Source organism: Actinocorallia lasiicapitis (assembly GCF_054778695.1).
In genome coordinates, this window is sequence record NZ_BAAGZI010000012.1 from 1 (window position 1) to 41,148 (window position 41,148).

The following is a 41,148-nucleotide window of genomic DNA, read 5'->3' on the forward strand; positions in this document are numbered from 1 at the left end:
GCACCGCGGCCGGGTCGGCGGCGATGCCGAGGCGGCGGCGCAGCCAGCCGGCGACCGTGTCGCGGAGCGCGGGCGTGCCGTAGGTCTGGGGGTAGCCGTGGGCGTCGGAGGCGTCGGCTAGGGCGTCGCGGACGAACTGCGGGGTCGGGTCGACGGGGGTGCCGACCGACAGGTCCACCAGACCGCCCGGATATGCGATCGCCTGGGCTTTGAACGGTTCCAGGCGGTCCCACGGGAAGTCGGGCAGCTGCATGATCGTCCTCCTGACACGGCAAAAGGCCCCCCGTCCCGTGCGGGCGGAGGGCCTTGCCTACGTTACTACTCGCCCTGGGGCGGGAGCGCTGCCACGATCGGGTGGTCGCGCTCGATCTTGCCGACCTTGGAGGCGCCGCCCGGCGAACCGAGCTCCTCGAAGAAGTCGACGTTGACCTTGTAGAAGTCCTTCCACTGGTCAGGAAGGTCATCTTCGTAGTAGATCGCCTCTACCGGGCAGACCGGCTCGCACGCACCGCAGTCGACACACTCGTCCGGGTGGATGTAGAGCTGGCGCTGTCCCTCGTAGATGCAGTCGACAGGGCACTCTTCGATGCAGGCCTTGTCGAGAACGTCCACGCAAGGCTGCGCGATGACGTAGGTCACGCCGTACTCCTCTCAGAACTTCCCGGCCATGCCGTCAGCCACGGCTCACCGTAAGCATGTGGCCAATAGTATTGCGGGAGCAGGGTAGTCATTTCGACGTGGGGGTGCCCGTTGTCATCCCGTTTCGCCGCACAGCTTGTCGTAACGGTCACACCTTCCGATGTCGGCGAGCGTGTCTCGCTGCGCCGGGCGCTACCGTCCGGGGAGTTCTCCGACGTGGTCGGCGTGCTGGAGTCCTGGTCGGAGGGGGTGCTGACGGTCCGCCGCCGCACCGGCGAGATCGCCCGAGTCCCCGAGGGGATCGTCGTGGCGGGGAAGGTCGTGCCGCCGGCGCCGCCGCGCAGAGCGGCTAACCGATCCGTTTGACGTAGTCGCGGGCGAGCGCGTCGGTCCAGGCCGTCACCTCGGCGGCGGACTTGTCGGACGTCACCGTGATCACGAACACGAACCGGCCTTTCCGGACGGCCAGGCGCTGCCGGTAGCGGCCGTCCTCGGTGGTCTCGCGCCGGTGGGCCTCGTCGCCGATTCCGGACGCCTCGACCGGCGGGGCCGCGCCGCCGCCCTTCTGCTCGCGGTCGCTCCGGAAGGCCGCGGCGGCCTCCTTGGCGGAGCCCGAGCGCGTCGCCTCGATCCCGGTGGAGCCGTCGTCGTCGTTCATCAGCAGGCAGTGGGTGCTGTCGGCGCTCGCCATGATCTGGTCTTCGCGTTCGACGACCTCGCCGATCAGCGGGGCGGCCCGCTCGTCGGTGAGGATCTGGCAGCCGGGCGGGACCACGCTCGACCGCCACGGCCTGGTCGTGAGGTACGCGACGGCCGCGACGGCGAGCAGCAACGAGGCCACGATCATGAACTTCTTCACGATCGAGTATTTAGTCAGTTCTCGCGGTGTTTGGGGAAGTCCGGGACGGGCGGCAGATCCTTCGCCACCGACATCGGGAACACCGCGGGCCGCTTCTCCAGGAACGAGGTGACGCCCTCGGCGGCGTCGGGGGCGGCGCCGAGCGCGGTCATCAGCCGGGAGTCGGCCGCATGGGCCTGCCAGGGGGTTTCCGCGGAAAGGCCCGCGTACATCAGCCGGCGGATCGCGGCGACGGCCACGCCCGAGGTGTTGTCGGCGACCTCGCGGGCGAGCGCGTAGGCCGTCGGCAGCAGTTCCTCGGGCTCGACGACCCGCGAGACGAGCCGTCCGGAAAGGGCCTCGGCGGCGGGGAACACCCGGCCGGTCATCGCCCACTCCATGGCCTGGGAGATCCCGACGACCCGCGGCAGATACCAGGACGAAGCGGCCTCGGTGACGATGCCGCGGCGCGCGAACACGAACCCGAACTTGGCGTTGGACGAGGCGATCCGGACGTCCATCGGCAGGGTCATCGTGACGCCGATGCCGACGGCCGCGCCGTTGATCGCGCCGATGACGGGCTTGAGGCAGCGACCGATCCGCAGGACGACGGTGCCGCCGCCGTCGCGCGGGCCGCCGTCCTCAAGGAGGTCCTCGCCGAACATGTCGTCGCTGGCCGCGGAGTTGAAGGTGTCGCCGCCGCCCTGCAGGTCGGCGCCCGCGCAGAAGGCGCGTCCCGCGCCGGTGACCACGACGACGCGGACGGCGTCGTCGGCGTCGACCCGGTCGAAGGCGTCGATCGTCTCGGCGCGCATGATGGTCGTGTAGGCGTTCATGCGGTCGGGCCGGTTGAGGGTGATCGTGGCGATCCCGTCCTCGACCTTGTACTCGATCTGCTGGTAGTCCATCGGAGCCTCCGGCGCTGAAGTGGTCGAGCGCCATTCTAGAAGGGCCTTCTAGGAATCGCGGGAGCGGGCGGGTCACGAACGCCCCTGAAGTCGCCATTCGTCGGATATCTTCAGCTCATGAACTGGGCCGTCGCCACCTACGACTCCGCCTTCGGGTACGTGTCGGCGCACGGCGCCCCCCTGATCGACCTGCTCGACCCTCAGCCAGGCGAGAAGATCATCGACCTGGGGTGCGGCGCGGGCATGTTGACCGCCGAACTGTCGGCGCGCGGTGCCGATCCGCTCGGCCTGGACGGCAATCCGCATCTGATCGCGCAGGCCGGACGCCAGTTCCCCGAACTCTCCTTCGCCGTCGGCGACCCGCACGACTTCACCGTCGCCGACTCCTACGACGCGGTGATCTCCTCCTCAGCGCTGCACTGGATGGCCCGCGACCCCGACGCGGTGCTGCACCGGGTGCACGCCGCGCTGAGGCCGGGCGGCCGGTTCGTCGCCGAGATGGGCGGCGCGGGCAACTGCGCCGAACTGATCGCCGCGATGCAGACGGCGTGGCGCGACTACGACCTGCGCGAACCCGAACTGCCCTGGTACTTCCCGACCCCGGCCGACTACGCGTCACGGCTGGAGGAGGCGGGGTTCACGGTGCGGCTGCTGGAGTTCTTCGACCGTCCGACCCGGATGACGGACGCGCCCGACGGGGCCGCCGACTGGGTTCGGCTCTTCGCGGCGGAGGCCCTGGCCGAGGTGCCGTCGGAGCTGATCGAACCGGTGCTGGCGCGCGTCAACGTGCTGGCGGCGCCGGCGCTGCGCCGCGAATCCGGCTGGGTCGCCGACTACGTGCGCCTCCGGTTCGCGGCCGTCCGCCGGGCCAACTCCAAGCCCGTCCCGGACCTCCCCCTGCTCGGCGCCCTCTGAAACCGTCTCCATGACGATCTGTGGCTGGCCACCCCGGCCACCACAAGCCCCCAACAGCGGCGCCGCCCCCAACCTCTCTGTGACGAGCTGTGGCCAGCCACCCCGGCCGCCACAAGCCACCAACAGCGGCGCCGCCCCCAACCTCCCGATGCGCCCCTGACGGTCGATTGCGGCCCAACCGCGATGCGCCGCTCAGACGGTCCCGAGCAGCCGCACCAGATCCAGCCCCAACACCAGATCCAGATGGACGGCCGTCTCGAACTTCGCCCCCGGTTCCAGCTCGGATCCGGCCAGCGCGTCGAGCACGTCCAGCCCCGCCGCGATATCGAGGTCCTCCCCCACAGCCTCCAGGAACGCCTCGGCCGTCGGCTTGTCGATCGCCCGTGACGGATGAGTCCCCCACCGGGCCACCTCCGCCCGCCAGACCTCGATCCGAGCCGCGCAAGCACTGACCGTTTCCGGCCCGATGACCGCTTCCTCCCGGTAGTGCACGGTCAGCAGCGCCAACCGGAGCGTGAGCGGATCATCCGGTTCTGTGACGGGTGGGGCCCAGGAGGCCACAGTGACGTCCGCGCCGGACGTGACGTTTCCCACACTGAGCGCCCCCGTCAGCGGTTCTCCCGCGTACAGCGGCGGGATGTTCCAGGGCCCGTGATCAGCGTCGTGAGCTGCTGTGGTGAGGCTCTGCCTGTGCAGTCGGGAGGCCAGCCTGCGCAACACGTCGGCGATCAGGCAGACGCGCAGGTCATCCGGCTCGCGGACATAGAGTTTGAGTGGCCCGGGCCGGACTCCGACGACCTGTCCGGTCCGGGTCTCATAGAGGCGCAGCATGTCCTCACCCTAGGCGCGCGCCCGTGGACGCGCGCCTCCCCGGCCGGGTTGATGTGACGCTCGCCACCCCTGCCGTGTGTTCGGCCCGCTGTCAGTACCCGTTGGTAGCCTGCCGCTCTGATGATGAAGCTTCCGATCACCGAGGCGAGCCAGCCGGATCTGTGGGCCCTGGTCCAGGACACGGCGGCCCGGCTCGGGGTGCCCGCGCCCGGCGAGATCGAGCTGTCGCCGGTGCCGGACGTCGCGGCGGCGCCCGGGCGGCTGCTGCTCGGCCTGCCTTATGTGCTGGATCTTCCGGCGGACGAGCTGGCGGCCGTCATCGCGCATGAGCTGGTGCATCTGCACGCGACGGTCCCGGCGCAGGGGTCGGGGGCGGCGGACGCGCTGATCGCGCAGGTGGTGTCGCCGGAGTCGGTGGCGGCGGCGCTCGTCCACGGCTCCTACCTTTCGTTGACTTTCGAGCGGTTCGTCCTGCAGTACGTGGGGCCGCTGGCGGCCGCCGGCTGGTATCCGGTCGATCTCTGGGACGCCTGGCGCTGGACCCTCCGCCAGGACCGCGACCGCTTCCATCTCCCCGAGCTCGCCGGCCGGGTGACGGCCCTGCTGGGCTCCCCTGATCTGCCGCCGCCCGCTCCGGGCGTCCGGCCGGTGCCGTTGCGGCCGCTCGGCATGGAGGCCGAGGCTGCTTTCGCGAAGCTGCTGGCGGAACGCCTGGTGGCGCCGCGCGTCGCGGACGGCCATCTCATCCCCTTCGCACCCTCCCCCGCCCCCTCGGGCGGCGACACCCTGCGCGCGATCACCTTCGACACCGCCGACCAGGCCATCTGGGACGCCGCGACGGCCGCCTGCGCACAGCGAATCCGTGAGGCCGTGGCCGAAATGTTCGGCCATCCGGTCATCTTGGCCGCCCATGTCCTGGATCTGGTCCAGCAGGGCCGCGCCACCGAGATCCTGCGCCGCTGCAACGCGGGCTCCCCCGATCTGTTCCCCGCCGCCCGCGTTCTCGGCCCGCTTCTGGCCGACGCGCTGCACCGCCGCGGCTACCGCCCCGAAACGCTGCTCCAGCAGCACCTTCTCACCGGGCCGGCCTTCGACCGGCTCGACCTGACGGCGCTGACCGCGCCCGTCGAACAGGGCCGTCCCCCGTCCGCCCTGGTCCTCGACCTCCTCACCGGAAACTGACTCTCCGTTATCCAAACGTCGCTCACCGGCGTGCGAGGGATCTTCCCCGCTGCTTAGGCTGCGGCTCATGCGTTCCCTCCCCCTCGCCTTGGTCGCGCTGCTGACCTGCGCCTGCGCCCCCAGCTCAGGCGTTTCCGGTGATTTCCACCCCAGCGGCACCACTTCCCCCGAACCGTCCGCCCGCAGAGCCGCCGTCGCCGACGGTGACCAGCGGCCCGCCGTGCTGACCGCCTACCGGGGCTTCTTCCGCGCTTTCGAACAGGCCCTCGCCACCAACGACGCCAGCGCCCTGCCCGCTTTCGCGAGCCCCGCCATCCACCGCCGCATCACCGCCGAGGCCCGGGAGCAGGCCAAGGCGAAGCTCGTGAAACGTCAGCACAACGCGCTCAATCCGCGCGTCGCCTGGCTGCGCGGCCCCGAAGCCGAGGTGATCGACTGCGTGGTCACCTCAGGGCTCACCAGTTTCGACGCCAGAACCGGCCGCCGCCTGCGCCCGGGAGTGCCCGAGAAGGGAGTCCTGCGGGCACGCCTGACCCGCGACTCCTCCCCTGCCTGGAAAGTCGTCAAGCTGACCCGGGCCAAGACCTCATGCTGACCTCCCTCCTGATGATCACGCTTCCGGCGACCGCGACCGCTACCGCGACCGCGCCCGCGACCGTCCCGGCAGGGCCTGAGTGCGGGGCGGTCAGCCTGCAGTGCGTGCTGACGGCCGGTGGAACAAAGCAAGGCGGAACGAAGAAGGGCCTCCACGGACGTCCGAGGCCGGAGCCCGCGGAGATCGAACTGATCGACTGCCCCGACGGCGCCCAGGTCTGTGTGACGACCTTGATCCCCGTCCCGAAGGTCGCGACCAGGGATGTGGTGGAGATGGCGGTGGCCCGCCTGGCCTTCCCCTTTCCTCGTCCGAGGGTAGCTCCGGCGCCGGTCACCTGGGTGAACCTGTCCACCGCCCTGTGGATAACCCCGGACGGCTGGCGGACGCTGCGGGCGTCGGCGAGCGCCGGGGGCCAGCGGGTGACGATGCGCGGCTCACCCGAACGGATCGTCTGGACTCTGCCCGACGGCGAGGAGGTCTGCACGACCCCCGGAACGGCGAAAGGCCCCTGTTTCCATAGTTTTGTCAGGTCGTCGCGCGGGCCGGTGCCGGTCGTCGCGACCGTCGAATACGTCCTGGACTGGACGTGCGAGGGCCGATGCGACCAGCGTGGCGGCCGCATCGGCCCGCTCCAGGCCCCCGGCCGGACCTCCGTCGAGGTCCGCGAGATCCAGACGTCCGCGAACTGAGCACGCGCGGCGCTCAGACGAGGGCGTAGTCGGCGGCGTCCTCCTTCTTCAGGGCCTTCCGGCGCAGGGTGATCAGCCCGAGCGGCACCGCGACGGCCAGGACGATCGCCGCGATCACCATCGTGAACTGGTAGGCGTCGAGGAAGGCGGCCGGGGTCGGCTCGTCCTGCCGCGAGGAGAGGATCGCGCCGAGCACCGTGATGCCGAGCAGGCCGAACACCTCGCGGGACACGTTCAGCATCCCGCTGGCGACACCTTCCTGACCGGCCGGCGTCGAGCCGATGATCACATCGGTGAGCGGGATCAGCATTCCGGCACCGAGCCCGTAGACCAGGAACCAAGGCAGCAGGTCGAGGTAGCCGGCGTCGCCGCCGAGCGCGGAGATCCCGAGCACGGACGCCGCCATCAGCCCCATCCCGACCGCGGTGAGCGGGCCGGCGCCGAACCGTCGCGCCAGCTTGTCGGAGACCCCGGCCGTCACCGCCATGACCAGCGCGAGCGGCACGAACGCGGCGCCCGCCCTGGTGGGGCTGAAACCGAGGATGTTCTGCAGGTAGAGCGCGAGGAAGAAGTAGATCCCGAAGATCCCGAATGCCCAGAGCCCGGTGATCGTCAGCCCGCCGGTGAACATGGCCCGGCGGAACAGCCCGAGGTCGACCATCGGGTCGGCGGAGCGCAGTTCGATGATCACGAAGGCGGCGGCCGCGACGGCGGAGAGCGCGAACGAGCCGAGGATCAGCGTGGACGTCCAGCCGTGGCCGTCGCCCTCGATGAGCGCGTAGGTGAGGGCGAACAGCGCGACCGACGAGGCGAGCAGCCCCGGCACGTCGACGCTGCGGCGTGATCCGCCTCCGGCGGGCAGGTGGCGGAGCGCGAGCCCGAACGTCAGGGCGCCGAACGGGACGTTGACCAGGAAGATCCAGCCCCAGTCGGCGTGCTGGCTGAGCACGCCGCCGACGAGCGGGCCGAGCGCCAGGGCGAGCGCGCTGGTGGCGCCCCAGATCCCGATGGCCTTGGCGCGTTCTGCGGGCTCGGTGAAGAGCGCGGCGATCGCGGCCAGCGCGGCCGGTGACAGCAGCGCCGCCCCGACGCCCTGCAGCGCCCGCGCCCCGATCAGCATCTCCTGGCTGCCGGCCAGCCCGGCCAGCGCGGACGCCGCCGTGAAGACCACGAGCCCGGTCAGGAACGCGTTCCGGACGCCGAAGACGTCGGCGAGCCGTCCACCGGCCAGCAGCAGCCCGGCGAAGACCAGGATGTAGGAGCTCACGATCCATTCCAGACCGGAGATCGTGAGGTCGAGGTCGCGCTGGATCGACGGCAGCGCGACGTTGACGACGTTGTTGTCGAGATAAGTCATGAACGTTCCGAGGGCTACGGCCCCCAAGGCGATCCAGCGGTTCACCCGGCAGTCCTCTCCTGACCGATGGCTGTACGACGTACTTGTACCCTGTACTTGTACGCCGTACATGTACGTCGTACATCAGAACTTGTACGTCGTATAGTTGTCAAGTGGCACTCACCAAGGAAGCGGTCGTCGACACAGCGCTCAGCCTCGGCGACACCGAAGGGCTGGGCGCGGTCACGATCCGGCGGCTGGCGCAGGAGCTGGGCGTCACGCCCATGGCCCTGTACTGGCATTTCAAGAACAAGGACCAGCTCTTCATCGCGATGATCGACGAGCTGATGGCCGGGGCGTGCGTCGACAAGGCGACCGAGCCTTGGCAGGCCGGGATCCAGCAGCAGGTCGACGCGTTGACGCGCAGTATGCGCGCCCATCCGTACATGCACGAGCTGCTGCACGTCGGCAACAAGATCGATTCACGGAACTTCGCGCACGCGACCGAGTCGGCGCTGGCCTTCCTGACGCGCGCCGGTTTCCCGCTCACCCGCGCCTACCAGGTGGCGTCCTACCTGCTCCAGGGCATCTGCGCGCTGGTGGAGAACCAGCCGTCCCTGCCCGCGTGGCACGACGGCGGCCTCGACGAGTGGAGCCGCCAGCTCAGGCGCAGCGTCAACCTGTATCCGCGGGACGAGTGCCCGCTGCTGGTGGCGTTCTCCGAGTCGATCGACGAAGGGGTCGATCTGGAGGAGTATTTCCGGTTCGGGGTCGAGACCCTGCTGGTCGGCGTCGAGGCGATGGCGGCCAAAGAGTAAGGCGGCCCGCGGGCCGGTGGGCCCGCGAACCGCCTCGGTGGCTCGTGCCTTAGGAAGCGGCCTTCGCCCGCCGGGCGCCGCCACGGCTCCGCAGGGACACACCGTGGTCCACGAGCAGGCGGTGGACGGCCCCGTAGGAACGGCCGGTCTCCGCCGCCAGCTGCCGGATGCTCTGGCCCGCCGCGTACTTGGCGGCCAGATCCTTGGCGAGCTGGTCTCGGCGGTCACCCGTCAATCGCTCACCTTTTTTCACGGCTTCGGACATGACGCCTCCATCCATGGTGGTTCGCTCCTCTAGATCACAGTAACTCCGGATGATCGTGGTTGCTACGGTCGGGGGGAGAGTTCCGTCACCGAAGGCAGTCGGACCATCCAGATTTGTAGGTATTTTGAAGATCGCAATTGCCCCGGAAACTGCCCTCGCCGGAGTCGGCAGGGACACCGATGTGCAGCCGAAGACCCTGCAGGAAAAGGTGGCCAAGACCATCGTCGCGGCGGGTGCGACGGTCGTGCCGCCCGGCGAGGCGGAGGCCCTGGTCTGGCTGCTTCCCGGCGGTCCGGAACCGCTGCTCGAACTCCTAGAGCAAAATCCCGGTATCCAATGGATTCAGCTTCCTTGGGCCGGTGTGGAGCACTTCGCCCCGGCGTTCGCACTGCCCCGCGTCTTCACCTGCGCGAAGGGCGCGTTCGCGCCGCAGGTCAGCGAGCACGCGCTGCTGCTGATCCTGGCCTGCCTGCGCGACGTCGTCCGCAAGGCCCGCACCCCGCACTGGCTGTCGATCGACCCGCGTTCCCTGCACGGCCGCACCGTGACGATCCTGGGCGGCGGCGGAATCGCAACGGAACTGGTCGAACTGCTCGCGCCGTTCCACTGCGAGATCAACATCGTCCGGCGTTCCACGACGCCGATCCCGGGCACCCGTCTGGTCGCCGATCTGCATGACGTCCTGCCCGCGACGGACGTCCTGGTCGCGGCCCTGGCCCTCACTCCGGAGACCCGCCACGTCATCGGCGCCCCCGAACTGGCCCTGCTCCCGCCGCACGCGATCGTCGTGAACGTCGCCCGCGGCCCCCACATCGACACCGACGCCCTCCTGGCGGCCCTGACCTCGGGTTCGATCGCCGCCGCCGGCCTGGACGTCACCGACCCCGAACCGCTCCCCGCCGACCACCCCCTCTGGACCTGCGACACCGCCCTCATCACCTCCCACAACGCCGACTCCTCCACCTACGTGGCCGACATGCTCTGCGCCCGCCTCTCCCGCAACATCGCCGCCTTCATGGCCGGTACTCCCCTGGAAGGGCGAATCGACTCCATCAGGGGCTACTAGCCAGTTTCACCAGGCAAAAGTGACATTACGGATAGTGACCGTGCGGGCGAGTCGGCGTCAGTAGATTTCCCCCATGCCGGACGCTCCCCACGAATCTCTCCACCATCCGTTCCGCGAAGACCCGACCCTCGCCACCAGGGCTCTCCTGGAGGTCTGCGGGGTCGATCTGCGGATCGAGAAGGTCACCGAGCTCAACGTCGACATGACCGAGCTCAGCCCGCTGGAACGCCGCATCGACACGGTCCTCAAGCTCGAGCCCGCGGACCGTCCGCCGTTCGTCATGGGCGTCGAATCCCAGACCAGGCCGGACGAGCGGAAGCGCGAAAGCTGGCCGCAGCACATCACCCATCTCCGGGCGAAGTACCGCACGGAGGTCGGCCTCCTGGTCATCACCCAGCACAGGGCGACCGCTGTGTGGGCCCGTGCCGTCATCACCAGCGGCATCCCCGGCCTGCCCCCGAACCTGATCTTCAAGCCCACCGTCATGGGCCCCGACAACGTCAAAATGATCACCGATCCGGCTCAGGCCCGCCTCCACCCCGCCTACACGGCCCTCACGACCTACATTCACGCGTTTTCCCCAGGCATCGACGAAGCCCTCCGCGTCCTCATGGACTCCCTGGGTACCATCGACACAGAGACCGCCATCACCATCGCCGAGTACACCGAGGCCGGCCTGCAGAAGGCCCCGGCCCTGTCCCTCTGGAAGGCCCTCTTGAGCACCAGCACACACCCCTTCAAGTCCTCCCTCCGCCTCGAAGCCGAAGCCGCAGGTGAGGCGAAGGCTCTCCTGATCGTCCTCAAGGGCCGGAAGATCTGCGTCACCGACGAGATCCGCGACCGCATCCTCGCTTGCACCGACTCCGCCGTCCTCGAGACCTGGCTGGAGCGGGCGGGACACGTGACCAAGATCGAGCAGCTCTTCGCCTGACGACCGCCCGTTGATCGCGTCGAGCCGCGGCAAGTGGACCGTTTGAGCTGACTCAAACCGTCAACACGCCGCAGCTCGACGCGATCATGAGCGGCCGGGCTTCGCCTCGCAGGTCTCGCGACGAGGCTGGACTTCAGGCCTGCCGGGTCGAGGCTGCCGCGCAAACCCCTGCCCTATCCCCGAAAGGCATTTGTGAGCACCGACGCTCAGCCCTTCAAGTCCTCCTTCCGCCTGGAAGCCGAAGCGCGAGGTGAGGCGCGAGGTTGGGCGAAGTCCGTCCTCATCGTGCTCAACAGCCGGAAGGTCAGCGTCCCTGAGGAGATTCGCCAACGCATCCTCGACTGCACGGATGTGGCGCTTCTCCAGACCTGGCTGGACCGGGCAATCCACGCGACCAGGATCGAGCAGGTCATCGACTGACGACCCTTTGATCGTGTCGAGCTGCGGCAAGTGGACCGTTTGAGGGGGCTCAAACCGTCGACACGCCGCAGCTCGAGGCGATCTTGAGGGCGGGCTGCCGGGTTGGGTGGGGAGGTCGGCATCGTCCCGGGTGGGGGTGGGGGTGGGGTGGGGTTAGAAGTCGGGTTCGGGGGTGGTGGGGAAGCGGGCTTGGGTGCGGGCTCGGTCTTGGGCGCGGGTGAGGTGGCCGGGGTCGCGGGAGTCGGTGCGGTCGCCGGTCCTGGGGTGGTCGGGGAGGGGTTCGCGGGGGACGTTGCGGTAGTTCTGGGTGGGGAGGGGGGTGACGTCCGCGGCGTCGACCCAGGCTCGGGAGCCGCGCCAGCCGCCGTCTCGCGCCACCTCGACCCAGAACAGGAGCGCCCACCAGGAGGAGTCGGGGCGGCGTCCCCAGGCCAGGAGGTAGGCCGTTCCCCGTAGCGGCCGGTAGAGGACTACGGGTGGGACGACCACGACAGCACCTGTTCGAACATATGTCCGATTTAATCGTAGATTCTGGTGCATCGCCAAACAGGGGCCGGGCGGGGCGGGGTGGTGCGCCCCGGCCGGGGCTACTGGTCGGCTTGGGCTTTGAGGTGCGCGTTGATGCGCAGGGCCTCGGCGAGCTGGTCTTCCAGGATGATGATCCGGCAGGCCGCGTCCAGGGCGGTGCCGCCGTCGACGAGTTCGCGGGCGCGTTGCGCCAGGCGGAGCTGGTAGCGGGAGAAGCGGCGGTGGCCGCCCTCGGACCGCAGTGGTTCGATCAGTTTGGCGGTGCCCAGGGCCCGCAGGAACGCGGGGGTGACGCCGAGGATTTCGGCGGCCCGGCCCATGCTGTAGGCGGGGTAGTCCTCGTCGTCTATCCGGTCCAGGACCGGATCTGCTCCGGTGCCGGCCTTGTTGCTGGGTGCTGGGGACGTAGGGGTCATGGAACCTTCCGGGAACGCGCCGAAGGGCCCCGGCGCCTGTGCGCCGGGGCCCGAACCTGATTGAGCTTCAACACCATCTGCCGACCGTGAGGCCGGCCTGTCGTTTTCCGCGTAGGGGCGCAGGAGCGCCGGTGCGCGGGGATCGCGTGTGCTTGACCGAAGACCACCAACCTTCCGTGGAGCCGCGGTACCCGGCCGACCGAACGTGCGCCGGCCAGGCGATCCTGATGATGCGAACACTCCTTTCCACTGCCGATCAACCTTCGTGCATTTGCTGAACCGTGTTGCTGCGGCGGGTCGTTGCCCGGAACCCCTTGCACTGCGTCGGCCCCGGCACATCCGTCCTGCTCGCCCGCCGACTGCTCCCGAGCCCCTTGCACTGCCTTGGCTCGTTCACATCCGGCTCCTGTACTGCTGTGGATCTTTACTGCTGACCTGTCTCGAGCGCGCGCCCGACGTACTGAGCCTCCTGCGGCTCTGGCCCGCCGGGCCTTCGCCCGTCTTGCGATCCATCACATCCGGGGCAGTTCGTCCTCTCCCCCGTCTCGTGGACTCGTTCTCTTCGATGACAGGAACACTACCCACACGGATCGCGAATGTCTACATCGATGGGTACAGATTTTCTGGTTTCGCCGGGAGCGTATCTTCCGGCGAGGACGGCTCCGCCTCCGTTATGCGGGCGCGCGAAATCCCTCGCCGACACCGGAGGGCATGAAGACGTCCGGTCAAGACGAGGGCGATCAAACAGAGGCCACCCGAGCGCCTGAGGAGGATCACTCGGCTGGGCAGGGGACGCCGATCGTCGCCCTGCCGCTGACGGGCTTGGCGACGGTACGTCCGGTCAGGCAGCCGCGACGGCCTCGGGGACGGTTTCGTGGAGGCTGAGCGACTGGTCGAGCCGCGTGGTGCGCAGCACCCGGGCGATGCGCGGGTTGGCGGCGGCGAGCGCGAACGAGCCTTCGTGGTTGCGGAGCCGCTGCCAGATGCCGACGAGCACCGCCAGCCCGGTGCTGTCGAGGAACGAGATGGCGGCCAGGTCGACGACGAGTTTCCGCATCCCGTCGTCGAGCAGGTTCAGCAGGAATTCGCGGAGGAGGGGCGCGGTGAAGACGTCCACTTCACCGGCCGGGCTCACCACGATGACGCCGTTCTCCTCCCGTGATTCGAGCCGCAACCGCTGCTCCGCCTGCACCATGGCCACCTCCGCGAAGTTCCTTGTCGATTCCGGTCCCTATCCCCATCTCACGGGTTTCATGCGCCGCGCGACGCCCGAAACCCGTTACGCACGGTACGGGGGCGGCCCGGGCGGCGGGTCGGCGTGCGGTGGGAGACCGCTCGGCGGGACGTCCTGCGGTTCCCCGAACCGGGGCACACCGGCCTCACCGAACCGGGGCGAAGCCCCGAAAGCGGGCGGCGCTCCGAACGGTGGCGGCGCCGCTGGTGATTTTCCGCGCCACCGGCTGGGCGACAGGCTGGCCGCGAGGAGCGCCACTCCTCCGATGAGCGGTAGCTGGGTGGAGAACACCCAGATCGTCCGGCGTTCGAAGTCTTTGGGCAGGAGGTCGGAGACGGCGGTGAACACGCCGCCCGCGTCGAGGCTCCACCAGAGCCCGGCTCCGGCGAACACCACGCCCACGATCAGTGACGCGAGGGGTGAGACCCGCGCGTTGACGACCAGTCCGAGCAGCAGCCCCGCCCCGATGACGGCGAGCAATGCCAGCCAGAAGGTGCCGGTGTGGTCTCCCCCGCCGAATCCGTAGGAGATCTCCTGCTGGATCCGCTCGCCGCCCCAGCCGGCCGCGAGAACGATCGTGGGCAGGCTCACCAAGCCGAGCCCGATCCCCAAAACATGCCTGATCCCGTTTTCCACGACATCCTCCGTTCCGTGCCTTGGAGTCTCCCGCGCCCCACCCCGTTCCCCCTGACCGGATCCGGACATCACGAAATTGTCGGTGCGCTCCCCTAGGGTCGGCTCATGAGAGCCGCCGGAACGTTCACCGTCGCTTCGTTCGTCCCCACCGAGGTGGTGCCGGTCCCCGCCGTCCCCACGGCCTTGCCGGTGGGGGTCTCCACGATGGAGAAGGTGTACGAGGGTGAGGTCGACGGCCGTTCGGCGACTCTGTTCACCGCCGCGTTCGACCACGCTTCCGGCCGCGGCACCTATGTGGCCATGGAGTCGTTCGAAGGTTCGCTCCGCGGCCGGCGGGGCGCTTTCAACTTCGTGCACTCGGCGACGACCTCGGGCAGCGACCGCACCGCGGAGTTCTTCACGATCGTCCCCGCGAGCGGCACCGGCGAGCTCACTGGAATCACGGGCACCGGCGGAATGGCCGTAGACCCTGACGGCACCCACCGCATCTGGTTCGACTACACCGTCGCCTGACGGCCGTTCATTCGCGCGTTTCCTGCACCGCGTCCATGAGCCCGCAGATCCGTCGGGCCCGCTCAGCCCGTTCCTCCTGCTGTTCGGCGGTCTCCCCCAGCAGGTAGCGGCTCCGCTCCGTCGGCACGACGTCGAGCAGCTCCACCAGCGCGTGCGCCAGAAACGACACTTTGCGCCGGTCCGTCCACCCCGCCGCGTCACTCACTCGACGCCCGATACCCGCACTCATGCGGGACGACCTCGATCTTCACTTCGAGCAGCGCCTGCGCCTCCAACGCCACTTCCAGTTCCTCGGGCGTATCCGCGATGACGGTCATCACCAGCCCGTGAAACACCTCATGCCAGTCCAGCCCGATCCTGTCCATCCGCGTAGCCACATACGCGACTTTCTCCCACTTCGTCTCCCGAACATTCCACCCAGGCAGTGCGCTCATGTCCGACATCGTAGCTCGGGAGACCTAGGGAGACCTAGGAATACCCTGAATATCTTGCGTATCCGCAGGTCACCTACGGTAGATCTATGGAGATCCACATCGACCCTGACGGCCTGGAGGCTCCCTACCTCCAGCTCGCCAGGATCTTGCGCGACAAGATCGCGAACGGTGAGATCCCTCTGGGCAAGCGCATCCCGTCGCTTCCCGAGCTGGAACAAGCAACTGGCCTCGCCCGCAACACCGTCTACCGTGCGGTGTCCGTACTCCGCGAGGAAGGCCTCATCAAGGCGGCCCCCGGCAGGGGCTCGTTCGTGGTCAAGCTCCCGGGCAACCCCACCGGCTGACGAGCCGACCACCGCACACACAGCCAACCGCGACCCAGCTCGCCGACGCGAGCCCGCTCGCCTGCGCCGACGCCGAACGCTCCGCCTGGCGCGCGACGCATAGATCGTCAAACTCTCCGACGTGACGACCCGCATCCGAGCCACCACGCTTCCCAACCAATCCGCAGGCGCGTGACGTCCGAGGCTTCCGTTTCCCAATCTGGAACCGGACGAATACCACAAAACGTCAGCAAAGCTCAGCGAACGTCGCGATAACGGTTCTGACGTGAACCTTTTGCTCCAAGTTGCGGCTGAGTAGTCTCGCTCTGCGCACACTCCCGGCAGCCCGGATCGAGCCGACCATGACCCAGGCGAGCACCACCGCACTAGCCCTCTGCTCCCTGCTGCTCATCACGCTCTCCGCATCGGCCTGCACCTCCGAACCCACCAGCTCCGGCACCTTCCATCCGGCCGGCGAAGCGACGCCCCTCACCGCCACCGGAACGCCGGGAGCGACCGGACCCGCCGCAGGAAGCACTCCAACACTTCCGCCCGCAGAGATCGACGCGATCGCGCTCCGCCGCTACCGGGACTTCCAGGCCGCCTACCAGCAGGCCTATGCGACCGGGGATGCCTCGGTTCTCAGCGGCGTCGTTATGGATCCACTCCTAGGAATCATCACGAAGGACGTCGAAACAGAGACGTCTAAGGGTGTGCTCTGGAGATTCAATAACATCCTAAACCCCAAGGTAGGCAGCAAGTCGAAGGATGGGACAGCGGTCCTCATCGTTGACTGCCTAGCCACGCTCCAGGCCACCAAGGTGATGGTCGAAACCGGAAAAGTCGTTCAGGCCAAACGACTTGGCGCCCACCTCTATCAAGCCCGGCTTCTCTGGGATGGCACGACCTGGACAACGGCGGAAGCAAGAAAGGGAAAGCCATGCTGACCTCATCCAGAACTTTCCTATCTCTCGCCGTCCTCACATTGCCAACAGCATTTCTCTCGCCCGCCTCACCCGCTTCAGCAGCGCCATGCGAAATTGTAAATGGCGAACTCGTCTGCTCAAAAGATGGAGAGAAGCCCGGCGACAACAACAACGGCAATGGCGGAAACGGCGGCAACAATGATCCCGCCCCCAAGAATCCAGGCGGTGGCTTCAATGACGACGATCCGGATAATGCACCACAAAACAACGCGCCCGTAGACTATGACGCCATAAAGGCGATCAAATTTCCGATACCAGAGGTCATGACCGCGCCAGCGGACAAGGCGTTCGTTCAGATGCGAACATCCTTCTGGGTGCAGGATTATATCGATGATGAAGGCCGATACGACATCGACCTGCCCATCAAAGAAAAAGGCTTTAAGCCCGTCACTCTCCACGCCAAAGTAGTCTTTAAGCGGCTCGATATTTTCGTGACGGAGCAGCCGAAGCCGGTCCCCTGCTTTACCACTGGACAAGTTGGCGGCGAGGGCGAGGGGACGCCCTGCGAGTATATCTTTAAATACTCTTCGGCACATCTAAACAAGCCTTCGCACAGAGTCACCGCCACACTTACTTGGGACATCTTCTGGGAGTGCATTCCGAGGAGTGCCTGCGTGGGTACAGGTGAAGGCGAGATCATAAACTGGATCTCCAACCCGAACCCCGTACCTCCATCTGCGATAGATCTTCCTGTAACAGAAATTCAGACCGAGGCCAACTGAATCTAGGGGGTTGGCCATGAATTCACCGCACAGGAATGCCAATACTAGCAAGATGCGCCAGAGCATCTTTGTTTTCGCAGCCCTTGCAATCGCCGCTAGCGCCTGCAGCAGCAAAGAACCCACTCCCAGCACAAGCCCCAGCCCAATATCAGGACCGACAAGCGAACCTCCTCCCACATTCACACTCTCCCAGGTCGCGGGATCGATTCTTAAGAAGGCCGACTACGGCCCTTCCTGGCATGAGATGGATTCAAAAACAAGGCGACCTATCCTTCTGAAAAGCAAGATTGAGCTCTGCGCCAGGACAGAGCTGAGCCCGTCGGGTAATCCTCGCATCATCATGAGCCAGTTCGCCGAGAAAAATTACCAGCACAACGGCGGAAACCATGCCGAACTATTCCTTCTATACTCGGACGCCACCAATGCATCAGATGCATTTTCGGAGCTTCGCGAGAAGGTGAATAAGTGCAAGAAGAAGATCATTGTTAAGCGAACCCCGCTGCCCGACTCCGACAACAAACGATTCGATGCCGGGTTCGATTCAGAGTGGTCCGACAATGATAAGCCAGTCGCCAAATGGACGCGCATTGGCGGATTTCAGAAAGCAGATTTCGCGGACTATTTCGGCAAATACAATGTAGTATATACCGCCTTCGACTACGCACTCCGCGGAAATCTCGTCGTGGTATCCCTTTATTGGGAAGGCACAGAGCCAGCTAAGTCCGGGGCTCCGATTGCGAAGCGGGCGGAAGCGTTGCTGGTGAAGCAGTTGGAGCGGCTGGGCTGAGGGTGGGTTTCAAGGTCCTCGGTGCGTCCGGACCAGTCGTGTTCGGCTCAGGTGACCGCACGCGTGGCGGCGTTTACAGATAAACAAGTACGTCTGTAAGCTTGCGTCCGCAGGAGGGCACTGGGGTTCGCGGACCGGAAGCGGCGGGGGTGGCTGGCGATGGCAACGAAATTCACGCAGTGGGCTGAGAAGAACTTCGGCTCAGACGACCTGGCCCTCGCGTACTGCGTGGACGCGATTTCAGCGGCTTGCGGCGAAGCGCAGTTCTCCAGCAACGGCGAAGCCCGGAACGCGCAACTCATCCAGATGTTCACCGGCTGGATCGTGACCTTCCATCCCGATCGAGGTGATGTGGCCGATCTGGCCGTCGAGTTCCTGATCTGGCTGCAGGATCAGAACCAGCCCCCAACTCCGCCCCGCCAAGACCGTGACCCCGCCGGGTGCGCTGTCCTCCTGGTAGCGGCACTCACCCTCACCGGGCTGCTCACCGCCGGGCAGCACCATGGCAGAAGCCAGGCGAGTGACCGGCCGCCTGTCCCCGCGTCCTCTCCTTGGAACCGCTGAATCGCCTCAACCCCGGGTGATCCAACGGCCCCGCAGAACAGGCACGCTGACGATCAGGAACCCCTCCGCTCCCTGGCCGCCGAGTGGCCGCCCCGCGAGCGGCGGCGGAGTCCGGGCCACCGGCAACCCACCGCAGCCGACCGGCACCCCACGTCCCGGCCACGGCGCGATCTACTACAACACCGCCGCCCACACGAAGATCATCTGACACGCCACTTGGCTGGACGAGTTCCCCGAACCCGACCCGATCCCCGGGATCCAGGCGCGGGTCGGCTGGCAGTTCCGCGGTGTGCAGATTCTTCCGGCGCGCTCAGGCGACCGTCGCCCCAATGGCTGACAGCAGAGGAATCAAGATCGCCGCAGGTGAGTGGCTGCGTCCGATCAGCAAGCGCCGCCGGTCTTCAGTTGACCGCCAACCGCGGCTTGGATCTTCTTCGCGGTCGGCACGCTTTCCGGGGAGATCGACCACCGGTCCCCGTCCGTCACGAAGACCGGTTTGATGCCGAAGCTCTTCCCCATCTCGCACGCTATCTCGGCGCCTTGCTTCCGGGCGGCCTTGCTCTCGTAGAGTTCGATGTTCACCTGCTCGCCGGAGATCTTGCAGGAGACCTTCTCGCCACCGATGATCTCGGCCGGCTTGGGTTTGGCGCAGCCCAGGCCCGCCTTGCGCAGTTCGGCGGCCAGATCACTCGGAGTGGGATACCGGGTGCCCGGATCGGGGCGGGCGCTGCCTGCCGCGGTGCTGCCCGCCGGAAGAGGCGTGTCCCTGACGGCTTCCGGTTCCGCGTCGCTTCCGCACCCGGTAGCCACCGCCAAGACCACGGCGGCGCCGCCGACGACCGCGGTGAACCTCGCACCGAACCGACCCTGACCAAGATCCATACGGTGACGATATATGACGCCATATGCGCCTGGCTCGTCAACGAGTTCACCGCGACCAACCCGTGATCACGTCTCACCATCCGAGAACTCCGCTGGCAGGAGATGACGTGGGGGGACAGATGAAGATGCGCCGGTACTACGCAGACGACGAGGGCGATTTCGAAGCCGAGAGCAACCCACCTCAGCCGATCGGCACCCCCCGTCCCGGCCACGGCACGATCTACTACAACACCACCGACCGCGCGAAGCTCATCTGGCACGCCACCTGGCTGGACGAATTCCCCGAACCCGACCCCACCGGAGCAATCTACGGAGTCACCTCCTTCGAAGGCACCCGCGACGAAGTCCTCACCTGGATCAAGACCCAACCAGCAGCCCGCAGAATCAACAACGGCGACGACGGCCCCGACCCTTGGAGGTAGCCCGCCCAGGACCGCGCGACCAAACGCCCCTCTCCGTCAGATGGAGGGAGTCAGCTCGGCTACTTCTTCAGATAGCGGACGATGGCGATGAATCCCACGAGCCAGACGGCGATGAAGACGACGCTCCAGATACTGATCATGTCCGTGTCCTCCATCGGGGCTTCGCATTGGCTGTCATACCTCGGACAGGACGCGTCCGGGGGTCGTAGTGGCGCAACCTCCCCGGAGACACGGGTAGTGCAAACGGCGGTCAGGAACGGACATGACGTTACCCGAGCTACCTTCGAAGGTCACGATGCCGACACCTTCCTTCATCTTGGTGGGCGGTGCTCCTGCGCCTTGGGGGCGGGAAGCAGGCGAAGGCGGCCCGCGTGAGCACCTGCCCCAGCGGCACGAGGGAGCTATCGTTATCACGTGAACGTTGACACGCTGAGCGACGCAGGATCACTGTCCGTTCCTCCGACGTTGGCGGCGGCCGTCGAGAACGGTGAGGTCTTCACCCGGCGCTGGGTCGTCGAACTCATCCTCGACCTCGTCGGCTACACGAGCGACCGCGACCTGGCGACCCTGCGCCTGGTGGAACCGGCCTGCGGTGAAGGCGCCTTCCTCGGCCCGATCGTCGAACGCCTCACCGAATCCTGCAGACGGCATAACCGCTCGCTACTTGAGGCCTCAGAGTCGATCGAGGCCTTCGATCTGCTCGGCCACCACGTCGAGCACGCTCGCCGGCGACTGAGCTCACAACTCATCGACGAAGGCTGGGACCCTACCGAAGTAGGGAAAGTCACCCAAGCGTGGATCAACCAGGACGACTATCTCCTCAACGCGTCACGGCGTCCCGGGAAGGTCGACTTCGTCGTCGGCAATCCGCCCTACATTCGTCTCGAAGACGTGCCGGACGATCGGATGGCAGCCTACCGAGCCACCTGCTCGACCATGGGCGGTCGAGCCGACATCTATGTCGGCTTCTACGAGCTCGGGCTCCTCAGCCTCAAACCCAGCGGGAAACTGGGCTTCATCTGCGCGGACCGATGGATGCGAAACCAGTACGGCAAGGGTCTGCGGACCTTGGTCGGCGACCACTTCAGCATGGATCTGGTGCTGGTGATGCATGATGTCGACGCGTTCCATGAGCAGGTCTCCGCCTACCCGGCGATCACGATCATCGGCAACACCGTGCAGGCTGCAGCCGTCGCAGCCGATACGACCGGACAGTTCGGACCGCAGGATACGAACGATCTCCTGGCGTGGATCGCCGACCCCGGCGCCACGGCGTACAGAACCCCCACCTGCCACGCCGCCCGGCTCCCCCACTGGTTCTCCGGCGGCCAATCATGGCCTGCGGGATCTCCTGAACGCCTCGCGATGCTGGAAGACCTCAGCGACCGCTTCAACACCCTCGAAGACCAGACAACCTGCACCCGGGTCGGTATCGGGGTGGCCACCGGAGCCGACAGGGTCTACATCACCACAGACCCCGACCTGGTCGAACCCGACCGCCTCCTGCCCCTGTCGATGGTTCGCGACACCAGGGGCGGCACCTTCACCTGGGGCGGCCACTACCTCGTCAACCCTTGGGCCGTGGACGGCGACCTGGCCGACCTGAGCGCCTACCCCCAACTGAAAAGCTACCTCGACACGCACTCGACCACCCTCAAGCAGCGGTACATCGCGACCAAGCAGCCTGAGCGCTGGTACAAGACCATCGACAAGGTCGACCACCGCCTCACCCAACGCCCCAAGCTGCTCTTTCCTGACATGAAGCTGAATATCCACCCGGTCCTAGATCAAGGCGGGTATTATCCCCATCACAATCTCTACTTCGTGGTCTCCGATACCTGGGACCTCGAAGTGCTCGGCGGCCTGCTGCTGTCGAAGGTCGCTGAGGCCTTCGTGGAGGCGTACGCGGTCAAAATGCGAGGGGGCACGCTCCGATTCCAGGCGCAGTACCTGCGCAAGATCCGAGTCCCCAACCCGTCGGAGATTGACGAAGAAGTCCGTGACGCCCTCAGGAACGCGTTCAAAGAACGCGACGTCGCCGCTGCCACCGAAGCGGCCCTGAAGGCCTACGGACTGGAGGTACTGCCCCTGTAAGGAACCTAATGATCGAGCATCCCGCCCAACTGGCCATCGAGACTTTCTGGAAGCTGCGAAGTGCGGTCACCTCGAACCAGCACATGCGAGAACTAGAAAGACTCGTCGAAAACGAATTTCTCAAGGCGGGTATACCGGCTTCATCCATCCGCCATGGAAGTGCCGCCGAACTCCCCGGATACTATCGAGCAACCAAGAAGTGGGACACGGTTGTCGTCCACAACGGGATCTTGGTGGCCGCCATCGAATTCAAATCGCAGGTCGGACCATCGTTCGGCAACAACGCGAACAACAGAACCGAAGAAGCACTCGGGTCAGCAGCCGATATCTGGGAAGCCTACAACCAAGGCATCTACGGCAAGGTCCGCCCCTGGCTCGGCTACGTGTTCCTCCTCGAAGAAGCGCCAGTGACCCTGCAAACGGTCCGCGTCCACGAGAAGAAGCTGCCGTTCCCCCTCCACCCCGCCTTCCGCGGGTCATCGCGGAAAGACAGATACCGGATTCTCTGCGAACGCCTCGTCACAGAAGGTATCTACGACGCGGCGTGGTACCTGACGACCTCGGCCGGCAGTCCAGCCAAGCTCACGGAACCCGACCTCGGATTGAACTTCGCGCGTTTCTCCCAAGCGATCGCCGAGCGCGTCGCCTCCATCCACCGCCACCCCCACAACTAGTACTTCAGCCCCAGGCCAAGCTCAGGATCGGATATGGACGGTCGTGTGGATTTTCTCTGTGCAGGGGGAGATTGCGGGGTCGTGGCGGAATTCGGTGAGCAGATCCGGGCTGTCGTCGCTGATGTTGGTGGTGGTGCGGACGCCTTCCCAGAGCACTTCGGTTCCGGTGTCGATGCCGTGCCTGCCGTCGCGTAGGACGGGCTGGGTGCCGGGCGGCCACACCGGCAGGGTACGTGTGCCGGCGGGCTCGAATCTGCCCGCCGGCAGGCGCTCGAAGAAGAAACAGCGGGTCGCCTTGTCGTAGACGAGTTTCCAGGGCACCGCCATCATCTGGTACATGCACTCGGTGCATCTGCTCAGGTCCCGCACGACGACGATCCTGGGATCGTCGCCGACCGCCGCGTACACCGACCCGTACGAAGACGCCGACGGGGTGGGGACGCCCGTCGGCTTCGCACTTGGACCACCGGAGCAAGAGGCGGTCAGGGCCACCGCCGCAACCAGGCCCGGCCATCGTAGGTTCATGAGTGGGTTTCCTCCGAGCCGAGGTCAGTGCGTCCGGACACGCCAACCGGCGATGGCGTTGGGGACCTGATTCGCCTGGGAGAAGGCGTCACGAACCTGGCCTCCCACGAAGGGCGATCCGGTGAAATAGCCGAAAGCGGTGCCGCCGTAGTAGACAGGCCCTCCGCTGTCACCGTAGTCCGCCGTCACCCGAACGGTGTGCGTTCCGGTCGTGAGCGTCATGAAGCCGCTGGCACCACCCCGGCCAATGCTCGAGCCGGACAACCGGATGAACCATGTACCCGCCCGTCCCGACCAGGAAGTAGTGCGTTCCAACACCGACCAACCCGGCGCCCGGCACCGGCGCGTCGTCGCCGTCCTCCATCGCATACCGGTCCCCCAGCCCGAACATCCGGTAATCCGGATACACCTCCAGCTCGACTGCCTCAACCAGCTCACTCATGATCATCCCATCGCGCGTAGATCGCGCGAGGTTACCGCGGGCCAGTGATAAATCCCGCCCGCCCCCGAATGGCCTCCAAGCAACGCGGGGACCGACCGCACGCGTCTCTTGACAAGACAATCTCGCGCCTACAGGAGAACATTCACCGGTCGCCTTCGTAAGGGGAGAACTCCAGATGAAGAAAACAGCGGCCGGTTTCCTCATCGGTCTGTCCCTGGCCCCGCTCGCCGTCTCCCCGGCCTCAGCCGACGATCCGCCCCCCGCCGCCGAACAGCCGCAGCGGCCGCCCTCTCCCATCGACGAATACATCGCGGAAGTGGGCCCGGCCTTCCTCGACAACCAGGAACGTCTCCAGGACTTCAAAGCCTGGCTCAACGCCCTCCCCGGCCTGCACGAAAACGGCTACGTCGAATCCGTCAACGACGCCGCGAACCGCAGCACCGCCTTGCTCTGGGTCGGTGCCTCCCCCCTCCATGACTACATCAGCGCCGAGGGAAAGCGCCGCGGAATCACCGTCACCTTCCGCGCCCGAAAGCACACCCTCCCCGAACTCATCGCGGCCATCGACCAGATGTGGTCCCTAGGCGAACACGGCGGCCTCCCCGGGTTCAAGATCGGCATGGTCGGCGGAGTCACCGCCGACTTCGACGGCATCACCGTCCACGGAACAACAACCGACGCAAAAGCAAAGGCAGTAACACCCCCACCCACCACGATCGCCGGAGTCCCCATCAAGTATCTGGAGGGCGGGGGCGTGATCCCACTGAGCGGCAACCTCCCCGAACCCACCCCGTGAAGGGGATGTGACGGCGTGAAAGAGAAACCTGGCGCGCCGCTCAACCCGTAATTGATCGGGGTCGTTCGCCTGTTGGGCATTCTCGCGAGATTCGTCTTCGTTGCCTAAATGGAACCCGGAAGCCCTTTTGAAATTTTTGCTTTTGTGGTATAATGGCGAATTGCCAGGCTATTGTTCCTCGTCATGGTGAACAAGGGACAGCCCAGTCAGACAGCTCTCATGTCGGCCGCAGCGCGCGCGGCGCACCTCGTCGTCGATGAGAGTCCCGCGATCTTCGCCGACACCCTGGCGCAGACCTTTCTGGGTGAGCGAGCTGAAGAACTCCTCGGTTATCACAAGTCCTATGGTGGGCATCCGGTTCTGGCCGGGGCGCGGACCACGGCCGTCACCCGCAGCCGTTACACCGAGGATCGGCTGGCCGAGCTGGCCGGCCGGGGCGTCGACCAGTATGTGATCCTCGGCGCGGGGCTGGACTCCTTCGCCTACCGGTCGGAACTGGCCGCCCGTGTGCGGGTCTTCGAGGTTGATCAGCCGACGACCCAGTGCTGGAAGCGAACCCTGCTGTCCGAGACGGGGACGCCCATCCCACCGTCCGTCTTCTTCGTCCCCGTCGACTTCGAGAAGGAACCCGCCCGGTCACTCACCGATCACCTCGTGCGGGCCGGTTTCGACCCGGACCGACCCGCGCTGATCAGCTGGCTCGGAGTCACGATGTACCTGACCTCAGAGGCGATCCGGCAGACCCTGACCGTCGTCAGCGGCCTCGCACCCGGCACGGAACTCATCGTGGAACACCTCCTCCCGGCCGAACACCGCGACGAGGCAGGCCAGACCTACGCGGAACTGGTCATGGCAGCAGCGGCCGAACACGGCGAACCCTGGCGCACCTTCCTCAGCACCGACCAGATGGACGCCCTCCTGCTCGAACGCCACCTCCAGCCGATCGAACACGCCTCACAACGAGAAACCATCGAACCCGCCGAATGGAACCGCGCCGACGCGCTCCACCCGTCCAGGCTGTCCGTCCTCACCCGCGCGGCCGTCCCCACCCGCTAGGCAATCCCAGCGCTCACCCGCCGGTCAGAGCGGCCACCGCCCGAGCAGCTCTGGCCGTCGAAGGCTCCATGGGGAGCAGGCCGCCCGCCGGAGTGGGAGGGCGGCCTGCGTGGTGGGGCCGGTCAGCAGCCGGTGGCGGTGTCTCCCGCGTCGGTCGTGCAGGTGTCGGTGCCGAGACCGCCGTTGGCGGTGTCGCCCCCGGACCCGTCCTGGACGTTGATGTCGTCGTTGCCGACGTTGCCGCTCATCGTGTCCGTGCCGCTCGTGTCGACGAGGGTGTCGTTGCCCTTCTGGCCGTCGAGATCGTCGTTGCCGGGGCCGCCGTAGATGTGGTCGGCACCGTTGTCGAACAGGTACAGCAGGGAACCGAGGAGGGTTTCGCCGTAGTTGGTGTCGTCTCCGGCCTGGCCGTACAGGTAGTCGTCGCCGTTGCCGCCACCCATGACGTCGTTGCCGGTTCCGCCGTAGAGGGTGTCGTTGCCGTTGCCGCCATCGATGGTGTCATTGCCGCCCAGACCGCAGATGACATCGGCTCCGTTGGTGCCGGTCAGCGTGTCGTTGCCGGGGGTGCCGGTGATCGTGCAGCCGAGACCGTTGTTGACGGTGGTGTCCTCGGCGTCGCTGTTGTTCCCCGGCGTGGGATCGGTTTCAGCGGCGGACGCCGTCGCCGTCGCCGTGATCGTGCCGGTCGCCGCCGGCTCGACCGTGACCGTGATCGTCGCCGAGGCGCCGTTGGCCAGGCCGCCCAGACCGCAGTTGACGGTGGGCGCGCTGATCGTGCAGGAGCCCTGGCTGGAAGCCGCGGACACGATCGTACGGGCCGCCCCCGACAGGGTGACGGCCGCTGTGGAGGCCGTGGCGGTCGCCGGGCCGTTGTTGGTGACGGTGGCGGTGTAGGAGTAGGTGTCGCCGACCGAAACCGACGAGGCGGAGTCGGTCACCGCCACCGAAAGGTCGGCCCCAGCCGGGGGCGGGGCGGTGACGGTGATGGTGGGGCCGTCCATCGTGGCGTCACTACCGCCGCTTTCGGAGTAGAGCTGGTAACGCAGGACGAACGAGCCCGCCGGGGTCCCCGGATTGATCCGCAGCGTGATCGAACCGTTGACCGGTGTCCCCCCGGTCAGGTTGCCCAACGGCACGCCCTGCCCGATCCCGTAGAACGGGCCGCAGACCCCGGTATTGCCGGTGCAGGACTCGACGGTGGTGAACTCCGGCAGCACACCGTAGGGCGACGAACCGGCATAGAACGCCTCTGTCGCGTTGGTGTAGTTTCCGGGAGCGGTCGCGACGAAGTCGACCGTGAAGGTCTCGCCGGAAACGACCGTGGTCGTGGAAACGGTGATGCTGGAAGCGGCGTGAGCAGCCTGCGGGAAAGCCGCCAGGCCGAGAACGCCCAGCACGATCGCCGAGGCCAGAGCGATGAGCCGGTCATACAGAACGCTACGTCGTCGGCGGGGTGCGGTTGAGGGCACGAATTCTCCTGTTCGTTCGCGTGGTCGCCGCCTCACCATCCGCTAACCGCGACGACCGGTCAACGCTCACGACCCAACGGCCCCCCAGGCGAGAACTTTCGCATCCGAACCCTCCCCGCACTCCGATCGACGGGGGCAACACTCTCCCGCCGTCCACCCGGGCCCCACACCGAAAGCCGACCATCGAACCGGCTGGCCTTACCCTCCCGCCCGCACCGACCGCTGGCCGGATCCCGCCACCACACGACGCCGACCAGCCATCAGACCTTGAAGGTCGGTCATAGGATCGGCTTGTGGACAGGACGGATCAGGCCAGCCGGGTGATCGCCGCCTCCCCGGCCGCCGTCTACGATGCGCTACTCGACCGGCCGTCCCTCGAGACGTGGGTGCCGCCGGACGGGATGCGCGGGCGGATCGAGCGATGGGACCCTCGGCCCGGCGGCGGGTTCCGGATGGTCCTCACCTATCTCGACGCCGCTGGCGGGCCCGGTAAGTCGTCGGATGCCACGGACGTGGTCGACGTCGAGTTCGCTGCTCTGGTGCCGTCGGAACGGGTGGTGCAGCGGGCGGTGTTCGCGGCCGACGATCCGGCCTATGCGGGCACGATGACGATGACCTGGCGTCTCACCGCCGTTGGTGGCGGGACCGAGGTGAGCGTCGTCGCGACCGACGTGCCGACGGGGATCGATCAAGCTGTTCACGAAGCAGGGATCGCGTCCTCGCTGGCCCATCTGGCGGCGTTCGTCGAAGCGGACGGCTGAACACGTCGGCCGCATCTCCGGCACAGATCAGGTGGGCCCTTTCGGGCGGGCTGGGGATCTTTGCTAGGCGATCTTCTTGATCTTTGCGGCCAGGTCGCTGAGCTTTGGGGAGGTCTCGCCTTCGGCTGCGGCGTCTGCGGGAGTGGACGACTTGGCTTGATTCTCGGCGTCGGCTTGGGGCTGCTCGGCGAGTGGGGCGATGACGCTGTCGGGGCCTTGCAGGAACAGGCCCTGGGAGGACAGAACCCGGTAGCGGTCGCGTTCTGCCGGGTCGGGGGGCGGCGGGTTCTTCAGGTGGCGGGTCGCGGTGCCCTTGCGGTGCAGGAACCAGATCGCCTTGCCTTGCGGGTACGGGCCGCGTCCCTTGCCCATGAACTCGATGATGAGTTCCTTCTGGTGGGGGGTGGGTAGTTCGCCGTGCAGGACCTCGACGATCGTCAGCCGGTAGGACGACAGGGGGATGACGTCCGAGGCGACCTCACCCGTGATCGAACGGGACGGTCCCGGGCCGGCGATCTCGGCGATGACCACGGCCGTCGAGTCCTTCACGGCGTTGGTGATCGTGGTGTGCAGGTCGGCTTCTTCGACGGCGCTGCCGACCCGGTAGCGGGAGAAGAACTCGATGGCGGCGGGCCGCGGGACGTCCAGATCGTCCGCCGCAGACGACGGAACCGGGGCCGGGGGCGACGCCGGGGCGCCACAGCCCGCCAGCGTCACCACCAGGGCGAAGGCGAGGAACGTTCTCACAAGCATCCTCCTTTGAGCTCGCCGCACTTGTCCGGGCGATGCCGTTCATGTCGGTCGTCCGATGTCAGGACACCACGGAGCCGGGGATGGTGATCCCGCACATCTCCGCGCTGTGGCGGGCGACGCGCTCACCCGCGTCCTTCAACCGGATGTCCGGTTTCTGTGCGGGATCGTCGAGGTGACTGACGATCAACGTGAGGTCGTCGAGGAGTTCCGGCGCGACTTTCGGGGCGTACCGCGCCATCGTGCGGAGCGCCTGCTCCAGCCGCTCCCTGGTCGGCGCCGGCTCGACGTCGGCAACGAACCAGCCTGCGTCACCGCAGAACTCGGCTTTCTCGCTCCACGGCTTCCCCTCGCCAGAAGACCCGCAGCCCGCGAGCGCCACCACGAGAGCGAAGACGACGGACCATCCGTTGACCTGGTGGGCCCCACGTCGTCCCATCCGGTGACGACCGGGCAGCGACCCAGCGTCCGGGCTCATCGTCGGAGGAGACGGCGCGCGTCGCCACGGATGCTGAACCACACCAGTCCCTCCTCTGCCACCACGCCTCCGTACGGTCCCCGGGCCGCCCCCAAAGATCAAGACCGTGGCCCGATCCGGCCGTCAGACCGGGGCATCAGCGTTGGAAGGAGACCAAGGCTACGGCGTCGGCTCGGGTGCCTTCGAGGTCGTGGCATTTGATCAGGACGTTGTCGTCGGGGTTCCAGCGGACGACCCCGCAGTGGACGGCGACGTTGTTCAGGGCCGTCACCTGGACGTTGCCCTTCGACAGGTTCTGGCCGGGGAAGTCGAAGCTGTACAGGCCCTTTTCCTCGCGGGTGTAGGTGACCGGTTCGTCCGCCGAGTTGAAGGTGAAAGCGGCCAGACCGGGCCTCGGGGCGGGCGCTTCGGGGACGTCGACGACGCTGTAAGCGGCCGGGCCGCGGCGTTGGAGGCCGGTGTTCGCGGCAGCCGTCAGCGTGAAACGGGAGTCGCGGAAAGCTCCGTCGAGGTCACGGCAGTTGACGGCGACGGCGAGATCGCCGCCCTCCGTCCCCGCGGAACTGATCCCGGCCAGACCGCAGCGGGCACGGACCGCGCCGTAGGCGGTGATCTGGAACTGGCCGCGGTGCGCGCCGTCCAGTTTCGGCAGGAGCACCTCATACCGTCCGGTGCCGATCCGCGAGATCGTGTTGACGCCGCCCCGCGAGTTGAACCTGCGGGACGCCGCCGGAGTGGACTGCGCCGCGGTCGGCGCGTCCGACACCACGTAGCCGTAGCGGCCCGCCATCGTCGTGATGTTGGTGTAGGCGAGCGAGAACCGGGTGTTGGCCCGGCCGCCATCGATGTTCACGCAGTGGACGCGCACGTCGAGCCGCCCGCCCTTGGCCGCCTTCCACCCCACGACCGAGCAGCTGTTGGACGTCCCCCCGTACGCGGTCACGTGCGCGACGCCGCCACTGCGCCCCAGTTTGGGGAAGCGCACGGTGTACGTACCGGTCCCTGTCCGGACGACGGTCGGCGCGGCCCCCGCCGAATTCTTGTACACGCCGACCCGGTACGCCTTCCCGATCTTCTTCTTGTGCTGCGTCACCAGCACATACCCGTACCCGCGGCTGGCCGCCTCCGCGGGCCCCGCCACCCCGACGACCAGCCCACCGGCCACGACGACCGCTCCCGCACTCCGCCACCACATCCCGAATCTCCCCTCGCACGGTTTCCCGCCAAGTTAGGAACCGGGACGCGCCACCACCTGAGTAACCCCTACTCAGATCGGGATCAGGAGTTGGTGAAGGTCTGGGCGGGACTGCCCCGGAAAGTCCAGGAGCGGTCGGTGCCGGGAACGCCGATGACGCTGCCCTGATAGATGCCGTCGGGCAGCGGGGGCTCCGCGACCCAGCCCGTGCCGGTGAAACGGAGAGTTCCCTGGGTCTCCGGAGACAGCGAAACGTACCCGCTGGCGAACACGGTGCCCTGGCCGTCGGCGCGCAGCCGGTTCAACCGGGTAGGGGTGGACGGGGAACGGTCGGTGAGAGCGCCGTTCTTCCACTGGAAGACGCGCGCGGTACCGCTGGGAGTGCCCGCGTTGAGAACCCACGCCTCGCCGGGGCCGGTGACGGCGAGCTGATCGGAGTACACCTCCCAGGCGTTCAGCGGCAGGTCGACGGCCTTGCTCCAGGAACCGCCGTCCCAGCGCAGCAGGGCGTAACCGACCCCCTCCGAGGCGACGCCCAGACCCCACGCCTCGGTCGCACTGACGGAGCGGACGTCACCGGAGATGCCGCGGATGCCGGCGGGCATCGGGGTGACCGTCCAGCCCGAACCGTTCCAGCGGTACTGGCGGCCCGAGCCCTTGAGCCACACGCCTGCCGGGTTGACCGACAAGGAGACCGTGCCCGCTTCCGGCAGCGGCATCTTCTGGAACGCGGCGCCGTCGAAACGGGCCAGATATTCGGGCGACAGGACGTGGCTGTGCACCCACACCTCGCTGCCCGACGCGCCGACGTCATCGATCGGCCCGGCCTTCGCGGGAAGGTCGCGCAACGGATATTCCAACCACTGCGTACCGTTCCACCGACGGGCCACGGGATTGCCGGGACTGGACAGCGCACAGCTATAGGGCGTCCAACCGGGGATGCAGAACTTGCCCTGCCCGCCGCCGATCCACACACTGTCCGGAGCCGCCGCGACGAGCTCGTTGATGAAATTCGTCGGCCACAGCGGCGGCAGCGCCACCTCGTGCCACTCACCGGCCGCCTGTGCGGGCGTCGCGGGAAACAGCAGCGCCACCGTGCCGGCCCCGGCGACCGCAACCTTCGCGAAGAGTCTTTTCATACCGCGCATAGTGCACCAGCAGCCATTGTCCGTCCATTGACAATTTCCGCCGAATGTAAAGCCGATAAAGCGCGGTCCGCGCTTTCTTCCGCTATTTCCGCAGGAGGCGGCGGCGGGCGGAGAGGGGGCCGATGCCGGAGCGCCACCACGGGAGCCAGGCCGAGGGGCGGCGGGTGAGGGCCAGGAGCAGCGGGGTCGAGTCGAAGAAGGCGTCGCGGCGGGCGATCTGGCCGGAACTGGTGACATGGAGCTTGTCGAGGGTGCGGAAGGACAGTGGCCTGCCGCCGACCGTTCCGGTGATCCGCAGGTCGATGAAGAGCAGGTCGCCGGTGCCGGACCAGTCCAGCACCTCGGCCGTCACATCAGGCCAGAACGCCAGGAGCCGGCGGACCTCGCCCACCGCCTGAGCGCGGCCGGTCGCACTGCCCAGCAGCGGCTGGACGAGTTCGACGTGCTCGGCGAACAGGTCGGCCCAGAGTTCCGGGGTGGGTTCGCGCCACGCCGCGGCGAACGCCGCCACCACACGCTCATGAACCGCCGCCCACTCCCCCATCAAATAAACATATCAGGCTCTATGAGATTGCCCATAGCGGGAAGCTCTGGACCGGCGGGGGCGGGGAGGGTCGACTGGAGACGTTGATCCCACCCCGACCGACAGGATTTCGCGTGCGTAAGCAACTGTGCAGTGTGCTCCTGGCCGTGGCGGCCGCCTCGGTCGCCATCAGCGGCGTCGCCCAGGCCGAGGAGGCCAAGCGCGTCCACAACGGGATGCAGATCCTCTTCCATCCCGACCATCCCGAGGCGTTCTGCACCATCGGCGCGGTCGGCACCGACGACTACGGCCGCAAGATCGCGATCTCCGCCGGGCACTGCATCCGCGACGCGGCCTACGCAGACCGGGAGCTCCTCGACGACATCCAGCCCATCTGGGACCGCAACGACCTGGCCGCGGGCGCGATCGGCCATGTCCGCTACTTCAAGGACCCCGAGGGCGCGGGCAACGGCCACGTGTCCAAGGATTACATGATCATCGAGCTGGTCCCGTCCGTACGGCTGTCCTCGACGGGAACGCACATGAAGCAGACGGGTGAACTGAAGGTTCCCGGCGGGACGCCCAGCCCCAACGCCACGACCAGCCCCGTGCTCGACAGCGAGCGGCTGCTCGGCACCGCGTGGTTCAACAACAACGAGCTCGTCGTGTCGGGCCAGCTCGGCATCTGGTACGGACGCGTCACCAGCAACGCGGGCGGCATCTACCAGTCCTGGGCCAAGCACCAGGGCGGCGACTCCGGCGGCCCGACGATCTGGCACGTCCCCGGCAGCGCCTACCCGTCCGAGGCCAACGGCTTCAAGGCCGAGGGGCCCTGGGCCGGCATCACCAAGGGCCTGTCCTTCCCCTCGCTCCCCATATACATCTACACCAGCTCGGCGAACATCCTCGCCGACCTGCGCGCCCGCGACGCCGCCACCCCGGCCGACGTCTACGGCGCCGGCTTCGAAGTGACCACCAACCCGTAACCCGCCCGGGGTGCGCGCGGCCCCCCGCGCACACCCGCCCGATGCGTCGGCACCTAGCATAAATAGACAGGTTAGGCTCTATGAGATTTGCCATAGGGGGGCGGGCTGGACTGGTGGGGGTGGGGGCGGTCCACTGTGCTTGTTGATCTCCCCACCCCGACCGACAGGATTTTCGCGTGCGTAAGCAAATCAGCAGTGTGCTCCTGGCCGTGGCGGCCGCCGCCTCGGTCGTCACCGGTGGCGTCGCCCATGCCGACGAGGGCAAGCGCATCTACAACGGGATGCAGATCGTCTTCGAGGCCGACCCCGCCAGCGGCTTCTGCTCTATCGGTGCCGTCGGCAACGACGACTATGGTCGCAAGATCGCGATCTCTGCCGGGCACTGCCTCACCGACCCCGGACACGCCAACCAGGATCTCACCGAGAACCTCTACCCGATCTGGGACCGCAACGACGTGTCCGCTGGTGTGATCGGCCACGTCCGCTACTTCAGGAACAACGGCGGGAGCGACGCCGACGCGGCCAGGGACTACATGATCATCGAGCTGGTCCCGTCCGTGCTGCTGTCCTCCACGGGGACCCACCTGAAGCAGACGGGCGAAATGAAGACCCCCAACGGGTCGCCTACCCCCATCGCCACCGTCACCCCCGTGCTCGACACCGAGCGCCTCGTGGGGACCTCGTGGCAGCACAACAACGAGATCGTCAAGTCAGGCCAGCTCGGCGTCTGGTACGCGCGCATCACCGGCCACCTGAGCGGGGTCTACGTGAGCTCGGCCCCGACCAAGGGCGGAGACTCCGGCGGCCCGGCGATCTGGCATGTCCCCGGCAGCGCCTACCCGTCCGAGGCCAACGGCTTCAAGGCCGAAGGTCCGTGGATCGGCATCACCAGGGGGATCATCTTGTGGTACCCCCAGTACGCCACCGTCAGCTCGGCGAACATCCTCGCCGACCTGCGGGCCCGTGATGTCGCCACCCCCGCCGACGTCTACGGCGCGGGCTTCGAAGTGACCACCAACCCGTAAGTCCGCCGCCAAGGTACGGCCCCCGCGCCTATTCGGCGCGGGGGTCGGCGCCGGTCAGGAGGCGGCCCGCCCAGCGCTTGGACGGGTCGGGGTCGAGGAGGAGGGCGCGGACCATGAGGGTCAGGGGGACGGCGAGGATCGCGCCGAGCGGGCCGAGGACGGTCGTCCACAGCACCAGCGACAGCATCGTGATCGTCACCGACAGCCCGACGGCGCCGCTCAGGAACTTCGGCAGCAGCAGCGACTGCGTCACGAAGTTGATGGCGATGTACGCGCAGATGACGACCAGCATCTTGCCGACCCCGCCGATCAGCAGCGCGAGCAGCGCCGGCGGGATCAGCGCGAGCAGGAACCCGAGGCTCGGAATGTAGTTGGCGAGGAACGCCAGCAGCCCCCACAGCAGCGGCAGCGGCACCCCCAGCATCCACAGGACGATCGAGTCGCAGACGGCCATCAGCGCGCCGAACACCGTGCTGACCTTCAGGTAGCTGTAGGTGTCCCGGACGCAGCCGCGCAGCGCCCGCACCAGCTCCGGCTTCTCCTCGGAGATCTTGTCGAGCTGGCGGCCCATGCCGGTGGCGTCCAGGGACATCGCGACGAGCAGCGTGATCAGCAGGACGAGCGCCGACGACACGCTCATCAGCGTGTTCAGCAGGGTCTGCAGGTACGGCACCAGATTCGACGGGTTGAGTTTGCGCAGTTTGTCGACCAGGTCCGCGGTGTGGATGCCGTACGGCGCCAGCCGGTCCGCGACGTTCGTCGCGATCTGGTTGAACTCCGAGGAGTACGCGGGCAGCAGATTGATGAGCTGGGTCAGCGCGACGACCAGCGCGAACCCCATCCCCGCCAGGAACAGCAGCACCGTGGCGAGCGGGACGGCCACCTTCACCCAGTCGGGTGCGCCGCGCCTGGACAGCCAGCCGCGGATCGGGCTGACCGCGATGACCAGCAGCAGCGCCAGCACCGCCGGCCCGACCATCCCGGACTCCGACTGCAGCCAGGTCAGGGCGATGGCCGCGGCGGCCACGCCGATCAGGACGAGCAGTCCCGGCGCGGTCCTCGATTCCATGATCTTGAGCGTTCCGCCGTGCGGAGCCGCCCAAACGCGAAGCCGGGCGGAAAGGGCTGCCCCCAGCACCCTCCGCCCGTCTCCGACACCGACCGGTACGCCTCGTCCCGGCCGGGTGCGGTCAGCTACCGTCCGGGACGTCCCAGTGCCCGGCCGCCGACCTGACCGCGGCCACTACTTCTTGCCTCGGTTGTTGCCGCCACGCCCGCGCAGCTCGACGCCCGCCTCGCCCAGCAGCTTGTGGACGAAGCCGTACGAACGTCCGAGCTCCGCGGCCAGCGACCGGATGCTCGCACCCGACGCGTACTTGTCAGCCGCGGTCCTCGCCAGATCTGCTCGCTGGTCGCCGGAGACCCGGCGCCCCTTGGTGACTTCTTCCGACATGCCCGCTCCTCACCTGAAGTGATCTGTTTCCGCACCATAACCAGCGGTTGATCACGTCCAGGCCACAAGATCGCAGCAGTTCATCGCGTTAAGGCACCACGGGGGCCGCGGGGGTGACGACAGGGGGAGTGAAGGGCACCGAATGGGTGGGAAGAGGGGCCTTTTCGGGTGTATCGGAACCATCGTTACATGCGCTAAGAGCGAGCGACAGAACGGTACAGATCAGGAGGGTTCGCATCGGGTGTCCAGAGGGGTGCCGTAGGGGACGGGAAGAGGGGTGCCGAGCGGGACCCGCTCGGCGTGCTGGTAGTCGCCGTCGATGGGGATGTCGAACAGGACGGCCTGCTGGTCGGGCAGATCGAACAGGAGATAGGAGGAGACCCCGGCGGCCGCGTAGAACAGGCGCTTGGCCTCGCGGTCGTCGGCGGAGTCGGGAGCGGCGGCGACCTCGACGGCCAGCGCCAGATCCGAACCGAGCACCACCTCGCCCTGCCACCCGGCCCCGGCCCGGACGAAGCTCAGATCCGGCCGAACGTAGGAGCGCGCCCGCGGCATCAGCACGGTCGCGTCGCGGTGCACGCTCCACCGGTGCTCGGCGGCGGGCTCGGTGAGCCTGGCGCGGAGCGCGGCGACGACCCCGTCATGAGCCGGATCCGGGACGCCCGACACCACGACCCGGCCGTCGTACAGCTCGACCCGGACCCCGTCGGGCAGCTCGCACGCCAGTTGCGCGGCGAGCCGCTGCTGGTCGCGGGCGCCCTCGATCCGGACGCGTCCCGACGTCAACGTCATCGTGCAGCCCTTGGGGACGGAAAGGGCCGCGTACAGTTTCTCCGCGGTGGGCGGCCACGCCACCGGACGGCGCAGCAGATGCTGGGGCCGGCCGGCGCGCACGAGCGAGAGCAGCGCCATGATGGTCACTCTACGACAGGTCTTCGACACGTATGGTGCTGTTCGCACCAGCCGCCGAGCGTTTTCCGGCCGGGCACCCGCTCCTCGACGCCCGGCCGCTAATGTGCCGCGTGTGACGAACGAATACAAGCCGACCTTCGACCTCATCGACACCGACAACGATGGGTTCATCGACATCAACGAGCTGGGCGCGCTCATGCACGCGCTCGGCCACGACTCCGACTTCACGCGCGTCGTCGAGGTCATGGTCACCGCCGACAAGTCCCGCGACGGCAAACTCTCCCTCGACGAGTTCGCCGCCTTCCTGCAGCGCGCCCAGAACTAGGGTCTGGGCAGCCCCTGAAGGGGCGAGTAGGGGGCGTGGCCCGAGCCGGCGGCGACGATGAGGGCCGAGGGGGTCGGGATGAGCTGCGAGCCCGAGTCCAGGTAGTCCAGCGGGACGGCCGCCGAGACGCGTTCCTTCCCGGTGGCCGGATCGAGGGCGCGCAGCCGGAGCAGACCCGACCGGGCCGTCGCCGTCAGCACCTCCTTGCCGTCATAGGCGACGAAGGCGATGGTGTCGCGGCCCTTCGGGGACTGCCACAGCCGGTGGCCGTCGGTGAGGGAGTAGGCGGTCAGCCGGTTCTCGCCCCGCGTGTTCCTGGTCTTGGCGACGAGCGTGTCCTTGGTGACGGCGATCCGGTACACGGGGATCACGGACCGCGACCCCAGCGGATCGTCCTCGATCTTCGCGTCGGACTCGTCGACGGGGATGGTCGCGATGACGCGGCCCTCGCCGTTGATCGACAGCAGGGACGTGGTGCCGCGCTGGTCGGTCTCCTGGACCCGCACGACCAGCGGCTCGGCCGACACGAACGAGACGTTGGCGTTGCCGACGGCCGGGATCCGCAGCGACCACAACTCACGGCCGGTGGCCGGATCGAGGGAGCGCAGCACATGGGTGGCGGCGTCGGTGTCGTGGCAGCGTTCCGCGACGACCGTCCGGTCCGTGCCGCCCGCGATCCAGCCGAAAAGGCACCGCGGGCTCTTCGGCGTGCGCTTCCAGCGGACCGCGCCGTCCTTGACGCCGAGCGCCTGCACCAGCCGGGACGTGCGGACCAGCGCGGAGTCGCCGGCGAGCGCGAGCCGGTCGAACTCGGTGCCCGCGGAGAGGTCCTCGGTGGCGACGGTGTGCTCCCACAGCACCTTGCCGGTGACCAGGTCGAGCGCGGTCGTCGTGCCGCAGAGCCCGGCGTCGGGGCTCTGCCGGGCGACCAGCCCGACGCCTCCGTCGGCGGTCCGGCTCAGCCCGCACAGCACGTCACGGCCAGGGAGCTGCCAGTTCCAGCGCCGCTCCCCCGAGCCCGCCTGGTAGGCGGTCAGCCCGTCGAACCTGGCGCGGACGACCGTCTCGCCGGAGGCCCACACCCCTTCGGTGTCGGTGTCGGAGCCCGTGTCGGACGGGAGTGACCAGGCCGCCTCGATGGTGCGGCCGTGCATCGCGTCGAACAGCAGGATGCCCGGGTAGACGCCGACGGCCGCCGCCACCGCGCCCGCCACGCAGCCGATCCGCCCGGCCTTGACCAGCGCCATGAAGACCAGCGGCACGAACAGGAACAGCGACGCCAGCGACAGCCCGAAGATCGTGCCCCAGCTCTGGGGGCAGGGCCCGCTGCTGATCCCGCGCGACGATCCGCACGATCCGCCGGACTCGACGCCCAGCGCGATCCAGTTCCGGACCTGAAGGGTCAGCATCAAGCCCACGCCGACGGCGGCTATCAGCCCGATGATCGCCCATTTGACGTTGATCCCGGGCGTCCTGGTCGTCCTGCTCATTCCGGTCGCTCCTCTCGTTAAGCGACCGGAGTATCGCACGACCTCCCGGTTTTTCCCGATCGGGAGATCACATCGAGATCAGAGCGGGAGTTCCCGGTCGGCGAGGACGATGCCGTCATGGTCGCTGTACAGCCAGGAGCCGGGCCGGAACTCGGCGCCGCCGAACGTCACCGGGACGTCGACCTCGCCCGCGCCGTCCTTGGCGGACTTCTTCGGGTTGGCGCCGAGCGCCTTGATCCCGATCCGGAGGGTCGCGAGGGTGACGGTGTCGCGGACCACCCCGTTGATCACGATCCCGGACCAGCCGTTGTCGACGGCCGCCTTCGCGATCAGATCACCGCACAGGGCGCTGGCCAGGGAGTTCCCGCCGTCCACGACGAGCACGCGCCCCTCGCCGGGAGTGTTGAGGATCTTCTTGACGAGGCCGTTGTCGCGGAAGCACCGGACCGTGCTGACCGGCCCGCTGAACACCTGGAGGGAGCCGAACTGGCGGAACTGGGTCTCGCAGCTCTGCAGTTCGGATTCGAAATCGTCGATGAGGTCGGCCGTCGCGAACGTCATGACCTCGGATCTTACGGCCCTCCCCCCGACAGTCCGACGACGGGGGACCGCCCCGGGTACGCGAAAACCCGTTCCACGGCGCTGTGGAACGGGTTTTCCGTGCTCACCCCTGTTGGAGGGTGGTGGATTGCGGGAGAGGCGCGCCTCGGATACCCCCCGGAACCGGGCGGCGCCTCCCCCGCAGCTTGTGGGAACTAGCCTTCGGCCAGTGCGGCTTCGAGCTGGTCGATGGCCCAGTCGAGCTCTTCCTTGGTGATCACCAGCGGCGGGGCCAGCCGGATGATGGTCTCGTGGGTCTCCTTGGCCAGGACGCCGCGCTCCATCAGCCGCTCGGAGACGGGCCGCGCCTTGCCGTGGAGCTGGATCCCGGCCCACAGGCCGCGCCCGGTGACGGCCTTGACGTTGGCCAGCTTCCCGAGCCGCTCGTGCATGTACGCGCCGAGCTCCGCGGAGTGCTCCTGGAAGGTGCCCTCGTTCAGCATCGCGACGACCTCGCGGCCGACGGCGCACGCGAGCGGGTTGCCGCCGAAGGTCGAGCCGTGCTGGCCCGGCTGGAAGACACCCAGGATGTCCTGGTTCGCCACGACCGCAGAGACGGGCATGATGCCGCCGCCGAGGGCCTTGCCGAGGATGTAGATGTCGGGGACGACGCCTTCGTGGTCGGCGGCGAACGTGCGGCCCGTGCGGCCGAGACCCGCCTGGATCTCGTCGTCGATCATCAGGGCGTTCGCCTCGGTGCAGATCTCGCGGACGGCCGTGAGGAACCCGGACGGCGGCACGTTGACGCCCGCCTCGCCCTGGATCGGCTCGATCAGCACGGCGACGGTGTTCTCGTCGACGGCGGCGCGGAGCGCTTCGACGTCGCCGTAGGGGACGGACCGGAACCCGGGCGTGAACGGCCCGAAGGAGTTACGGGCGTCCGGGTCGTCGGAGAAGGAGACGATGGTGGTGGTGCGGCCGTGGAAGTTGCCCTGGAAGGTGATGATGTTGGCCTGGTCGGCCGGTACGCCCTTCACCTCGTAGCCCCACTTGCGGGCGGTCTTCAGGGCCGTCTCGACGGCTTCGGCTCCGGAGTTCATCGGCAGGACCATGTCCTTGCCGCACAGCTCGGCGAGCTCGGTGACGAACGGGCCGAACTGGTCGTGGTCGAAGGCGCGGCTGACCAGCGTGACCTGGTCGAGCTGCTCCTTGACCCGGTTGACGAGGCGCGGGTTGCAGTGCCCGAAGTTGACCGCGCTGTAGGCGGACAGCATGTCGAGGTAGCGCTTGCCCTCGACGTCGGTGACCCAGGCGCCCTCGGCCTTCTCGATCACGATGGGCAGCGGGTGGTAGTTGTGCGCGGAGTGCGCCTCGGACAGCGCCCGCAGCTCAGAGGTGGTCGTCATGTATCTCAGGTTATGGTCGTACCGAACGGGAATCCAAAACAAAAGGCGAAGCGAGAGGCGCGATTCGTTGCAAATTGACGGCATTGACCAGCAGATCATTGCGTGCCTGCTGGAGAACGCACGTGCCTCGTTCGCACAGATAGGCGACATCGTCGGCCTTTCCGCCCCCGCAGTGAAACGACGCGTCGACAGGCTCCGCGCCGACAAGATCATCACTGGTTACCGCGCCGTCGTCTCGCAGGACGCGCTCGGCTGGACCACCGAGGCGTTCATCGAGATCTTCTGCACGGGCGGCACCAGCGCCGCCCAGATCAAGGCCAGTGTGCGGCGGCACCCCGAGGTCGTCGCCTGCTACACCGTCTCCGGCGAGCCGGACGCCCTGGTCCATATGCGGGCGCGCGACATCCACCATCTGGAGGAGGCCCTGGAAAGGCTCCGCGGCGACCGGATGATCGTCCAGACCAAGACCTCGATCGTGCTGTCGCGGCTCATCGAGGCCTGACGGAGCTCAGCGGTAGAGGACGCGGAACTCGTCGGCGATCGGGGAGGTCGGGGCGTTGGGGAGCGCCTGCATGATCTGGCCCTTGGCGTCGCGGACGATCCGGCCATTGAGGGGACGGCGCAGCGCGATCCGGTACTGCCGGCCGATGACCAGGTCGGGGCAGTCGATCGCGGCCGGGGTGTGCCGGAAGACGAGCCGGATCGAACGGGCCCACTCGTCGACGGCGATCGACACCCCGGTGACGCACTGCCCGACCGGCTCGTTCAGCACCAGGACGGTGCCCGACGGATCCGCCCAGTAGCCCTCGGCCGTCGCAGCCGTCCCCTTCGGGACGATCCGGGGCAGGACGGGCGCGGCGGCGTGGACCGTCTCGACGGGGATCTCGTACTGCCCGCCCGACCCCCGCCCCGCGGGACGGAGCTTGAGCCTGAGGTAGTCGCGGTCGGCGAAGTCGACGATCCGGCGGTCGCCCAGCGGCGCCGACAGATCGATCGCGAAGGTCCGGAAGACACCGATGAGCGGGCAGGTGCGCTCCACACCCGAACGGGTCACCTTGATCCGGACGGCGCGGTCGGTCTCGGCGACCTCGACCCTGGCGGAACGGTCGCAGGCGCTGCCGGTGCCGCGCAGCAGGAGGGTCGTGGCGTCGGCGTCCACCCAGACCCCGGTGTCGGGCAGCGGAGCGGTCCACCCGCGCGCGGCCGGCGGGCCCGCC

Annotated in this window: 54 protein-coding genes and 1 pseudogene; 25 read left to right on the forward strand and 30 right to left on the reverse strand. The window is 67.6% G+C overall.

The genetic code is table 11. The annotated features are described in order from the left end of the window. Together ACYVE7_RS02875 and fdxA are read right to left on the reverse strand one after the other, a co-directional pair. Positions 1-256, reverse strand: a pseudogene (locus ACYVE7_RS02875) (succinyldiaminopimelate transaminase); the annotation flags it as partial. Positions 257-318: 62 nt separating this feature from the next. Continuing rightward, the gene (fdxA, locus tag ACYVE7_RS02880; RefSeq protein WP_460362926.1) at positions 319-639 is read right to left on the reverse strand and encodes a ferredoxin; all 321 of its coding nucleotides are present in this window, start codon (positions 637-639) and stop codon (positions 319-321) included. 111 nt (positions 640-750) lie between these two features. Between fdxA and ACYVE7_RS02885 the strand changes: the two genes are divergently transcribed. After that, the gene (locus ACYVE7_RS02885; RefSeq protein WP_460362927.1) at positions 751-1,005 is read left to right on the forward strand and encodes a putative acetyltransferase; all 255 of its coding nucleotides are present in this window, start codon (positions 751-753) and stop codon (positions 1,003-1,005) included. Here the strand turns inward: ACYVE7_RS02885 and ACYVE7_RS02890 are convergent. Further along, a complete protein-coding gene (locus tag ACYVE7_RS02890) occupies positions 989-1,498 on the reverse strand; it encodes a hypothetical protein (RefSeq protein ID WP_460362928.1) in 510 nt (169 codons plus the stop codon). The genes ACYVE7_RS02885 and ACYVE7_RS02890 overlap by 17 nt on opposite strands. Before the next feature lie 14 nt (positions 1,499-1,512). Then, a complete protein-coding gene (locus tag ACYVE7_RS02895) occupies positions 1,513-2,385 on the reverse strand; it encodes an enoyl-CoA hydratase-related protein (protein ID WP_460362929.1) in 873 nt (290 codons plus the stop codon). Between the two features lie 117 nt (positions 2,386-2,502). Between ACYVE7_RS02895 and ACYVE7_RS02900 the strand changes: the two genes are divergently transcribed. Next, complete coding sequence (locus ACYVE7_RS02900) at positions 2,503-3,300, forward strand: class I SAM-dependent methyltransferase (protein WP_460362930.1); 798 nt, start codon at positions 2,503-2,505, stop codon at positions 3,298-3,300. Between the two features lie 192 nt (positions 3,301-3,492). Here ACYVE7_RS02900 and ACYVE7_RS02905 read toward each other — a convergent pair whose 3' ends face one another. Then, entirely contained in the window at positions 3,493-4,131 is a 639-nt protein-coding gene (locus tag ACYVE7_RS02905; RefSeq protein ID WP_460362931.1) for a hypothetical protein, read from the reverse strand. Positions 4,132-4,251: 120 nt separating this feature from the next. On the opposite strand from ACYVE7_RS02905, the gene ACYVE7_RS02910 reads away from it, so the two are divergent. The 3 genes from ACYVE7_RS02910 (at position 4,252) to ACYVE7_RS02920 (ending at position 6,597) form a co-directional block, all read left to right on the forward strand. Beyond that, the gene (locus ACYVE7_RS02910; RefSeq protein WP_460362932.1) at positions 4,252-5,313 is read left to right on the forward strand and encodes a M48 family metallopeptidase; all 1,062 of its coding nucleotides are present in this window, start codon (positions 4,252-4,254) and stop codon (positions 5,311-5,313) included. Between the two features lie 67 nt (positions 5,314-5,380). After that, entirely contained in the window at positions 5,381-5,908 is a 528-nt protein-coding gene (locus ACYVE7_RS02915; protein WP_460362933.1) for a hypothetical protein, read from the forward strand. 11 nt (positions 5,909-5,919) lie between these two features. Then, positions 5,920-6,597: a hypothetical protein gene (locus tag ACYVE7_RS02920; RefSeq protein WP_460362934.1), complete on the forward strand. Its 678-nt coding sequence runs from the start codon at positions 5,920-5,922 to the stop codon at positions 6,595-6,597. 13 nt (positions 6,598-6,610) lie between these two features. Here the strand turns inward: ACYVE7_RS02920 and ACYVE7_RS02925 are convergent, their stop codons facing one another. Then, positions 6,611-7,999, reverse strand: coding sequence for an MFS transporter (locus ACYVE7_RS02925; protein ID WP_460362935.1), 1,389 nt, complete (start codon positions 7,997-7,999; stop codon positions 6,611-6,613). Between the two features lie 107 nt (positions 8,000-8,106). Between ACYVE7_RS02925 and ACYVE7_RS02930 the strand changes: the two genes are divergently transcribed. After that, positions 8,107-8,751 (forward strand): TetR family transcriptional regulator, encoded by a 645-nt coding sequence (locus ACYVE7_RS02930; protein ID WP_460362936.1) that lies wholly within the window; start codon positions 8,107-8,109, stop codon positions 8,749-8,751. Between the two features lie 49 nt (positions 8,752-8,800). On the opposite strand, the gene ACYVE7_RS02935 is transcribed toward ACYVE7_RS02930, so the two are convergent. Beyond that, a complete protein-coding gene (locus ACYVE7_RS02935; protein ID WP_460362937.1) occupies positions 8,801-9,016 on the reverse strand; it encodes a helix-turn-helix domain-containing protein in 216 nt (71 codons plus the stop codon). A 181-nt stretch (positions 9,017-9,197) separates the two neighbouring features. Here ACYVE7_RS02935 and ACYVE7_RS02940 point away from each other — a divergent pair, with 181 nt between their 5' ends. The 3 genes from ACYVE7_RS02940 to ACYVE7_RS02950 all read left to right on the forward strand — a co-directional run bounded on the left by ACYVE7_RS02940 (position 9,198) and on the right by ACYVE7_RS02950 (position 11,433). Further along, positions 9,198-10,082 (forward strand): NAD(P)-dependent oxidoreductase, encoded by an 885-nt coding sequence (locus ACYVE7_RS02940; RefSeq protein WP_460362938.1) that lies wholly within the window; start codon positions 9,198-9,200, stop codon positions 10,080-10,082. A gap of 73 nt (positions 10,083-10,155) precedes the next feature. Then, positions 10,156-11,013 (forward strand): hypothetical protein, encoded by an 858-nt coding sequence (locus tag ACYVE7_RS02945; protein ID WP_460362939.1) that lies wholly within the window; start codon positions 10,156-10,158, stop codon positions 11,011-11,013. A gap of 192 nt (positions 11,014-11,205) precedes the next feature. After that, positions 11,206-11,433: a hypothetical protein gene (locus ACYVE7_RS02950; RefSeq protein ID WP_460362940.1), complete on the forward strand. Its 228-nt coding sequence runs from the start codon at positions 11,206-11,208 to the stop codon at positions 11,431-11,433. Between the two features lie 153 nt (positions 11,434-11,586). Here the strand turns inward: ACYVE7_RS02950 and ACYVE7_RS02955 are convergent, their stop codons facing one another. From ACYVE7_RS02955 to ACYVE7_RS02970, 4 genes are all read right to left on the reverse strand, one after another. Then, entirely contained in the window at positions 11,587-11,922 is a 336-nt protein-coding gene (locus tag ACYVE7_RS02955; protein ID WP_460362941.1) for a hypothetical protein, read from the reverse strand. Between the two features lie 98 nt (positions 11,923-12,020). Further along, on the reverse strand, positions 12,021-12,377 hold the full coding sequence (locus ACYVE7_RS02960; protein WP_460362942.1) for a helix-turn-helix domain-containing protein: 357 nt from the start codon (positions 12,375-12,377) through the stop codon (positions 12,021-12,023). 841 nt (positions 12,378-13,218) lie between these two features. Then, positions 13,219-13,572, reverse strand: coding sequence for an STAS domain-containing protein (locus ACYVE7_RS02965; RefSeq protein ID WP_460362983.1), 354 nt, complete (start codon positions 13,570-13,572; stop codon positions 13,219-13,221). Positions 13,573-13,656: 84 nt separating this feature from the next. Next, positions 13,657-14,247: a hypothetical protein gene (locus ACYVE7_RS02970; protein WP_460362943.1), complete on the reverse strand. Its 591-nt coding sequence runs from the start codon at positions 14,245-14,247 to the stop codon at positions 13,657-13,659. Positions 14,248-14,352: 105 nt separating this feature from the next. Here ACYVE7_RS02970 and ACYVE7_RS02975 point away from each other — a divergent pair, with 105 nt between their 5' ends. Continuing rightward, a complete protein-coding gene (locus ACYVE7_RS02975; protein WP_460362944.1) occupies positions 14,353-14,760 on the forward strand; it encodes a DUF3224 domain-containing protein in 408 nt (135 codons plus the stop codon). 7 nt (positions 14,761-14,767) lie between these two features. Here the strand turns inward: ACYVE7_RS02975 and ACYVE7_RS02980 are convergent, their stop codons facing one another. After that, a complete protein-coding gene (locus ACYVE7_RS02980; RefSeq protein ID WP_460362945.1) occupies positions 14,768-14,929 on the reverse strand; it encodes a hypothetical protein in 162 nt (53 codons plus the stop codon). Between the two features lie 28 nt (positions 14,930-14,957). Continuing rightward, a complete protein-coding gene (locus ACYVE7_RS02985) occupies positions 14,958-15,194 on the reverse strand; it encodes a hypothetical protein (RefSeq protein ID WP_460362946.1) in 237 nt (78 codons plus the stop codon). Between the two features lie 86 nt (positions 15,195-15,280). Here ACYVE7_RS02985 and ACYVE7_RS02990 point away from each other — a divergent pair, with 86 nt between their 5' ends. From ACYVE7_RS02990 to ACYVE7_RS03005, 4 genes are all read left to right on the forward strand, one after another. Then, positions 15,281-15,538 carry a GntR family transcriptional regulator gene (locus ACYVE7_RS02990; RefSeq protein ID WP_460362947.1) on the forward strand — a complete coding sequence of 86 codons (258 nt, stop codon included), beginning with the start codon at positions 15,281-15,283 and terminating at the stop codon, positions 15,536-15,538. A gap of 341 nt (positions 15,539-15,879) precedes the next feature. Further along, positions 15,880-16,464 (forward strand): hypothetical protein, encoded by a 585-nt coding sequence (locus tag ACYVE7_RS02995; protein ID WP_460362948.1) that lies wholly within the window; start codon positions 15,880-15,882, stop codon positions 16,462-16,464. Further along, the gene (locus ACYVE7_RS03000) at positions 16,458-17,225 is read left to right on the forward strand and encodes a hypothetical protein (RefSeq protein ID WP_460362949.1); all 768 of its coding nucleotides are present in this window, start codon (positions 16,458-16,460) and stop codon (positions 17,223-17,225) included. Before ACYVE7_RS02995 ends, ACYVE7_RS03000 begins: the two co-directional genes overlap by 7 nt. Before the next feature lie 52 nt (positions 17,226-17,277). After that, positions 17,278-18,012, forward strand: a complete 735-nt coding sequence (locus ACYVE7_RS03005) for a hypothetical protein (protein WP_460362951.1) — start codon at positions 17,278-17,280, stop codon at positions 18,010-18,012. A gap of 240 nt (positions 18,013-18,252) precedes the next feature. On the opposite strand, the gene ACYVE7_RS03010 is transcribed toward ACYVE7_RS03005, so the two are convergent. Then, the gene (locus ACYVE7_RS03010; protein WP_460362952.1) at positions 18,253-18,516 is read right to left on the reverse strand and encodes a hypothetical protein; all 264 of its coding nucleotides are present in this window, start codon (positions 18,514-18,516) and stop codon (positions 18,253-18,255) included. A gap of 76 nt (positions 18,517-18,592) precedes the next feature. Between ACYVE7_RS03010 and ACYVE7_RS03015 the strand changes: the two genes are divergently transcribed. Then, on the forward strand, positions 18,593-18,784 hold the full coding sequence (locus tag ACYVE7_RS03015; RefSeq protein WP_460362953.1) for a hypothetical protein: 192 nt from the start codon (positions 18,593-18,595) through the stop codon (positions 18,782-18,784). A gap of 173 nt (positions 18,785-18,957) precedes the next feature. Here the strand turns inward: ACYVE7_RS03015 and ACYVE7_RS03020 are convergent, their stop codons facing one another. Further along, on the reverse strand, positions 18,958-19,458 hold the full coding sequence (locus ACYVE7_RS03020) for a hypothetical protein (protein ID WP_460362954.1): 501 nt from the start codon (positions 19,456-19,458) through the stop codon (positions 18,958-18,960). Positions 19,459-19,565: 107 nt separating this feature from the next. Here ACYVE7_RS03020 and ACYVE7_RS03025 point away from each other — a divergent pair, with 107 nt between their 5' ends. From ACYVE7_RS03025 to ACYVE7_RS03035, 3 genes are all read left to right on the forward strand, one after another. Further along, positions 19,566-19,880 carry a hypothetical protein gene (locus ACYVE7_RS03025; protein WP_460362955.1) on the forward strand — a complete coding sequence of 105 codons (315 nt, stop codon included), beginning with the start codon at positions 19,566-19,568 and terminating at the stop codon, positions 19,878-19,880. A 414-nt stretch (positions 19,881-20,294) separates the two neighbouring features. Beyond that, on the forward strand, positions 20,295-21,974 hold the full coding sequence (locus tag ACYVE7_RS03030) for an Eco57I restriction-modification methylase domain-containing protein (protein ID WP_460362956.1): 1,680 nt from the start codon (positions 20,295-20,297) through the stop codon (positions 21,972-21,974). Positions 21,975-21,982: 8 nt separating this feature from the next. Then, positions 21,983-22,648 carry a PaeR7I family type II restriction endonuclease gene (locus tag ACYVE7_RS03035; protein ID WP_460362957.1) on the forward strand — a complete coding sequence of 222 codons (666 nt, stop codon included), beginning with the start codon at positions 21,983-21,985 and terminating at the stop codon, positions 22,646-22,648. 21 nt (positions 22,649-22,669) lie between these two features. Here the strand turns inward: ACYVE7_RS03035 and ACYVE7_RS03040 are convergent, their stop codons facing one another. Beyond that, positions 22,670-23,056: a hypothetical protein gene (locus ACYVE7_RS03040; protein ID WP_460362958.1), complete on the reverse strand. Its 387-nt coding sequence runs from the start codon at positions 23,054-23,056 to the stop codon at positions 22,670-22,672. Positions 23,057-23,342: 286 nt separating this feature from the next. Next, positions 23,343-23,621 (reverse strand): hypothetical protein, encoded by a 279-nt coding sequence (locus ACYVE7_RS03045; protein WP_460362959.1) that lies wholly within the window; start codon positions 23,619-23,621, stop codon positions 23,343-23,345. Between the two features lie 169 nt (positions 23,622-23,790). On the opposite strand from ACYVE7_RS03045, the gene ACYVE7_RS03050 reads away from it, so the two are divergent. Next, positions 23,791-24,411 carry a hypothetical protein gene (locus ACYVE7_RS03050; protein WP_460362961.1) on the forward strand — a complete coding sequence of 207 codons (621 nt, stop codon included), beginning with the start codon at positions 23,791-23,793 and terminating at the stop codon, positions 24,409-24,411. 219 nt (positions 24,412-24,630) lie between these two features. Then, the gene (locus tag ACYVE7_RS03055) at positions 24,631-25,467 is read left to right on the forward strand and encodes a class I SAM-dependent methyltransferase (RefSeq protein ID WP_460362962.1); all 837 of its coding nucleotides are present in this window, start codon (positions 24,631-24,633) and stop codon (positions 25,465-25,467) included. A 122-nt stretch (positions 25,468-25,589) separates the two neighbouring features. Here the strand turns inward: ACYVE7_RS03055 and ACYVE7_RS03060 are convergent, their stop codons facing one another. Then, positions 25,590-26,939, reverse strand: a complete 1,350-nt coding sequence (locus ACYVE7_RS03060; RefSeq protein ID WP_460362963.1) for a CARDB domain-containing protein — start codon at positions 26,937-26,939, stop codon at positions 25,590-25,592. Between the two features lie 293 nt (positions 26,940-27,232). Here ACYVE7_RS03060 and ACYVE7_RS03065 point away from each other — a divergent pair, with 293 nt between their 5' ends. Next, the gene (locus tag ACYVE7_RS03065) at positions 27,233-27,700 is read left to right on the forward strand and encodes an SRPBCC family protein (protein ID WP_460362965.1); all 468 of its coding nucleotides are present in this window, start codon (positions 27,233-27,235) and stop codon (positions 27,698-27,700) included. A gap of 63 nt (positions 27,701-27,763) precedes the next feature. Here the strand turns inward: ACYVE7_RS03065 and ACYVE7_RS03070 are convergent, their stop codons facing one another. The 5 genes from ACYVE7_RS03070 to ACYVE7_RS03090 all read right to left on the reverse strand — a co-directional run bounded on the left by ACYVE7_RS03070 (position 27,764) and on the right by ACYVE7_RS03090 (position 31,815). Beyond that, entirely contained in the window at positions 27,764-28,447 is a 684-nt protein-coding gene (locus ACYVE7_RS03070) for a hypothetical protein (RefSeq protein WP_460362966.1), read from the reverse strand. Positions 28,448-28,511: 64 nt separating this feature from the next. After that, positions 28,512-28,889, reverse strand: a complete 378-nt coding sequence (locus ACYVE7_RS03075; protein WP_460362968.1) for a hypothetical protein — start codon at positions 28,887-28,889, stop codon at positions 28,512-28,514. Positions 28,890-29,064: 175 nt separating this feature from the next. Next, positions 29,065-30,123 carry a hypothetical protein gene (locus tag ACYVE7_RS03080; RefSeq protein WP_460362969.1) on the reverse strand — a complete coding sequence of 353 codons (1,059 nt, stop codon included), beginning with the start codon at positions 30,121-30,123 and terminating at the stop codon, positions 29,065-29,067. A gap of 83 nt (positions 30,124-30,206) precedes the next feature. After that, positions 30,207-31,262: a hypothetical protein gene (locus ACYVE7_RS03085; protein ID WP_460362970.1), complete on the reverse strand. Its 1,056-nt coding sequence runs from the start codon at positions 31,260-31,262 to the stop codon at positions 30,207-30,209. 91 nt (positions 31,263-31,353) lie between these two features. After that, on the reverse strand, positions 31,354-31,815 hold the full coding sequence (locus ACYVE7_RS03090; protein WP_460362971.1) for a nuclear transport factor 2 family protein: 462 nt from the start codon (positions 31,813-31,815) through the stop codon (positions 31,354-31,356). A gap of 113 nt (positions 31,816-31,928) precedes the next feature. On the opposite strand from ACYVE7_RS03090, the gene ACYVE7_RS03095 reads away from it, so the two are divergent. Further along, positions 31,929-32,780, forward strand: coding sequence for a hypothetical protein (locus tag ACYVE7_RS03095; RefSeq protein WP_460362972.1), 852 nt, complete (start codon positions 31,929-31,931; stop codon positions 32,778-32,780). Positions 32,781-32,956: 176 nt separating this feature from the next. Next, positions 32,957-33,805, forward strand: a complete 849-nt coding sequence (locus ACYVE7_RS03100) for a chymotrypsin family serine protease (protein WP_460362973.1) — start codon at positions 32,957-32,959, stop codon at positions 33,803-33,805. A gap of 28 nt (positions 33,806-33,833) precedes the next feature. On the opposite strand, the gene ACYVE7_RS03105 is transcribed toward ACYVE7_RS03100, so the two are convergent. The 3 genes from ACYVE7_RS03105 to ACYVE7_RS03115 form a co-directional block, all read right to left on the reverse strand. Next, positions 33,834-34,874, reverse strand: a complete 1,041-nt coding sequence (locus tag ACYVE7_RS03105) for an AI-2E family transporter (RefSeq protein ID WP_460362974.1) — start codon at positions 34,872-34,874, stop codon at positions 33,834-33,836. Between the two features lie 174 nt (positions 34,875-35,048). Further along, positions 35,049-35,258: a helix-turn-helix domain-containing protein gene (locus ACYVE7_RS03110; RefSeq protein WP_460362975.1), complete on the reverse strand. Its 210-nt coding sequence runs from the start codon at positions 35,256-35,258 to the stop codon at positions 35,049-35,051. A gap of 222 nt (positions 35,259-35,480) precedes the next feature. After that, positions 35,481-36,170, reverse strand: coding sequence for a Uma2 family endonuclease (locus ACYVE7_RS03115; RefSeq protein WP_460362976.1), 690 nt, complete (start codon positions 36,168-36,170; stop codon positions 35,481-35,483). 112 nt (positions 36,171-36,282) lie between these two features. Between ACYVE7_RS03115 and ACYVE7_RS03120 the strand changes: the two genes are divergently transcribed. Next, positions 36,283-36,495 (forward strand): EF-hand domain-containing protein, encoded by a 213-nt coding sequence (locus tag ACYVE7_RS03120; protein ID WP_460362977.1) that lies wholly within the window; start codon positions 36,283-36,285, stop codon positions 36,493-36,495. On the opposite strand, the gene ACYVE7_RS03125 is transcribed toward ACYVE7_RS03120, so the two are convergent. From ACYVE7_RS03125 to rocD, 3 genes are all read right to left on the reverse strand, one after another. Beyond that, positions 36,492-37,985 carry an outer membrane protein assembly factor BamB family protein gene (locus tag ACYVE7_RS03125; RefSeq protein WP_460362978.1) on the reverse strand — a complete coding sequence of 498 codons (1,494 nt, stop codon included), beginning with the start codon at positions 37,983-37,985 and terminating at the stop codon, positions 36,492-36,494. The genes ACYVE7_RS03120 and ACYVE7_RS03125 overlap by 4 nt on opposite strands. A 78-nt stretch (positions 37,986-38,063) precedes the next feature. After that, a complete protein-coding gene (gene rraA / locus ACYVE7_RS03130; RefSeq protein ID WP_460362979.1) occupies positions 38,064-38,546 on the reverse strand; it encodes a ribonuclease E activity regulator RraA in 483 nt (160 codons plus the stop codon). Positions 38,547-38,740: 194 nt separating this feature from the next. Beyond that, on the reverse strand, positions 38,741-39,931 hold the full coding sequence (gene rocD, locus ACYVE7_RS03135; RefSeq protein ID WP_460362980.1) for an ornithine--oxo-acid transaminase: 1,191 nt from the start codon (positions 39,929-39,931) through the stop codon (positions 38,741-38,743). A gap of 67 nt (positions 39,932-39,998) precedes the next feature. On the opposite strand from rocD, the gene ACYVE7_RS03140 reads away from it, so the two are divergent. After that, on the forward strand, positions 39,999-40,433 hold the full coding sequence (locus ACYVE7_RS03140; protein ID WP_460362981.1) for an Lrp/AsnC family transcriptional regulator: 435 nt from the start codon (positions 39,999-40,001) through the stop codon (positions 40,431-40,433). A gap of 6 nt (positions 40,434-40,439) precedes the next feature. On the opposite strand, the gene ACYVE7_RS03145 is transcribed toward ACYVE7_RS03140, so the two are convergent. Then, on the reverse strand, positions 40,440-41,148 hold a 709-nt coding region (locus tag ACYVE7_RS03145), incomplete at its 5' end, for a hypothetical protein (protein ID WP_460362982.1).

Bases quoted from the DNA above. Each gene is read 5' to 3' on its own strand.
- ACYVE7_RS02895 (WP_460362929.1), bottom strand. From the start codon at position 2,385: ATGGACTACCAGCAGATCGAGTACAAGGTCGAGGACGGGATCGCCACG.
- ACYVE7_RS02900 (WP_460362930.1), top strand. From the start codon at position 2,503: ATGAACTGGGCCGTCGCCACCTACGACTCCGCCTTCGGGTACGTGTCG.
- ACYVE7_RS02905 (WP_460362931.1), bottom strand. From the start codon at position 4,131: ATGCTGCGCCTCTATGAGACCCGGACCGGACAGGTCGTCGGAGTCCGG.
- ACYVE7_RS02910 (WP_460362932.1), top strand. From the start codon at position 4,252: ATGATGAAGCTTCCGATCACCGAGGCGAGCCAGCCGGATCTGTGGGCC.
- ACYVE7_RS02915 (WP_460362933.1), top strand. From the start codon at position 5,381: ATGCGTTCCCTCCCCCTCGCCTTGGTCGCGCTGCTGACCTGCGCCTGC.
- ACYVE7_RS02920 (WP_460362934.1), top strand. From the start codon at position 5,920: ATGATCACGCTTCCGGCGACCGCGACCGCTACCGCGACCGCGCCCGCG.
- ACYVE7_RS02935 (WP_460362937.1), bottom strand. From the start codon at position 9,016: ATGTCCGAAGCCGTGAAAAAAGGTGAGCGATTGACGGGTGACCGCCGA.
- ACYVE7_RS02945 (WP_460362939.1), top strand. From the start codon at position 10,156: ATGCCGGACGCTCCCCACGAATCTCTCCACCATCCGTTCCGCGAAGAC.
- ACYVE7_RS02960 (WP_460362942.1), bottom strand. From the start codon at position 12,377: ATGACCCCTACGTCCCCAGCACCCAGCAACAAGGCCGGCACCGGAGCA.
- ACYVE7_RS02965 (WP_460362983.1), bottom strand. From the start codon at position 13,572: ATGGTGCAGGCGGAGCAGCGGTTGCGGCTCGAATCACGGGAGGAGAAC.
- ACYVE7_RS02975 (WP_460362944.1), top strand. From the start codon at position 14,353: ATGAGAGCCGCCGGAACGTTCACCGTCGCTTCGTTCGTCCCCACCGAG.
- ACYVE7_RS02985 (WP_460362946.1), bottom strand. From the start codon at position 15,194: ATGAGCGCACTGCCTGGGTGGAATGTTCGGGAGACGAAGTGGGAGAAA.
- ACYVE7_RS02990 (WP_460362947.1), top strand. From the start codon at position 15,281: ATGGAGATCCACATCGACCCTGACGGCCTGGAGGCTCCCTACCTCCAG.
- ACYVE7_RS02995 (WP_460362948.1), top strand. From the start codon at position 15,880: ATGACCCAGGCGAGCACCACCGCACTAGCCCTCTGCTCCCTGCTGCTC.
- ACYVE7_RS03000 (WP_460362949.1), top strand. From the start codon at position 16,458: ATGCTGACCTCATCCAGAACTTTCCTATCTCTCGCCGTCCTCACATTG.
- ACYVE7_RS03005 (WP_460362951.1), top strand. From the start codon at position 17,278: ATGCGCCAGAGCATCTTTGTTTTCGCAGCCCTTGCAATCGCCGCTAGC.
- ACYVE7_RS03010 (WP_460362952.1), bottom strand. From the start codon at position 18,516: ATGGTGCTGCCCGGCGGTGAGCAGCCCGGTGAGGGTGAGTGCCGCTAC.
- ACYVE7_RS03020 (WP_460362954.1), bottom strand. From the start codon at position 19,458: ATGGATCTTGGTCAGGGTCGGTTCGGTGCGAGGTTCACCGCGGTCGTC.
- ACYVE7_RS03035 (WP_460362957.1), top strand. From the start codon at position 21,983: ATGATCGAGCATCCCGCCCAACTGGCCATCGAGACTTTCTGGAAGCTG.
- ACYVE7_RS03045 (WP_460362959.1), bottom strand. From the start codon at position 23,621: ATGATCATGAGTGAGCTGGTTGAGGCAGTCGAGCTGGAGGTGTATCCG.
- ACYVE7_RS03050 (WP_460362961.1), top strand. From the start codon at position 23,791: ATGAAGAAAACAGCGGCCGGTTTCCTCATCGGTCTGTCCCTGGCCCCG.
- ACYVE7_RS03055 (WP_460362962.1), top strand. From the start codon at position 24,631: ATGTCGGCCGCAGCGCGCGCGGCGCACCTCGTCGTCGATGAGAGTCCC.
- ACYVE7_RS03075 (WP_460362968.1), bottom strand. From the start codon at position 28,889: ATGGGACGACGTGGGGCCCACCAGGTCAACGGATGGTCCGTCGTCTTC.
- ACYVE7_RS03080 (WP_460362969.1), bottom strand. From the start codon at position 30,123: ATGTGGTGGCGGAGTGCGGGAGCGGTCGTCGTGGCCGGTGGGCTGGTC.
- ACYVE7_RS03085 (WP_460362970.1), bottom strand. From the start codon at position 31,262: ATGAAAAGACTCTTCGCGAAGGTTGCGGTCGCCGGGGCCGGCACGGTG.
- ACYVE7_RS03090 (WP_460362971.1), bottom strand. From the start codon at position 31,815: ATGGGGGAGTGGGCGGCGGTTCATGAGCGTGTGGTGGCGGCGTTCGCC.
- ACYVE7_RS03105 (WP_460362974.1), bottom strand. From the start codon at position 34,874: ATGGAATCGAGGACCGCGCCGGGACTGCTCGTCCTGATCGGCGTGGCC.
- ACYVE7_RS03110 (WP_460362975.1), bottom strand. From the start codon at position 35,258: ATGTCGGAAGAAGTCACCAAGGGGCGCCGGGTCTCCGGCGACCAGCGA.
- ACYVE7_RS03115 (WP_460362976.1), bottom strand. From the start codon at position 36,170: ATGGCGCTGCTCTCGCTCGTGCGCGCCGGCCGGCCCCAGCATCTGCTG.
- ACYVE7_RS03125 (WP_460362978.1), bottom strand. From the start codon at position 37,985: ATGAGCAGGACGACCAGGACGCCCGGGATCAACGTCAAATGGGCGATC.
- rraA (WP_460362979.1), bottom strand. From the start codon at position 38,546: ATGACGTTCGCGACGGCCGACCTCATCGACGATTTCGAATCCGAACTG.
- rocD (WP_460362980.1), bottom strand. From the start codon at position 39,931: ATGACGACCACCTCTGAGCTGCGGGCGCTGTCCGAGGCGCACTCCGCG.